Below are 57,671 nucleotides of genomic sequence, written 5' to 3' on the forward strand. Positions count from 1 at the left end.
TAATTTTGATTGATAATTTAATTTTTATTCTGAAATTACGCTTGTTTGTTCGCAGCGCTTCTGCCTATACTTTTGCCCATCTTGTCGGAGTGCCTCTTGGCTGAGACCGTTTATTCGGGATCCGTTGAACCTGATCAGGTTAAAACCTGCGAAGGAAACAAGCATAATAACTTCCATTAAATCGTATCAGCGGCCAGCTTTTGCCCTGTATTAACCCATCGATTTAGTCGTTATTGAGTCAGTAAATCCACTTACGGTTTACAAGGCTCAGCTCTCAACACTCAAGTCTCCAGACAAGCAACCCCATTTTTATTTGTTAAAGTGAGATTGCTTATGTCCAGTTTAGAATCGTCCTCAGAATCACTTGCCGTGAACACTCATGGGCAAACGAACCGCCGTGTGGCGCGCGCCGAGGCGCAAGCCTTTATCGATACCCTTAAACCATTACAACATCCTAATTCGCAAAAACTTTATTTGCAGGGAAGCCGTGCGGATTTACGTGTGGGGATGCGGCAAATTCTGCAAACCGATACGCGGATTGGCGGCACGGCGATCGCGGCCAACGTTGAGAAAAATCCTCCCATTCCGGTGTACGACTGCGCTGGCCTGTATTCCGATCTGGCTGCGCAAATTAACGTGCGCCAAGGACTAGCCAAACTCAGATTACCGTGGATTATCGAGCGCCAAGATACCGAAGTACTCGATTGCGCGACCTCAGATTTTACCCAGCAACGCCTAAAGGATGATGGGCTCGATCATCTGCGTTTCGAAGCAGGCTCAAGTGCGATTGTTCGTCCTCGCCGTGCCTTACCTGGTAAACGCGTGAGCCAACTACACTATGCCCGCCAAGGGATTATTACCCCTGAAATGGAATATGTGGCGATTCGGGAAAATATGGCGCTCGCCCAGGTGCAAGATGAAATCTTAAACCGCCGCGGCCATGGTGAATCCTTTGGTGCCGTAATAGGTAAACCAATTACCCCTGAGTTTGTCCGCGACGAAATTGCCCGTGGACGCGCCATTATTCCGTTAAATATCAATCATCCCGAAGCTGAGCCTATGATTATTGGCCGTAACTTTTTAGTCAAAGTGAACGCCAATATCGGTAACTCGGCGGTCACGTCTTCCATCGAGGAGGAAGTGGAAAAGCTTGTTTGGTCAACCCGTTGGGGCGCGGACACTGTGATGGACTTGTCCACTGGCCGCTATATCCATGAAACCCGTGAATGGATTATCCGTAACTCGCCAGTGCCGATTGGCACAGTGCCGATTTATCAAGCACTGGAAAAAGTGAATGGTGTTGCTGAACACCTGACCTGGGAAGTGTTTCGCGATACTTTGATTGAGCAAGCGGAGCAGGGCGTCGATTACTTTACCATCCATGCGGGCGTGTTATTGCGCTATGTGCCTATGACCGCTAAACGGGTGACAGGGATTGTGTCCCGCGGCGGCTCAATCATGGCCAAATGGTGCTTGAGCCACCATCAAGAAAACTTCCTCTATACCCATTTTCGTGAGATTTGCGAGCTATGTGTCGCCTACGATGTATCGCTGTCATTAGGCGACGGTATGCGACCTGGCTCCATTGCCGATGCCAATGATGAGGCGCAGTTCGCCGAGCTTGAAACCTTAGGTGAGCTAGTCAAAATCGCCTGGGAATACGATGTGCAGACCATTATCGAAGGGCCTGGGCATATCCCGATGCAGCTCATCAAGGAGAATATGGATAAGCAGCTTATCCACTGCGCCGAGGCGCCGTTTTATACCCTAGGGCCGCAAATTACCGATATTGCGCCGGGTTACGATCATTTCACCTCAGGGATCGGTGCGGCTATGATCGCATGGTATGGCTGCGCCATGCTCTGCTATGTGACGCCGAAAGAGCACTTAGGTTTACCCAATAAGCAGGACGTCAAACAAGGGCTGATTGCCTACAAGATTGCCGCCCATGCGGCCGATATTGCCAAAGGCCACCCGGGCGCTCAGATCCGCGACAATGCGTTATCTAAGGCGCGATTCGAATTCCGCTGGGAAGATCAATATAACCTCGGACTTGACCCTGAGACCGCCCGAGCCTATCACGATGAATCCCTGCCACAGGAGTCGGCCAAGGTTGCGCATTTTTGCTCTATGTGTGGCCCTAAGTTCTGCTCAATGAAGATCACCCAAGATGTGCGCGACTATGCGGCAAGCCTTGAAGCGGATGCAAAGGCACAAAGCTTTGCTGCTGAGACTGACGGTGCGCTTGCGCCATTAAGTTCCATTCAGCAGGTGAAAACGGGAGATTCTAAATTAAGCCATATCGCTGTCAAAACCCAAGAAGAGTTAACCGCCGCCATGGCGCAAAAATCGGCAGAGTTTGCGGCTTCGGGTGCCAAGTTGTATCTACCGATGGGCGAGGCTAATACAGCTAAAACTGCCAATGAATCGGGCAAGTATCAGGATGGGAGTGAGCTCAAACCAACAGCACAGGTTGCGGAGGTTTGATAATGACCCCTGCGAAACATATTAGCCAGGTGGCGCCTAAACCTATCGTCTGGACCATTGCCGGTTCAGACAGCGGTGGCGGCGCGGGGATCCAAGCCGACTTAGCCACCATCAAGGATTTGGGCGGCCATGGATGCAGCGTGATCACCACGCTAACGGCCCAAAGTTCAGTAGCGGTGGCGTTAGTTGAGCCTGTGAGTGAGGCAATGTTACTCACACAGCTCTCGACCCTGTTAGCCGATCTACCGCCTCAGGCGATTAAGATTGGTTTACTCGCAAATCAGCAACAAGTGCACTTAGTAGCCGATTGGTTGGCTGGTTTTAAAACCCAATTTCCACTCGTCCCCGTTATTCTCGACCCTGTGATGGTTGCAAGCTGTGGAGACGAACTCGGCGATAAGAGCACGGCGAGTAAACCTCTGGATTTTGCACCCTTTAAGGGCTTGATTAGCCTGATAACGCCGAATGTGCAGGAGTTGGCAAGGCTTACTGTCGCCACAGACAAACGAGCTTCAGCCATTCATACAAAAGCAGAATTCGCCGCTGCGGCAATGCAACTCTCTGCGCAATTAGCTTGCAGCGTATTAGCCAAGGGCGGCGATATTGATTTTGCGGCTCAGGCAAGTGCTGGCATTAACACCAGTGATGTCTTAAGCGATCAAAAAAGCGATATCACAAGTCATCGCATCGCTACAGAGAATCAGCGTTTGGCGGAGGATTTGTTGATTTGTCATCAGGTTACTGGCTGCTCACCGCTTGACGAGAATGGTGGTTTTTGGCTCAGTAGTGCGCGGATAAACACGCGCCATAACCACGGCAGTGGTTGTACTCTGTCTTCAGCCATCGCCTCGGTGCTAGCTTTTGGCTTTGTATTGCAGGATGCGGTTGTGGTAGCAAAAGCCTATGTCAATCAAGGCTTAACTTATGCAGTCGGGATTGGCCAAGGCCCCGGACCACTCGCGCGTACCGCATGGCCGCACAGCTTAATGGCGTATCCTTACGTCACTTCTTACACTAAAAATAGCTTGAATGAATCCAGTGATTTGCAATGCGGCGCGTTTAAGCGCCTTGATCCTGACTTAGGGATTTATCCCGTTGTCGATAACTTACTGTTACTCGAACAATTATTGGCGGGGGGCGTGAAGACGGTACAGCTCAGGATAAAGTCTAATGCGCTAAAGTCTAATGTGCTGGCGTCGGACGAACTTGAGGCACAAATCCAAACCGCGATTGCCTTAGGTAAACACTATGATGCGCAGCTTTTTATCAATGATCATTGGCAGTTAGCGATAAAGCATGGCGCATTTGGGGTACATCTTGGACAAGAAGATCTGGCGGTGACGGATCTAAACGCCATTCATGGCGCGGGATTGGCGCTTGGCATCTCTAGCCACGGTTATTTCGAGTTGCTGCGTGCCCATCAACATGCGCCATCTTACATCGCCCTTGGGCATATTTTCCCGACGACGACCAAGCAAATGCCATCGGTGCCACAAGGGTTATTCAAGTTAGCGCATTATGTTGAACTGTTAAAAGCGCATTATCCCTTAGTGGCAATTGGCGGCATCGGGCCTTCGAATCTTGCCCAAGTCAAAGCCTCTGGGGTGAACAATATTGCCGTGGTGCGGGCGATTACCGAATCAAGCGATCCAATAATGGCCTTTGCCGAATTGACGCGAGCTTGGGAGTCAAGCTTATGAGCATGACACAAGAGCAGGCGCAATCCCTTGCCGATAAAGACTTTATTCGTTATTCGCGGCAAATATTTTTACCTGAGGTCGGCGAGACTGGCCAGTTGCAGCTTAAACAGGCTCATGTCCTTATCGTAGGCTTAGGCGGCCTTGGGCAATTGGCTGCGCAGTATTTAGCCTGCGCCGGTGTTGGGCGCTTAACGCTTGTCGACGGTGATAGGGTGGAATTGTCCAATCTGCCAAGGCAATTACTCTTTAATGACGACGATATTGACCATCACAAAGCCCTCATTGCTAAACAGAAATTAGCCGTGTTGGCGCACGGTTGTGAGATTGATGCCTTTGCCGAGCATTTGACTCTCGAGTCTGCGAACACTGTATTTTCTGGTCTGTTAACCCATGGTGAAGAGACGAGGTTAGTGCTTGATTGTACTGATAACCTTACTGCGCGCCATTGTATCAATCGGTTGTGTATTGAGCATGCCTTGCCTTTGGTGAGCGCCTCGATTGCTGCCTTTAACGGCCAATTGTTTGCGGTTGAGCAGCGGCGATTTCCCGCAGGCGGCTGTTATCACTGTATCTTCCCCTCGAATACTCGCGCGCCACAAAACTGTAGCAGTCAAGGAGTGCTCGGCCCCAGTGTCGGCGTGATGGCATCGATGCAGGCGCTGCTAGCGATGCAATTGTTGCTCTTAGCCACGCCGCCAACTTCTACAACAAAACAAACGGGTAATCAGTCTTTCGAAGAGACAAGTCACCCAGTCACCTCCACGAGAGCGCTACTTGGCCGATTTTGGCGTTTCGATGCCAAGTTACTCCAATGGCATTCGGCCGCATTAACCCGTGATCCCGAGTGCAAGGTGTGCGGATTAAAGCCGAGTGCATTAATGCAATCAACCACAGCTGCTTCATTCAAATCTGTCTCTAATCGAGGTTTGTTATGATTTTAATTCATCTCAATAATGTGCCCCAAACACTTCAACAACCGCTCAGTTTACAAGCCTTGTTAGAAGCACAAAATATTTGCCAACACTCGGTTGCCTTAGTGCTTAACGAGGCCGTTGTGCCAAAACACCGATGGTCATCTATCCTATGCCACCATGAGGATAAGATTGATGTATTTGCCGTGGTCGCGGGAGGTTAAGATGTTAACGATTGCAGGTGTGGAATTTGAGTCACGATTATTTACGGGCACGGGAAAATTCAGCTCAAGTCAGCTGATGCTGGAGTCAATTAAGGCGTCTCAGTCGCAGTTGGTGACCGTTGCAATGAAAAGAATTGATTTAAAAACTGGGGCCGATGATTTGCTATCGCCACTTAGGCAAGCGGGCGTGCGACTCTTGCCTAATACCTCGGGCGCGCGTAATGCTAAGGAAGCGATATTCGCCGCGGAATTAGCGCAGGAAATGCTGGGAACACAATGGGTTAAACTTGAAATTCATCCCGATCCCAAATACCTGATGCCCGATGCAGTCGAGACGTTAGCCGCAGCCAAAATCCTCTGTGAACGTGGCTTTATTGTGATGCCCTACGTGCATGCCGATCCCGTGCTGTGCCGGCGTTTAGAGGATGTTGGCTGCGCCGCTGTGATGCCACTGGCAAGCCCAATTGGCACCAATCAGGGGCTGGTGACGGAGCCTTTCATCAAGATGATTATCGAGCAAGCAAGGGTGCCGGTGGTGATTGATGCGGGAATTGGCGCGCCATCCCATGCAGCGCACGCGATGGAGTTAGGTGCCGATGCCGTGCTGGTTAATACCGCCATTGCCAGCAGCGCATCTCCCATTGAAATGGCGTTGTGCTTTAAGGATGCGGTAGATTGCGGGCGACGCGCCTTTGAAGCTGGGCTTGGCCGGGTGCAAACCCAGGCTGTGCATACCAGCCCATTAACGGGATTTTTGCAGCAATGAGTTTTGTCGATCAATTTACCCGTATTGAACGGGATAAGTTATTGCTGGCGTTATATTCCTGCACGGCGGTGGAGGTTGAGCGTGCCCTGATGCAACCCGAGGGTAACCTACGGAGTTTACTCGCCTTGCTGTCTCCTGCGGCCGAGCCCTATATCGAAGAGATGGCACAGCGCTCGGCAGCGCTCACTCGGCAACGCTTTGGGGCCAATATCGGATTGTACTTACCACTGTACTTGTCCAATCTTTGCGCTAACGAATGTGATTACTGTGGTTTTAGCATGAGCAATAAGCTCAAGCGTAAAGTGCTCAATGAGCAGGAACTTGCTGCCGAAATGGCGATTATAAAATCCCGCGGCTTTGATTCTATCTTGCTAGTGTCGGGAGAGCATGAAACTAAGGTTGGAATGGATTACTTTCAGCGGGTTTTACCGTTGGTAAAACAGCAGTTTAGTTATGTGGCTATGGAGGTGCAGCCGCTTGAGGAGATTGATTATCGCCAGCTTGTTGAGCAAGGGCTGGATGCTGTGATGGTGTATCAAGAAACCTACCAAGCCGCGACTTATGCTAAACATCACACCCGAGGCAAAAAACAGGACTTCGCCTATCGGCTTGCCACGCCCGATCGCGTTGCCCGTGCGGGTATCGATAAGATAGGCCTCGGTGTGTTACTAGGATTAGATGACTGGCGGCTCGATGCCTTACTGATGGGCCACCATTTGGACTATTTAGAACGACATTACTGGCGTACTCGTTTTAGTATTTCTCTACCACGTTTGCGGCCTTGTACTGGTGGCATAACACCAAAAGTGCATTTAACCGATCTTGGACTGGTGCAAATGATCTGTGCCTTTAGACTTTTTAATCAACAACTTGATATCAGTTTATCGACCCGCGAGGCACCATCGCTTCGGGACAATTTACTGCCTCTTGGGATAACGCAAATGAGTGCGGGCAGTTCAACTCAGCCCGGAGGTTACCAAGCACCTGATAGTCAGCTCGATCAGTTTGAGATCAGCGATGAGCGAACTGTTGAGCAGGTCATCAGTCAAATGCGGCTCAAGGGATTTAACCCCGTCTTTAAGGATTGGGAATCGGCTTGGATAGCCTGTTAAAAAGGAGCTGAAAATGAGCAAAAAAGCTGTCCATAAGAGGGATAAATCTGTACATCAAGGTAGGTTTGGTCAATAATTAACCTAGTGTTCACCAGATGCAGGAATCCCTTTATGCAAATCCAATCTGCTTATGCTTCCGGTCTGCAAGGCTTGCAAACGGCTCAATCAGGATTAACACAGGCTACGATTGATGTGGCTAAACCGAGTCCTTCGCAAAGCGCTGCACCCACAGAAACCGCCAAGGCGGTAGATGAAACCGATAAAACTTCAGCATTAGTTGCTGCCAATTCATCATTGCGACAAGGCGAAGCATCGACTGAGGTACTCGAGAGAGAATCTGAAACTATAGGTTCGATTATTAACATCAAGGTGTAACTATGTCGGTCATGGCGCTGTCATCCCAGGTTGGCGCGCCATCCAATTCGTTTTTGAGTGCTGATAAGCCCATTGAGCCGCTAAAAGGAGCAAGACCTCAAAGTGGACTGGTTTATCAAGGTGACAATAGTCAGACGGTTGCTAACCATAGCGCTTCAACGGCTAGCCTGCATGCACCAAAATCCGAAGTGAGTGGGGCACTTGAACCGTCTTTAAGTAGCTTTACTGCTGCGTCCAACCAAACTTTGCCTTTCACTGGGACTCAGCCTGAGTTATTGGCAGGCGCTAAATCGAGTTATGCGAGCCTTTCTGCTAGCGCGAATAATGTTGATGCGAGTGCGATACAGAAAGCTATTGTAGATTTAGGCGTAAACGCTTCTGCTCAATTATATTCAAACCCCTCTGCTCCAAAACTGATAGATTCGACTTCACAGTTTTCAACTAATAAAAGTTTTAGTTTACTCACAGGACCTCGTTCCATAGGTGGAATGAGAGGTGGGCAAATTGCTGCCTCTCAGACAGCCGTGTCAGTGTTGAGTGCTCCGGATATGGGGCTTTCAGCCTTGAATGGTGCCGTTAATCCTCTGGTTTCTTTGGCGCCAAGCACAACCGCTTACTCAACTGAAAGCGATATCGGTAGTATTACTTCGTCAAATTCGGATTTCACCAATATATTCCCGACTTCAGATCCCATCACAACGAGTGTCGCACCATTGGGACAACAAAAGGCCACTAGTACTGCAATTAATCCTTTTGCTACTGAGTTTGCAGGGGCTGATGTCGTGGGTACTACTTCGGGGACCCGCGATTCGGTGGTGGCCAATGTTGGTGATAAAACCTCGCCTCAGGCAAACAGTTTGAGTGAGCAGTTTAGTCATATCTTTGGCCAACCTGATGCGACCAAGGAACCAGTTGGGAGTGAATCGGTAGCAGGCGAACTTTCTCACATTCAGCAAAATCAAGCTGAACAAGTTCGTGATGAGCAAGCTAAGCAAGCAAGGGAAAAGGCTATACAAGAGCAGGAGCAAAAACAACAAGCATTAGCCGAAGCCTTTGCTAAAGCCGATAATAGCCAACAAGCTCAGCAGACACAGGGCGAACAAACTCGCCAGCAAGACTTAGCGAAAGAGCAAGTCAAACAGACACAAGAAAAGGCGATAGAGCAACAAAAAGCCCAAATTGACGAATTAAAAGCAAGGGACACAGAAGTCAAAGCTCACGAGCACGCTCATGCCAGCGTGGGTGGTCAATATGCCCAAAGCCCTAGTTTTAAATATGAAAAAGGAGCTGATGGCCAACGCTATGCCACCGACGGTGAAGTACAAATCGATGTGTCGACAGTACCAGGCGATCCTCTGGCGACCATCAATAAAATGAAGCAAGTCTATGCGGCTGCGATGGCGCCAGTTGACCCATCTTCTGCCGATATTCGCGTGGCGGCGCAAGCACTGCAGAAAATGAATGAGGCCAAGGCTAAACTTGCTGAAGAACGTCAACAGCAGATTGTTGACCAGTCCACAACGGAAACCTTAGTAGGTGCCGAGGCGCAACTTGAAAACTTGCCACCGCTCAAAGAACGTCAAATTCAAGTCACGGGTAAGGTTGATGCCGATGGTAATATCACGGTCCCCCAAGACGAGCCATCGGCTCCTGTTACCGAAGTGATTGATAAGATTAAGCAAGCTATTGCGGCGCAGGTTGCATCGAGTGATACCTCTGATGCCGTAAATGCCATAGAGGTTGAAAATAGCGATACAATTGAACCTCCAACAGCAACCTTGGCCGTTGGTTCTGTGCAATCAAACCAAGCTGAAAATCCGCAGATTTCCTCACAGCGACTCGAATCATCCGCTCGCTTATTCAACAAGGGTGCATTGAATCTTAACCAAAGGGACAGCAATGCGGTTCGTTTCTATGATGCGGTAGCCGTAGCAGCGCTAGCCAGTAATCAAAACTCAACACTAGTGCACAATGAGTCGAGTGTTGATGCACATCGTGGGGAGATAGCAGAACCAATAGACGATTCTGCATTGGCGTCTAGCTCGACTGTTTATGGGGAGAATAGTCTTATTTCCAATGGATTAACACTTGACTCATCAAACCGCCAAGACACTCGCGGCCTGTTCAACCCTCAAACTTTAGCACTGCATCGTCCGCGTTTCTTAGATGTGAATGTCTAGCCTCTAATTCTCGATATTCTCGCAAATATTAACCGAGTAGCGTTTGCCCATTAAGGCAAATCGCTTAAGCGTGCTCTGTTTGCAAGTTCATTAGCCATGAATCAAATAACAGTGACTCTCGATTTGCCAAGCGCTCATTTTTCCGTGCTAGAGGAAACAACCTCAGCGTTATCAATCGGTAGTGCTCACACCATGGTGCTTTAGGATATAAGAGGCCAGCAGTTTCGAGGCGGGGCCTTGGTGATCGCGGTTGGGTATCACAAGGCTAAGCATTATCCGTCGTTTCTGGCTGCCTTGCAGGTGTAAACGCACCAGTTTACCCGCGGCTAATTCTTCTTGGATAAGGAAGGATGGGATCCAACAAAAACCAATTCCCTGGTTTAAAATAACTTTCGCCTCATGGAAGTTAGATACTGTCCAGCGCTGCTCGGCTTTGAGCCAGCCGATATCAATGTTAGATTGCACGCCCGTGTCTTTGATCACTAATTGCAGATGCTGTGCCAACAGTTTGTCATCATCTAAGGTGCCAATGTCGGCTAAGGGGTGGCTCGGGTGGCAAACCAGATGCAGCTCTTGTTCACATAGAGGCTCGGATAAATAGCCTTTGGGTGGGATGCCTGCACAAATGGCGATATCGACTTTATTCTGCAGGATCAGCTCCTGCGTCCCAGTGATCACTGAATCAAGCATAATAATGCGAGTACCACGGCTATGGGGCAGAAAGTCACTTAGCGCACATACAAGGCTTTCCATCGGATAGACAATTTCACGGGCAATGGTCAGCGTTGGCTCCCAACCTTGCTCTAGGTTGCTAGCAAGTTGTTCTAATTCATTCACAGATTGAGTGACATGGCGTGAACGTCGCAGTAACACTTCGCCCTGTGGTGTTAGGTAAGCTTTGCGGCCTCGAACTTCGAGTAGCTCAATTCCCAATTGATGTTGCAACTTGGCGACAGCATGGTTGAGAGACGATTGGCTCTTGTTGAGTTTTTCTGCCGCCTGCGCATAGCCGCCATAATCGACGACGGCCTGTAAAATACGCCATTGCTCAAGGGTGGATTTAGCGCGAGTCATGGAGATCCTAATGTCTAACGACAGTTTTCTAAAAAAACGATAGGTTTAGCCCTATAGTGGCGAGTCATGATCGTTTATTCAATAGTATCGGTGATTTAATTGGGAGACGATAATCGCGGCGATGTGCAGCGGTATGATTATTACTGACGGTAAGATTACGCGTGGATATTGTTTGCTGGTGTGTGCAAATCACCGTTCCCATTGTGTTAAGCCGCTAAAAAGCACAATTGCTTGCGTTAGCGTGCGATCCTAAGACAACGATAATCCTCTGGATAAGCGATGCCGCATCAACGGGATCGCCAATAGTAGCGTGTAGTTGCTCACTTAAGGTGAGTGCAGCCTCATTGACTACCAACAGATTAAAAAGCCCAAGTTTATCTTGGCAGTCTTGTGTGGATAAATAGACAAATTTAGCTAATTGCGTTTGCCACAGGGATTGATAATAGCGTGGGCCTTCATTAGCGATTGCATTGAAACTATATGCATAGTCAATTGGTTGTTCCCAATTTGCGCCAAAACTCTTACTGAACTCTGCTTGTAGATCGGGATAGCTTTTCTGTTTTAAAGACTGATAAAAATTAAGCGCCACTTTAGCGCGAAACACATTAAGTTGTTTGGTATAGGCCTTGGCGAGTATCTCCCTTGGCGCTATATGTTGAATATCATATTTTGGAAAGAGTGTTTCGTGTAATACATTGGCTAGCCAAAGGCTTGGTAACTGATTTGAATCGAGACTCGGGCCTAAGGTATTGTTTAGATAAAAATGGCTTCCCCGTGCAAGTGCTACAACAGCTTGGGCTAACGCATTGCAAAAACGTTCAATATCTTTGTCACTGTTGAGTGTGGGATTAAGCTCGAGTGCCTGTTGACCAAACTGTTGGCCAATTACACTTTGTCTGAGGGTATGTTGACTGGCACTGGCATGCCGACTATTTACGTCAAGATACACTTCACCAAGCAAACGATGTTGGTGGTAAACCCGGATGATTTGTTGCTGCCGTTGAGCCGCGGTTGATGCAATATGCCCATCTATCACTTCAAAACTCAATCCATACTCACCGAGAATAGCAAAAGCATTATCGAGCACTTCGCCAGTGTGTAAGGAAATCTGTTTGGCACTACTTAGCTGCGATAATTTACGGCCGACATCCCAAGGTGCGACTCCAATTGATTCAGTTTGGCTGTCGAGAAACTGTTTTACTAACGCAGGAGAATTGAGTTGCTGTTCAGCCAAGCTGTAACTGGCAAAATCGATAAAGTTTGCGTCATTTGCCATTTGTTGACGCAATTCTGCAATACGATGCAATGCGAGTTGGTTATGCTCGCGGGCACGACCTTGATAGGCCTGCCACAGAATTTGCCGACAGTGGCGATCGGGTTGTTTTAAGAGATAACCGACAATCGTGCCGGAAAACGTTGTATTTGATGTTTCTGTGGCGTTGTCGGCTGCATCAACGGCGACATTTTCTGTGTTGGCAGTAGTAACCTCAGTTGGCAGTTGGCATTGGGTTGCTTGAACCGCTAAATGAAATTGTTGACTGCCTAATCCTTGTCGAATAGTGGCTTGTGCTGTGTGCAGTTTGGCCTTATCAAGGGGGGATTGATGCTGACGTAGTAATGCGACTAATTGTTCACCGAATAAGAGTTGATCTTGGGTGAGATGCTCATCATTGCTATGTTTATCAGCCGCATCAGTGAGCTCATCGACAAGTTGGTTGAATGCAGCTTGGCTCAGCAGGTCGTTTAGGATATCGGCAAGGCGCAACTGACATTGCAGTAGTCCTTGGCGTTCTTCGCCCGAGAGAGATAAACCTCGGTAGTAGTTGAGTCTATCATTAATGTTATTAAGCCCTATGGTGTGTTGCTCTAATACCAAGGCTTTATCTGAGAGCATTAAAGTGGGCAAATTATGTGTATTGGCATAGCGGCTAAAGGCGCTAGTCAAGTCAATATTAGGATGACGTAAACACTGTTCCACCAGCAGAGGTACAGGGCTTGGTGCAGCAGAGGCTGCACCAATAGAGGATAATAAACACCAGCCAAACAGGCTAGCCGTAAACAATGTTTTTGGCATAGGCAACGGGGCTGTGACCCTCATGGTATGGGATGACATGGCTTTAACATGCCTAAGTGTATCATGCTCTAGTTCAAATCTTGATTCGGTTGATTTTTCACAGCAATAATCGTTGCGCGTTTTGGCGCAGGGTAACCCTCGATAGTTTTAGTGATATCGTTAGGATCAAGATATTCAACCAGTGATTCATTTGGCATCCAATCGGTTCGGCGCTGCTCGGCAAGGGCGGTAATATCGGTATCGACACAACGTATGTCGGTGAAATCACATTTTTTAAGCCAGAGCATCAGTGCCGCAACGGATGGAATAAACCAAACGTTATTCATTTTGCCATACCTATCTTGCGGGACGAGTACGGCGTTTTCATCACCATCAATCACTAACGTCTCTAATACTAATTCTCCCCCCATACGTAACTGATCGCGTAATTGCAACAAGTGATCAATGGGTGAGCGTCTGTGATACAAGACGCCCATGGAGAATACTGTATCGAAGGCATCCAATGGCGGAAGTTCTTCAATACCAAGTGGCAACAGGTGCACAGGGTGATTCTCACCACTCAAGCGTTTAACCGCTTCAAATTGGCATAAAAACAGCGGGGAAGGGTCGATACCCACGACACGCTTAGCGCCGGCCCCTAACATACGCCACATGTGATAGCCGCTACCGCAACCTACATCGAGTACTGTACGGTTTTGCAGGGGCGAAATATGCGGTTTAACCCGATCCCATTTCCAATCGCTGCGCCATTCGGTGTCGATATGAATGCCGTGAATATGGAATGGACCTTTACGCCAAGGCATAAAGAGCCGCAGTAAATTCTCGAGTTTTTCCTTTTCGCCTGGCGTGAGCTGCTCACCCGTGCCTATCGTGACACTATCAACAAAATCGACTTTATCTGGGCTTGGATAGTGCAGTTTATTAAGCACTTTTTCCCATTTCGGGAGGTTGCCGTGTTTGTGTTCTCTTTGCCATTTACCGAGGATTGCTGGCAAGGTTTCAAGCCAATGTTGTAAATTTGAGTCGGCGATTTGTTGATAAAAGGAGCTAAAATTAATCACTTGATGGCCACCATAGAAGCAAAGTTAAAACATTGGAACCATGTACTAAAGTGACTAAACCCTTGGCGAGTTAAGCGCTGTTGATGCGTACTTAAGGTATCTGGTTTCATGACATTTTCCAGCGCACTACGTTTTTGACTGATTTCGAGCTCGCTATAGCCATTGGCTCGTTTAAAGTCGAGATGCAGTTCTTCAAGTACACTTTGAATTGGCGCATCATCAAAGCGGATTTTTTCCGAGAGTACTAAGATCCCTCCTGGATTTAAGCCTTGATAAATCTTGGCAATAAGTGACTCTCTGTCCTCGGGAGGTAAAAATTGTAGCGTAAAGTTGAGCACCACTAAGGAGGCGTTTTCGATGTGAATATCGCGAATATCACCGCAGATCAGCTCAACCTCAGTATCACTGACATAGGCATTGAGGTTTTCTTGGCAGCGCGTCACCATAGACTCACTATTGTCTACGGCAACAATTCGGCAGTCACGGCCTTGGATCTGGCGGCGAATGCTCAATGTTGCAGCACCTAAAGAGCATCCTAAGTCGTAAATCTGGGTATTAGGTTTAACAAAACGATCCGCAAAATCGCCGATAGTATTGATAATTTGGGTGTAACCAGGCACTGAGCGGCGGATCATGTCACTAAAGACACCCGCAACACGGCTATCAAACTGGAAATCGCTAATGTGCTCGCTCGCTTGAGCGTAGATAGTATCTTGGGAAGCGTTCATTTGGGAATGTCTCGAAAGTTCAACCCCGCATTTTAACGAATCCCGTTGACTAGCAGCAAGTCTCGGGCTAGTAATTTGCCAGAAATTTCTGTCTAATATGCGATAAATAACAAAGTATTTACATTGTACATCAGGTACTAGGGACCCCAGTTGAAGTTAGTGTTCCAGCTTATTGTGATCCTGTGTTGTGTTTTTTCGAACAACACAGTTAATGCCAGTCAAGGACCGACTGATTCGCTTATCGTGGTGATGGGGGAAGACAGCTTTCCCTATCAATTTGTGGATAACGAGGGCGAAGCCACGGGGTTATTAGTCGATCTTTGGAAGGAGTGGGGTAAACGCACCGATACCTCACTTGTTTTTGTTGCGCGACACTGGAATGAATCCCTCGCACAGTTACAACAGGGAAACGCCCAAGTGCATATTGGCATGGGTAAAACCCCGGAGCGTGAACAACTATTTGATTTTGCCGATCCGATTGCTGATGTTCGCACCTATTTGTATTTACATAAATCCTTGCAGGGCAAAAAAAACATTAAAGAATTGGTGCCTTACCAGATTGGAATTGTGTCCGGTTCTTCCCATGAAGCGGAATTACGCCGTATCGAACCTGCGTTAGTATTTAAATATTATGAAAGCCGTGAAAAGCTACTTGCAGGTGTGGCGGCGGGTGACACAGTGGTGTTTGCTGGGCTCGACGGTTATCTTCGCGACCCTTCCTCTAACCAAACGATCGCAGCAAATTTTCCTCTCAATATACGTATCCCCATCAAAGCGATGCAATTTGTGCCTGCGGTGATGAAGCACAATACCGCCTTACTGAATAAAATTAAGGCGGGCTTTAATGCTCTTGACCCTAAATTTATCCAACAAACTGAGCGTCGCTGGTTGGGTTACCACGGCCAAAAAGCGGGACTGATAGTCGCGATGCAACTGGGAGTTGAACCTTTTGTTGATTTAGGTGTTGATGGTTTACCCCATGGTTTTTATGTAGATCTTTGGCGACTATGGTCGGCTAAAACGGGGATTGATGTCGATTTTATCTCAGGCGATATGAACGGCAGTGTTAACGATGTACGTCAAGGGTTAGCCGATGCTCATATTGGTTATCCCGAGAGTGATGACATGAAAACGGGGTTAACTCGCGCGTGGCACTTGTATACGGTAAAGAGTCGACTGTTTTTGTATCAACAGCAATTAACTGATTTACATCGCTTAAAAGGTAAACGTATTGGTGTTGTGCCAACGGCGCCATATTTAGTCCAGTTACGCAAAGCACTGCCGGATGTGTCATTGCGTTACTATGACAGTATGGATGCGATGGTCGCTGGTGCAAGAGCGGGGGAGATTGTTGGGTTTGTTGCTGCGGGAGCATGGACTACCCATTATCTTCTGCAAAACAAAGCATGGGCCGATTTTAATCAATACCCTGAGCTGGAATTTCCTACCGATATCTATGTATTAACTCGAAGCGATGATCCTGGACTGACTCAACGGATCAGCAATGGATTTCACAGCATTAGCATGCAGGAATTTGCTGATGTTGAACAAAAATGGATGCTTAACCCTAAAGACCGTATTTTTAATCAGGCAGGCTTACGCAGTATCCAACTCTCAAGCAGCGAACAAAACTATCTTTCACAATTGGGTGAACTCAAACTGGGTTATCTTAAGCAGTGGCCGCCCATGGAATTTAGCGATGAACAAGGGCAATTCGCGGGCATTAATAGTGATATCGTAAATATGTTCGCCCAGCAATTGCATCTTAAGATCCAACCCGTTGCGTTTGATGATTGGCAGTCGCTTATTCGCGCATTGCGCACAGGAGAGATTGCACTGGCGGGCAGTATTGCTAAAACCGCTGAGCGGCAACAGCATGTGGTTTTTAGTGATGCCTATTGGCCATCGCCATGGGGGCTAGTATCGCAGCTTGAACAAGTCTCTGTTTTTAATTTGGCACAATTGGCAGGTCAGAGAGTGGCCGTGGTTGAAGGCTATCATCTTGTCGCTCAACTAATGATGCTACAACCTTCGCTGAAGCTCGTGTTGGTACCCGATACGCACTCAGGGCTTTTAGCGGTAAATGAAGGTAATGCCGATGTGTTTATTGATAAGGTGGTGACGCTAGCCTCTGAGTTAAAAACGGGCCAGTATCCTTTACTTAAAATCTCACTCTTAAGCGATTTAGCCGACCAACATAGTCATTTTGGCATAAACCCGCAATTTACCCCATTGGCACCATTAATCAACCGAGTATTAGCGCAGATCGATCAGCAAAAGCAGCAACAAATCTATTCCCATTGGGTGAATTTCGCGATTGCCACTGACGATGGGCAATACTTGCGTTGGATCCGCTATTTATTGTTTGGAGCGTTGAGTTTATCGGTGGTGATGATCGCGGTATTAGTGGTTAATCGTCGTCTAAATCGTGAGATAACTCGTCGTATTGCCGCAGAAAAACGTTTGCAATACGTTGCGAGCCATGATGCATTAACCCAGTTACCTAATCGAGGCTTACTCGATGATCGATTATCGCAGGCACTATTAGCCCATCGTCGCGATCAGAGCCATTTTGCGCTGCTGTTTATTGATTTAGATGGATTCAAACAAATCAATGATCAGCATGGGCATCCAATAGGTGATGCCTTGCTTCTACGGGTGGCGGGATTACTGACGCAAGCCGTTCGCCATTCTGATACTGTGGCTCGATTTGGCGGCGATGAGTTTGTTATCCTGCTAAATCGTGTGCAAGATCTCGATGCCGCGACCCAAGTTGCTGATAATATTCTGCACTCGCTTTCATCGCCCTTCACTTTTGAAGGCGTAAAGGTAGAAATTGCTGTGAGTATCGGTGTGGTGATTTATCCCCGCGATGGTGATACGGCGATTGAATTATTAAAAAAAGCGGATCAATTAATGTATCAAGCCAAAACGGCGGGTGGGCGTTGCTACCGCGTGGCTTGATGTTTTTTTGTACGTTTATGCATAGATAGTGCGTTCGCCTCTAGTCAAGGGCGTAAAACTGTTTGATACTTCACCGCCTAAAAGTGAAGTACTTTGGTAATCGGCATTATTTGACTATAATGCCGCTTTTATCTCGTTTTGATTATTTCCAAAGCACCGGTTTCCGGATAAAGGATAGAGTTAGATGCGCAGTCATTATTGTGGAGACGTCAATAAGTCTCACGTTGGACAAGAAGTTACCTTGGTAGGTTGGGTTAATCGTAGCCGTGATTTGGGTGGCGTAGTCTTTTTAGATTTAAGAGACAGAGAAGGTCTGGTCCAAGTGGTTTACGATCCAGATTTACCTGAAGTGTTCAATGTGGCTAGCACACTGCGCGCTGAGTTTTGTGTGCAGGTAAAAGGCGTGGTTCGTGCACGTCCTGATAGCCAAGTTAACGCACAAATGAAAACTGGCGAAATTGAAGTGTTGGGTAAAGCACTAACTATTATCAACAGTTCTGAGCCACTGCCGCTGAGCTTAGATAACTATCAAAACAACAGTGAAGAACAGCGTTTAAAATATCGTTATTTAGATTTACGTCGCCCAGAAATGGCACAGCGGTTAATGTTCCGCGCGAAAGTGACCAGTGCTGTGCGTCGTTTCCTCGACTCAAACGGTTTCTTAGATATTGAAACGCCGATCCTGACCAAGGCAACCCCAGAAGGTGCCCGTGACTATTTAGTGCCGAGCCGTACATATAAAGGTCAATTTTTCGCACTGCCACAATCACCACAGCTATTTAAACAGCTGCTGATGATGTCAGGCTTTGACCGTTACTATCAAATCGTAAAATGCTTCCGTGACGAAGATTTACGTGCTGATCGTCAGCCAGAATTTACTCAAATCGATATCGAAACGTCTTTCATGAGCTCAGAGCAAGTGATGGCGAAAACCGAAGAGATGATGCGTGGTCTGTTCCTTGAGATGCTGAACGTTGATCTAGGCGAATTCCCGCGCATGACCTACAACGAAGCCATGCGTCGTTTTGGTTCAGACAAGCCCGATTTACGTAACCCATTAGAGCTGGTGGACGTGGCTGACTTGCTCAAAGAAGTAGAGTTTGCGGTATTCTCAGGTCCAGCCAATGATGAAGAAGGCCGTGTTGCGGCGCTGCGTATTCCTGGCGGTGCAAGCCTGTCTCGTAAGCAAATCGACGATTACACAAAGTTCGTGGGTATCTACGGTGCCAAGGGCTTAGCTTGGATGAAGCTAAACGACCTGACTCAAGGCCTAGAAGGCATTCAATCGCCTGTGCTTAAGTTCTTGAATGAGAGCATTGTGAACGAAATCATCAGCCGCACTGGCGCACAAACTGGCGATATTATCCTGTTTGGTGCAGACCAAGCGACCGTGGTTGCCGAATCTATGGGTGCACTGCGTCTTAAAGCCGGTGAAGACTTTAATCTGCTTGAAGGTCAATGGCGTCCACTGTGGGTGGTTGACTTCCCGATGTTTGAGAAGATCAACGGCAGCTTCCACGCGGTTCACCATCCATTTACCGCTCCGCGCGGCGTGACACCTCAAGAGCTAGAAGCCAATCCTGCTAACCGTGTGTCAGATGCCTACGACATGGTATTAAACGGCTGTGAATTAGGTGGTGGTTCGGTACGTATCCACAACCAAGAGATGCAGTCTGCGGTATTCCGCATTCTTGGCATTACCGACGAAGAAGCGAAAGAGAAATTCGGCTTCTTACTCGAAGCGTTACGTTACGGTACGCCACCACATGCAGGTTTAGCCTTTGGTTTAGACCGCATCATCATGCTGATGACGGGCGCAAGCTCAATCCGTGATGTGATGGCATTCCCGAAAACCACCACAGCGGCGTGCCCGTTAACCAATGCGCCAGGTTTTGCTAATCCACAACAATTAGCTGAACTAGGTATTTCCGTGGTGAAAGCCGCGAAGACTGAAGACTAATCTTTAGCGATTATCGAGTACCGAGGCGCAAGCCTCGGTCTATTATTACCCCGTCATTTCATTTCTTATCAATATCTGCGTTATCGACGTCACTTAATTTGCCGTCATTCACTGTGTAAAGGAACATTGAGTAAAGGCGCCTTATTCGAGGCACCGTCAAGGTTACCTTAGGCTATTGATAAGATGTGCAATGGCTACATGTAGAGGAGAACTCCCATGGCAGGTCATAGTAAGTGGGCCAACATTAAACACCGCAAAGCAGCGCAAGATGCCAAGCGCGGTAAACTCTTTACCAAATTTATCCGTGAACTAACGGTTTCGGCCCGCGAAGGCGGCTCAGATCCCGATTCAAACCCCCGTTTACGTATCGCCATCGATAAGGCGCTGGGTGGCAATATGACCCGCGATACCATTGAGCGCGCGATTAAGCGCGGTGTTGGCGAGCTTGAAGGTCAGCAGCTCGAAACCATTATTTACGAAGGTTACGGCCCAGGCGGCACAGCGGTGATGGTGGAAACCATGACAGATAATCGTAACCGTACCGTCAGCGGCGTACGTAATGCCTTTAGCAAATCGGGCGGTAACTTAGGAACCGATGGTTCGGTTGCCTATTTGTTCACTAAGCGCGGCGTGTTGTCCTATGCGCCGGGCACCGATGAAGATGCCCTAATGGACGCGGCGCTCGAAGCGGGCGCTGAAGATGTGGTGAGTTACGATGATGGCGCGATTGATGTATTTACTGAACCAACCGCGTTTTACGGGGTGAAAGATGCCCTCGATGCGGCGGGATTTGTCAGTGATAACGCCGAAATCGCGATGATAGCCTCGACCAAAGCCGAGTTAGATGCCGAGACTGCCGAGAAGTTTATGCGCCTTATCGATACCCTTGAAGAGCACGATGATGTGCAAGAGGTGTATCATAATGCGGAAATTTCTGATGAGATTATGGAAAGTTTGGGTTAAGCCAACTTGGGGAGGTACAAGTGTTTGCAAGCTAGATGCTGAGTAAAAGACAACGTGTCTCCTTTGGTTGAATGAACGCGAGCAGGTTTTGAGTGGTTCTTTAATCAGTCATGATTTGGTTGAGGCGCTGTTAAGACGCAAATCGACCGATTTACGTAAGGCGCACGCATAAGGAAACAATGGCAATTATTTTAGGTGTAGACCCAGGATCGCGGATCACAGGTTACGGCGTTATCCAATGCCAAGGGCGGCAGCAACTTTATTTAGGCAGTGGCTGCATTCGTACCTCGGGTGATGATCTGCCGTTAAGATTAAAGCAGATCTTTGATGGGATCAGTGAAATTATTCGCCAATATCAACCCGATGAGTTTGCGATTGAACGGGTATTTTTGGCTAAAAATGCTGACTCAGCCTTGAAATTGGGTCAAGCCCGTGGCGCAGCAATTGTCGCAGCAACCGTGGCGAATTTACCTGTTGCAGAATACAGCGCAACACAGATAAAAAATGCGGTGGTAGGGACGGGACGTGCCAAGAAAGAGCAGGTTCAACATATGATCCAGCAATTGCTAAAGCTTCCAGCCGCACCACAGGCAGACGCCGCGGATGCGCTTGGCGTTGCAGTATGTCATTATCACACCAATCAAAGTTTGGTTGCCTTAAGCGGCCGAGCGACAACAAGAACATATGGACGGTACAGATGATAGGTCGTTTACGTGGCGTATTAATTGAAAAACAAGCGCCAGAGGTGTTGATTGATGTGAATGGGGTCGGTTACGAATTACAAATGCCGCTGACCAGCTTTTATGAGCTCCCAGAGCTCAATCAACCGACCACGGTTTATACCCATTTTGTGGTGCGTGAAGATGCCCAGCTGCTGTATGGTTTTATCACCAAACAAGAGCGTTCACTGTTTCGCTTATTGATTAAGGCTAACGGTGTTGGCCCAAAACTCGCATTAACCATTCTTTCTGGCATGACGGCCAGTGAATTTGTGGGCTGTGTTGAGCGCGATGATATAGTGACGCTGGTGAAATTACCCGGTGTTGGTAAAAAGACTGCCGAACGTTTATTGGTTGAGATGCGCGATAAATTGAAGAGTTTGATGGAGGCATCCGTAGGCTCCGAGCGTGAGTTTGTGCTGCAGTCTAATTACTCACCTGCACCTATGGTCAACAGTGCTGAAGAGGATGCTATTTCAGCGTTGATCTCCCTCGGCTATAAACCGCCGCAGGCGAGCAAAGCGGTTTCAGCAGCCTTTAAAGAAGGCATGGACAGTGAGACCTTGATTAAAGCCGCGTTAAAATCGATGCTCTAATGCATGGTTTTGATTGAGGCAGTTTATTGCGGTGCGTGATTTTTGCAGCCAAGCAGGCTGCAACTGCAGCAAAATAGCAAGTGCCGCATGTCAAGAATGCAATGCGGTAACAGGAATAGGTAAATGATTGAAGCAGATAGACTGATACAGCCACAGCTGCAAGGTCAAGATGATGTTATCGACAGGGCCATGCGCCCTAAATTGCTCGATGAATATACTGGGCAGGATGATACGCGTGCCCAATTAAAAGTGTTTATTCAAGCGGCGAAGAATCGCGAAGAAGCCTTAGATCATATGTTGATCTACGGCCCACCAGGTTTAGGTAAAACCACCTTGGCGATGATTGTCGCCAATGAAATGGGCGTCAATATCAAATCGACCTCGGGTCCCGTGTTGGAAAAAGCAGGGGATTTAGCGGCGCTGCTGACTAACCTCGAAGCGGGTGATGTACTTTTCATCGATGAAATCCATCGATTAAGTCCAGTGGTTGAGGAGATCCTGTATCCGGCGATGGAAGACTATCAACTGGATATCATGATAGGTGAAGGACCGGCAGCGCGTTCCATTAAGCTCGATTTACCACCTTTTACTTTAGTCGGCGCGACCACGCGGGCGGGGGCCTTAACCTCTCCGCTAAGGGCGCGTTTTGGCATTCCATTGCGACTTGAGTTTTATAATGTCAAAGATTTAAGCACCATTGTGACCCGTTCTGCCCAAGTGATGGGCTTAGCCATTGATAGTGAGGGCGCGACCGAAATTGCCAAACGTTCGCGCGGTACACCAAGGATTGCCAATCGATTACTCCGGCGGGTGCGTGATTATGCGGAAGTGCAACACGATGGGGCTGTGACTCAACACGTTGCTGAGCTTGCACTCAATTTACTCGATGTCGATGGCGAAGGCTTCGATTATATGGACCGCAAATTGTTGCTCGCGATTATCGATAAGTTTATGGGCGGCCCAGTGGGCCTTGATAACCTTGCGGCAGCAATTGGTGAGGAGCGCGAAACCATTGAAGATGTGCTCGAACCTTTCCTTATTCAACAAGGTTTTATCCAACGCACTCCCCGTGGCAGGATCGCAACGGCCAGAGCGTATTTACACTTTGGAATGATAAAACCAGAGTGATCGCTAAATAGTGTTATCTATTGCTTAATATAAAAGCGACTTAGGTCGCTTTTATATTTTTTGAATAGAAATAGATGAAACCTGGATTTAATTTAATCCTTATTGTTTTTATTAGCTTTTTACGTAATCTCTGCAAGTAATTTAAGTGATGCGTTATTGAGTGTTGTTTGATTGTATATCATCTATCTTCTTCGTATTTTCGTTATCTTAATGCATTTTTGTCCCTTAACGATTGTCCCAATAGCAAATTAGTTCTCAATTTATAAATTGACAATTAATTGTTGCATTTGTGTTTAAAATTCCCTGGGTTTGCATAAAAACCACACCTTATTCATTTTGTATCCATTAACTCACCAAAACTACTTATGTTTTCTCAATTCTTAGTATTGCAAAGATTGCTAATATGCATATTTTCTCATAATTAATCGATACATTATTCTGTGCGCAAGACTGTTTACCTTTGATGAAGTGTGACATGTATCACACTTTTGAAGTGTTTAGATGTTTTTTAAATGTTGCATTGTTAACAGTTGTTGTGTCTATCTGAAATCAGTTTTATTGGTGTTTTATGCTGAATAAATCTAAAAGAAAGTGCACACGATCTTTTTGAAACAAATAAAAAACAAAGTAACTAAATAAATTAAACATTTTGATTTTTAAAGTTAAAAAAATGAACGTTGACTGAATGAAAGTGAATCCTCAGTATCAAGCGCAACAGTCGTACAGCAATAGTTGTACATACTGTAAGCATAAAAATAATAGTAAGATCTAGGGAGCATTCATTCATGATAAAAAGAACCAAAGTTGCGTCGGCTATCAATTTAGCTGTCGTTAGCTCAATTGCTGCTGGTACCTTCGTGGTATCAAGCGCATTTGCAGCTGAAGAGACTGCAAAAGTCGAGCGTATTGAAGTCACGGGTTCACGTATTCAACGTCAAGATATGGAAACAGCTTCTCCTGTTACCGTTATTGATGCTGCTGCAATCAAAGCCGAAGGCTTTACCTCTGTAGACCAAATGCTACAAGTACAAACCTCAATGGCAGGTGCTGCGGTAGGTTCAACCACTAACAACGGTGCTGACGGTGTTGCCCAAGTTGACTTACGTGGTATGGGCTCGCAACGTACTCTCGTACTATTAAACGGTCGTCGCATGGTGAACTCAGGTTCAGGTGCTGACAGTTCTGTGGATTTAAACTCTATCCCTGTTGCGATGATCGCTCGCGTTGAAATCCTGAAAGACGGTGCTTCAGCGGTATACGGTTCTGATGCGATTGCTGGTGTAGTGAACATCATCACCAAAAAAGATTTTGAAGGTTTCCAATTAGACTTCAACGGTAGCGGCACCGACAAGGGTGACGGCGAAAACGGTGATGTGAGCGCACTGTATGGCTTCAACACCGATGGTGGTAACTATACATTTGGTGCAGCTTACTCTGATCGTCGTGGTGTAATTCAGGGTGATCGTGATTGGTATGATCCACTGGATAACACTAGTTCAATTATTCCAACTGGTGCATTAAATCAAAAAGTTATCGATGCCAATGGTAATTGGGTTAAGAGAACTGAGACCTATGACTACTCAAATGACGTCTATTTCCAAACACCGAGTGAACGTCGGAGTTTATTTGCAAATATGACGCAGGAGTTAGGCAATGATGTGGTACTGACTGCCGACGCTATCTATACCAATCGCCGTTCTAACCAACAACTTGCGGCACAACCTGCCCAAATCAAGTTAAACGTGTGTGGTGACCCAAGAGTCCAAGATCCAACTGCAGGTTGTCTTACCCTTGACCAAGGTATGATTGATGCAGGGATTAAAGCGGATGCTCGTGGACAAGTTCAATATAACAGACGTATGAACGATGTCGGTCCTCGTGTTTACAGTCAAGATACTGATACTTGGCGTTTATCAGCAGGTTTAGCGGGTTCGTTAGACGTACATACTGGTATGAACTGGAATGTGGATTACACATTTGGTAAAAACGAAGCTAAAACTGGTGTTGCAAATTCTATTAATGCAACATTGATGGCTAATTCAATCTATGCTGACCCATATGCTTGGTTTGAAGGTACCCCTCTGACTGATGCTATGAAGGATGTTTCTTATGACCAGCAAGAGACGGGTGGTAATGAGCAACAAACACTGTCTGCTGGTCTGAACGGTGAGTTATTCGACCTGAGTGCAGGTGCGGTAGGTTTCGCTATCGGTGCTGAATACCGTCGTGAAAGTGGTTTCTACAATCCTGATGCAATTGTGGTTGCAGGTGACAGTACAGCTGCCCAGCAAGATCCTACAAGTGGCAACTACAATGTTATTTCTATCTTCCAAGAAGTAAGCGTGCCATTTACTGAAAAACTAACGGGTGAATTTGCACTTCGTCTAGATGATTACTCTACCTTCGGTAAAGCGACTACTTGGAAAATTGGTTTAACCTACACAGCGACAGATGAGCTGATGGTTCGTACTGTAGCTGCGACTGGTTTCCGTGCACCAAGCGTAGCTGAGCTATATGGCGGCAACTCAGGTTCGTTTGATTATCTAACTAATCCTTGGTTACCTCTGAGTGAGCAAACTGGTCAAATTTTAGTGAATCGTACATCAGATCCAGATTTGAAACCTGAAGAATCAGAGTCTTACACTGCTGGTTTAGTATACTCACCAAACTATATTGATGGTATGTCAATTACTCTTGACTACTGGCGTTTCAAAGTAACTGATGCAATTGCTCGTGCAGACGTGCAAGTTGGCTTAGATGCCTGTCATGCTGGTGATGCAGAAGCGTGCAGCACATTCAATATTACTGCGGATGGTGACTTGTTCAACTTAACAAGTGCACTGACTAACGTAGGTTCACAAGATACTAGCGGTATCGACTTCAACTTAGCCTATAACTTCGAGTTATTTGGATTAGATTGGAAAGTAAGTAACGATACGACTTACTTGATTAAGTTCGAGCAGGATGGTGAAAACTATACTGGTACAATCGACGGTAATATGGGAGCTTATGCTCGCGTACGTAACAACTTCAGCATCTCTGCAGGTCAAGATGATTGGAGCGTAATGTACTTCAACCGCTATATCAGATCGATGACAGATGTTTACACTGATTATGATGCAAACGACAATCCATTCGTTGCTGCAAGAGGTGTTGATTCAATTCTGTATCACAACATTTCTGGTACCTATCATGTAACTGATAACACCACTGTTAGTTTAGGTGTGAAGAACTTGACTGATGAGAAGCCTCTATACGTTACTAACGGTAGTGATGCTGGTACTGTTCCAGAAGTTTACGACACTATCGGCCGTACCATTTACGGCGGTGTGACTGTTAAGTTCTAATTTTAATTTGAACCCACTCAAAAAAGCGCCTTCGGGCGCTTTTTTGTTTTGGTGCAAAAGGTTACAAGCGTTATCTATCGCTGCCAACTTGATCACAATTAAGTAAATACTGATTTTTAATCTTCTTCTTATACTAGAGCCAAACATCTGGGCATGGTAACATAAATGATATTGATTATCGTTTGGTGTTTTTTGAAATGAGTAGAATACTGTTAGTCGATGATGATCCATTATTCCGAGTGTGGTTAACTGATGTGCTCCGAGCACAAGGACATGAGGTTGAATGTGCCGTTAACGGTGTTGATGGGCTTTCACGCATTCGCTCCTTTGCGCCCGAGATTGTTATGCTCGATCTGGTGATGCCGCAAATGGATGGTTTTGAGCTTTTACAGGCAAGGGATTGTTTGACGCCGATAATGATGTTGTCAGCCCGCGATAATGAAGAAGACAGGATCAGAAGCTATGAACTCGGTGCGGATGACTTCTTAGCTAAACCCTTTAGTATTAAAGAGTTATTGGTACGTTTGCAGGCGATTGAGCGACGGTTAGTGCAGCGGCATAACCCACTAATGGCGATAGATCAAACCGCAGCCATTCATTCGATTAAGTTTGACGAAACCGCCTACAGGATAACCATCGACAAGCATGCCGTGGAGTTAACCCAAACTGAGTTTAGGTTATTTAAGTACCTGTTTGAACGAAAAGGGCAAGTGATCACTAAGCAAGAGCTGCAAAAGTCAGTTTTGCAGAAGGACTTAGGGCGGTTTGATCGTAATTTAGATATGCATATCAGTAATACTCGGCGAAAACTCGCTAATACTCGCTTACCGCGTACCTTAATCAATACTGTGCGCGGTCAAGGATATAGCTTTAGCGCTTAAATGATGATGTAAATGAATTGCCCTAGGCACTGATTAATTAAAGCGTGACTGATGGCTTCTTAGGCAATTTTACTCGCTTTCATTTTCCCCAGATACGGATTTGGTTTATTCTAACGGGCATTATAGTAGATGCGTATTTTGCATCATTGCCCTCACATGAATAACTAAGTAGGAATCAGTATGCGGATCAGTGCCAATTTTGATGGCGGAAATATCCAAGTCATTAATCTTGATAATAAAGACGATATTCAACTGGCAATCCGTCCCGATGCGGGCGGTGAGTTTTATCAATGGTTCAACTTCCGATTCGAAGGTGATGTGGGAAACCAGTACACCTTAAATATTATCAATGCGGGCACCGCTTCCTATCCTAAGGGCTGGCAGGATTACCACGCAGTCGCCAGTTACGATCGTCAGCATTGGTTCCGTGTACCAACTCAATATATTGATGGCAAACTCAGTATCCAGCTTGAACTTGATTGTGATGCGATTCAAATCGCTTACTTTGCGCCGTACAGCTATGAGCGTCACTTAGATTTACTCAGCAACGCGCAATTACATCCCGATGTAAATCTTGAACATTTAGGCTTAACCTTAGATGGCCGTGATATTACCCTGATGAAAGTGGGCGATGGCAATCCTGATAAACGCAATATTTGGATCACCGCAAGGCAACATCCCGGTGAGACCATGGCGGAATGGTTAGTCGAAGGCTTAGTGAATCGTCTGCTGGATAATGATTGTCCAACCGCAAAAGCACTGCTCGATAAAGCAAATTTTTACATTGTGCCTAATATGAACCCCGATGGCAGCGTAAGAGGCCATCTGCGTACCAATGCGATTGGGGTTAACCTTAACCGTGAATGGCAAACCCCGAGCTTAGAAAGAAGCCCTGAGGTCTACCATGTAGTGCATAAGATGCAGCAAACGGGCGTAGATTTATTTTACGATGTTCATGGTGATGAAGGTCTTCCCTATGTTTTCCTCGCGGGTTGTGAGGGTGTACCAGCTTACAATGAGCGATTGGCGCAGCTGCAAGCGGACTTTAGTCAGGCATTAACCTTAGCCAGTGCCGATTTCCAAACCGAGTTTGGGTACGCTAAAGACGAGCCTGGTCAAGCCAACTTGACCGTGGCGTCTAATTGGGTGGCGCAAACCTTCGATTGCTTGTCGAATACCTTAGAAATGCCTTTTAAAGACAACAACAACCTGCAGGATCCCTTTGTGGGTTGGTCACCTGAGCGCAGTATTTATTTAGGCGAAGCGTCATTGATTGCCATGCTCGCCGTGGTTGATAAGTTAAGATAGGTGCGACTATGGCATTAATCGAATGTCCAATCTGCCGTAAACGGATGTCGAGCAAAGCGCCAGCTTGCCCGCATTGTGAGGCAAAAACCAATGGTGACAATAGCTCGCTCGCTCGGATCAGTCATATCCAAAAGTCCAGCAGCTTAATGAACCAAAGCTTTGTCGCCATGACGCTGTTTATTGCGGGGGTGGTGATTTGGTTTTGGGGCGGTGAGCCCGCTGAAGGCTTACGCGCGACCATTGGCGCCATCTGTTTTGTCTTTGGTTTTGTGGGCTATTTAATTACCCGCGTTAGAATCGTATTACATAAGCGAAAGAGTGTATGACCGACATTAATCAAGTAATCGACCAAATGCCTGAAGAAGTCTATGAAAGGCTGCGTAGCGCTGCTGAATTAGGCAAATGGGAAGATGGCACAGTATTGACCGAAGCCCAGCGTGAATCGACTCTTCAAGTGGTGATGCTCTATCAGGCGCGCCGCTTAGATCAAACGGAGCATTTCACCATAGGTGCCGGCGGAAAATTAAATGAGCTGTCAAAGGCGGAGTTGAAGAAACAATTCCGTGGCGAGTCGATAGCCGAGTTTAAAGCTGACGACCTGTAATCTCAGTTGACGCAACGTAGTAAAAAGCCCACTAATGTGGGCTTTTTAATACGCAAAGTTGCGATCCTTAATCGGGGCTGAGCTCACCAACTAAGTTTTGTAACATAGCAGCCTTAATTTCGCTCGGCTTTAAGTTTTTCGACAGCAGATAATGCAACTTAGCCAATGCAGCCTCAATGGTCATATCTGCGCCACTGATCACGCCTGCTTTAGCGAGGGCATTTCCCGTTGCATAACCGCCCATATTCACCTTGCCTTGGAAACACTGAGTCAGGTTCACTAACACAATTCCCCGCTCATCCGCTTGCTTTAGGGTATCGAGTAATGCCGTATCTTGCGGTGCATTCCCTACACCAAAGGTCAGTAAAATGAGCGCCTTAACGGGTTGCTGTAGAATATTCTCAAAAATCTGCGTGGAGATACCTGGGTAGAGGGTGACCACACCGACAGGCTGAGGGCTTATATTAGCGACTTCTAACGGTTTATCGCTTGGCGTGGCAATTTTACCTGCGCGCAGATTAATTTTGATCCCCGCTTCAAGCAGTAAGGGGAAGTTTGGTGAGGCAAAGGCATCGAAGCCGTCGGCATGGGCTTTGGTGGAACGATTGCCACGAAATAGTTTGTTATTAAAGAATAAGCAAACCTCAGCCACTGGATAATTAGCAGCGATATACAAAGAGTTGAGTAGGTTGGTTTGGCCGTCGGAACGCAACTGCGCCAAGGGGATTTGTGAGCCGGTGACAATAACAGGCTTTGACAGGCCTTGAAGCATAAAGGATAAGGCCGATGCAGTATAGGCCATGGTATCAGTGCCGTGGAGGATCACAAAGCCATCGTACTTGTCATAATTGGCTTTGATATCATCGGCAATCATTTGCCAGTCGGTCGGTGCCATGTTTGATGAGTCGATGAGCGGGCAGTACTCGTGGATCACAAACTCAGGCATTTCAGCATGGTAAAACTCGGGCATGGATTGGACGCATTGGGTCAAAAATCCTGCTACTGGTGCAAAGCCATTATCGGTTTTTTGCATGCCTATGGTGCCGCCCGTGTAGGCGACATAAATGGAGCGTTTAGTCATTCTTGTCGTTATCTTAGCTTCACGTGGGCTAATTATACGATTTTGCTGACATAAACCCAATAAAAAAGCCCGAGGTATCGGGCTTTTGTGTCTTTCATCTTGAGTCTGCGCTAGTTGATCGCACAGCTGTCACAATATACATACACATGGTTAGGGTCGTTAAAGGCCGCTATAGTCTTTAAGCTACCGGTCCATTGGCTCAGCATTTGCTCAAGCAGCGTTGAATGGCTGAGTGAAGCGGGTAAATAAGCCGACACAGAGGCAAACATTTGCTGCACAAAACGCTGCTCAGGTGTGAGCTCTTGCTCAATCACACGGGTATCGAACAGGCTTAAATCCGCCAGTTTAGCGGCTTTGGCGACTGCTTGGTCGATATCGCCAAGCTCGTCCACTAAACCTAACTCTAGGGCTTTTTTACCACTCCACACACGGCCTTGGGCGATGCTATCCACTTGTTCTAAGGTCATGTTACGTTCCTTAGCGACCAGTGAGATAAAGTCTAAATAGCCACGTTCGATATGGCGCTGGATAACCGACTCTATTTGTGGCGAGAGGGTGCGCGTGACTGATAAACCCGCCCATTCAGAGGTTGATACGCCGTCGGTATGGATGCCTAAACTGGCGAGTGAATCTTCGAAGGTGGTGATCATCCCGAAGATGCCGATAGAGCCCGTCAGTGTTGTTGGTGTCGCGAAGATATAATCGGCGCTGGCCGAAATCCAATAACCGCCGGATGCCGCAAGGCTACCCATACTGACCACCACAGGTTTACCCGCCGCTTTGAGGGCGAGTAATTCTTGGCGGATTTGCTCCGAGGCAAAGGCGCTACCGCCAGGGCTGTCAACTCGTAACACCAGCGCTTTAATATGTTTATCAAATCGCGCCTTACGAATGAGTTCAGCCGTGCTATCGCCACCAATCTGCCCGGCGGGTTGGCTGCCATTTAAAATGGTGCCGCTGGCAACGATAATACCAACACTGTCTTGCTCAACAAAGCTTGGTAAAGGTGTCACTAGGGTTAAATAGTCGTAAAAGCTGACTTGCTTAAAGCTGTCACCCGACTTTTCTTTACCCACGGTCTCAAGCATAACTTTGCGGAAATCTTCATCGGTCGCTAGGGTATCGACCCATTTCATATTGAGGGCCATAGTCGCAGAATCGCCCTCAGCCTTATCGAGTTGCGCGAGGTAATTTGCCGAGTCCAAAACCAAGGCTTTGCTATCAATTTGGCGATTTGTCGCCACCGTTTGAGTGTAACTTTGCCAAACATCAGCAAGTAGGACGCTGCTAGCCTCTCTGGCCGCATCTGACATATCGTCACGCATATAAGGTTCTACTGCGGATTTAAACGTCCCAACACGGAAAATATGTGCTTTTATCTTGAGTTTTTCGAGGGCGGATTTGAAGTATTGGTTATACATACTTAATCCCTCAAGTGAGACGCTACCTTGAGGGTTGAGATAGATGGTATCGGCAAAACTGGCAAGAAAATATTGGTTTTGTTCGTAATAGTTACCAATCGCTACGACCTTTTTGCCGCTTTCTTTAAAACGATTTAAGGCGTCGCCAATGGATTGTAATTTGCTGATCCCCGCACGTTTTAGCTCTGCCAAGTCTAAGACTATAGTGCTGATCCTGTTATCGTGCGCCGCATTATCAATCACATAGATAATATCCGCCAGTAGGATTTCGCCATCGCTGCTGCCGTTATTACCTTGCTTGAGTGCGGCTTCAAGCGGGTCGACCTGTTGTTTTTGATCAACAATCGATCCCGCAAGATTAAGTACCAGTGCCGAATTATCTTCGACCTGAATATCTTCACTACTGCCAATGACAATCAGAATCATGGCGAGGAGGCCAAAAAAGATCAGGTTAAGTATGAATTTACGGATCCCGTTAAGGGCGTTCCAAATGAATAAGCATATTCTCTTGAAAAACGATGGGTTAGCGGACATTAGCCACTCCTTTGCATATCGAATGTGCCAATGCTAACTGAAAATCTCTTCACTGGCTAAACACAATTGTAAAGGTTTTTAACTTTTAACCCGTTAGCAACAGTTGAGCTTACATTTGACTCAAGGTATGCTCATTTAAATCACTTGTTTAAAAAGGATGTTTGAATGTCGTTTCCCCATTTATTAGAACCCTTAGATCTGGGATTTACCCAGCTCAAAAACCGTGTGTTGATGGGCTCCATGCACACGGGGTTAGAAGAAGAAAAGGGCGGATTTGAGAAACTGGCAGCGTTTTATAAAGAGCGCGCGTTGGGCGGTGTAGGATTGATCGTCACTGGCGGAATTTCACCAAACCTACGTGGTCGATTGACTCCCCATGCTTGTCAGTTGAGTTTCCCCTGGCAAGTGGGCAAGCACCGCATTGTGACTCAAGCGGTGCATGAAGCCGGAGGTAAAATCTGTATGCAAATCCTGCATGCTGGCCGCTATGGTTATCATCCTTTTTCGCAGGCACCGAGTAAAATCAAATCGCCGATTACTCCCTTTACGCCTTCTGCCATGTCGAGCCGTCAAGTACGCGCCACCATTAAGGATTACGCCAGTTCTGCCGCCTTAGCGAAAAGAGCAGGGTATGATGGCGTTGAAGTGATGGGCTCTGAGGGGTATTTGATCAACCAATTTATCAGTTCCCGGACCAATACGCGCACCGATGAATGGGGCGGCAGTTTTGAAAAACGCGCGCAATTTCCGCTAGAGATTGTGAATGCCATTCGTGCCAAAGTGGGCAAAGACTTTATCATTATTTTCCGTTTATCTATGCTCGACTTAGTCGATAACGGCTCCACTTGGGACGAAGTTGTGCAACTGGCCAAATGGCTTGAACATGCGGGAGTGTCTATTATCAATACTGGGATTGGCTGGCATGAGGCCCGTGTGCCAACCATTGCGACTAGCGTGCCCCGCGGCGCCTTTGCTTGGGTAACTGAAAAACTTAAGAAGTCGGTTTCAGTGCCCTTGATTGCCACAAACCGTATTAATACGCCTGAGATTGGCGAGCAAATCATCGCCTCTGGTCAAGCGGACATGGTATCTATGGCGAGGCCGTTTCTGGCCGATCCTGAGTTTGTGAATAAAGCGGCGGCCAATACGCCAGAGCTGATTAATACCTGTATTGGTTGTAATCAGGCCTGTTTAGATCATACCTTCTCTCTGAAACGTGCCACTTGCTTGGTCAATCCTCGTGCCTGTTATGAGACCGAAATAAACTTTTTACCTACCAATAAAAAGAAGCGAATTGCAGTGATGGGCGCGGGTCCCGCAGGCATGGCATTTTCGGTGTATGCAGCGATGCGTGGTCATGAAGTCGTGCTTTTTGAGGCGAAATCAGAGGTGGGTGGTCAGTTTAATCTGGCACGTAAAATCCCAGGAAAAGAAGAGTTTAACGAGACAATCCGTTATTTCCTCAATCAAATCAAACTGTATAAAATTGATCTGCGCTTAAATACCCGCTTGGATGCTAAGGTACTGGAAACCGAAACGTTTGATGAAATCGTCATTGCTTCCGGCGTGGTCCCGCGCGAGTTGAGCTTGCCAGGATTTGATAGCCCCAAAGTGGTGGATTATCAACAGGTGCTGACGGGCCAAGCTACGATTGGCAACAAAGTGGCCCTGATTGGTGCTGGCGGTATTGGCTTTGATATGGCGCATTACCTCTGCGAATCTGAGTCTAGCACCCTCAATCCTGAAAAATGGTTAAAGCAGTGGGGTATAGACAAGCAATATCAGCATGCGGGTGGATTAGCCGAGCCTGAAGTGGATAATAGCGATCACAGACAAGTTTATTTGCTGCAACGTAAGACCTCTAAGATGGGCCAAGGTTTAGGTAAAACCACCGGTTGGATCCACCGTTTAGTGTTAAAACAGCACAATGTGAAAATGAAAACCGGCGTCAACTATGAAAAGTTTGATGACGCTGGCCTACATATTCGGGTTGGTGAGCAAACTGAAGTGCTAGCCGTGGATAATGTGATCCTCTGCGCCGGACAAGAATCAAACCGCACCTTAGTCGATGAGATGAAAGCAACGGGTATTCCGGTGCATTTGATTGGCGGTGTCGATGTTGCCGCTGAGCTGGATGCAAAACGGGCCATTCGTCAAGGCGCCGAGCTTGCTATGCGGCTGTAGTTTTTAAGCGGTTTCACCAATAAAAAGCCTGAGTCTGACTCAGGCTTTTTGTTGATTGATATGAAGATAAGCGCTTATCTATATGAGTGGGCCATTTGCTTAGTTGGGTAAATGCCCATAACTGACGACTCGAGTGACTTGCCTCTGGCCATTGGTGTGTTGCCAGACCATTAAAAATTTGGCTTTGCCGTTAAACTGCCAGTTTCTTGGCTGCAAAATTTATGTACACCCTCTGTTATCGCGCCAAAGTCCTTGATGGGATAGGCTTGAAAGCTCTCTTCAACCAGTGAGCGGGTGTATTTACCACAGGCATAGTTTTTAGTGTTGTTGATCATCGACTGGCGATCCCAAGTGACACCACCGTTGTCATGGTAAAACTCGACCTTATCTGCAAAGTAACTTTCGTGCAGCTTGAGTTGTTGCTCATCGGCACAACGATTAAATGAATCAAATACCTTACTATCCATGTCTTTCATTTCGGCAACGAGGTTATCTTCACTCGAAAATGCACTCATTGACACAAGCAGCAAGCTGATTGCGATTAACTTATCCATAGCTCTCCTTGGCATAAACTGGTCCACCTAATACAAAGTAAAAATAAGTGGAAAGCAATAACATAATGATCTTTTGGCAAGCTAACAAGGGTGAGCGATAAAGCGTTTGGGAAGCTGTAAAGATGTTGTTTTTTGCTAATCAGTAGGTGTTATGCAGGAGGATGTTTGTCAATAACAACCAATAGTAGACGACTCTGCTAGTCTTCGATCACTTCTTGCTGTGGCACGGCTTTTAGGTTGGCGGTTTTACGTGTAGATGTAGACTGAGCGCGGGTGTTGCAAGAATAGGTCACCACGGCAGCGCCTTCGGGCGATAAGTCGAGTTCTAAATCTTCGCTGGGTATACAGCAGCAGGGCAGACATTCGTCGGCATTGAGATCGGCTAGAGGCTCGGTTAAATAGCTGACACGACCACTAAGCACTTTTGTTTTACAAGCACCACAAAAGCCACTACGACATTCAGAGAAAATTCTGACTTTTTTGGCCTCAAGAGCTTGCAGTAAAGAGCCGTGCTGCGGGGTAAATAGCAGCACAGGTTGCCCTTGCAGGCGCACAATGGGCGCCTTGGCAAAGGGATTATTCAATGGATGGCTCTTTAGCTGGTTCGACTTAGTCATTTCGTAATCTAGTCATTTCACAATCAAAAGTGATTAGAGATCGAAATCAAGAAATTCATCACTGTCGACGGCTGCATCAATTTGGCCGACCAGATAGGATGACACTTCCACTTCTTGTGGGGCCACTTGCACTGCGTCACTCTCTAGCCAGTTTTTCATCCATGGCAGTGGGTTAGTTTGTTCTGCGTAAGGTAGCGGCAGGTTAACTGACTTCATCCGTTGGTTGGTAATGTACTCAACATATTGGCAGAGGATCTGCTCGTTTAGACCGATCATTGAGCCGTCTTTGAACAGGTATTTTGCCCATTCTTTTTCTTGTTCGGCGGCTTTTAGGAACAGGTTATAGGCTTCCTGTTGGCATTCTGCGGCAATCTCGGCCATCTCAGGATCGTCTTTGCCGCCCTGCATAATGGTTAAGATATGCTGGGTGCTGTTTAAGTGCAGCGCCTCGTCACGGGCGATAAGACGAATAATTTTCGCGTTACCTTCCATAAGCTTACGCTCAGCGAAGGCAAATGAGCAGGCAAAGCTCACGTAGAAGCGAATGGCTTCGAGCGCGTTAACTGACATCATGCACAGGTACAGTGCTTTTTTCAGGGTGCGGGTATTTACCTCTAAAGGCTCACCATCAATCACATGGGTGCCTTCACCGAGTAAATGATATGTCTGGGTTAATTTGATGAGGTGATCGTAGAACTCTGCAATGTCTGTGGCACGGCGCAGGATCTCATGGTTCACCACGATATCGTCAAAAATCACTGAAGGATCGTTGACGATATTGCGAATAATGTGAGTGTATGAGCGCGAATGAATGGTCTCGGAGAATGACCAGGTTTCAATCCAGGTTTCTAACTCAGGCAGTGACACCAATGGCAAAAAAGCTACGTTAGGCGAGCGACCTTGAATTGAATCGAGCAGTGTTTGGTATTTCAGGTTCGAAATAAAAATATGCTTTTCATGATCGGGTAGTGAGTTGTAGTCGATTTTATCGCGGCTCACATCGACTTCCTCTGGGCGCCAGAAGAAAGACAGCTGCTTTTCAATTAATTTTTCAAACACTTCATATTTTTGTTGGTCATAACGTGCGACGTTTACCGATTGTCCGAAAAACATGGGTTCACGGGTGGCATCGTTGGGTGTTTGGCAAAAAGTAGAGTAGGTCATGGTACGAGTATTCCAATAAGTCGGGATCCCATTGGGATCCCGCAACCGTTAACATTGAAGATTAGATTTTGCAAGCGCCGCCAGCACAGCCGTCATCTTCTTTCTCTATGTTGGTAATGTCATCGTGTTGATCCGATGCACCATCGCGAGTGTTATGGTAGTACAGCGTTTTTACACCTAACTTGTAGGCATTGAGTAAGTCTTTTAGCAGGGTCTGCATTGGGACTTTACGGCCCTCAAAACGCGCTGGATCATAGTTTGTGTTGGCCGAAATCGCTTGGTCAACGAACTTTTGCATGATACCCACAAGTTGTAAGTAACCTTCGTTGCTTGGCATTTGCCATAACAGCTCGTAGTTGTATTTCAGTTCATCAAAATCGGGTACCACTTGCTTTAACTGGCCATCTTTACTGGCTTTCACACTGATCAAGCCGCGTGGCGGTTCGATACCGTTGGTGGCGTTTGAGATCTGTGATGAAGTCTCAGACGGCATCAGTGCAGACAATGTCGAGTTACGTAAACCGTATTCTTTGATATCTTGACGTAGTGTTTCCCAGTCTAAATGCAATGGCTCACTGCAAATCTTATCTAGGTCACGTTTGTAGGTATCGATAGGTAAAATACCTTGAGCGTAAGTGGTCTCATTAAATAATGGGCACGCACCTTTTTCTTTCGCCAGATTCATTGACGCTTTGAGCAGATAAAACTGAATCGCTTCAAAGGTCTTGTGAGTCAGATTGTTCGCGCTACCATCGGAGTACTTCATACCATTCTTCGCTAAATAGTTAGCGAAGTTGATAACACCAATCCCTAAGGTACGACGGTTCATCGACGAAATTTGCGCCGCTTTGATTGGATAATCTTGGTAATCCAGCAGGTTATCTAAGGCTCGCACGGCTAAATCAGCTAATGGCTCCAGTTCCGCTAAATCGGTAATTGTCCCTAGGTTTAATGCCGACAGTGTACAAAGAGCGATTTCGCCGTTTGGATCGTCAATGTTATTCAATGGCTTAGTCGGCAGAGCGATTTCAAGGCAGAGGTTAGACTGTCTGATCGGTGCAACTTTTGAGTCAAATGGACTGTGGGTGTTACAGTGATCCACGTTTTGAATGTAGATACGGCCTGTAGAAGCACGCTCTTGCATCATCAGTGAGAATAATTCAACCGCTTTTAATGTCTTCTTGCGAATGCTGCTGTCTTGCTCATATTGCAGATATAAACGCTCAAATTCGGCTTGATCTTCAAAGAAGGCATCGTAAAGACCGGGTACGTCCGATGGGCTGAACAGGCTGATATTTTCGCCTTTGATCAGACGTTGATACATCAGTTTATTCAGTTGCACGCCGTAGTCTAAATGACGGATACGGTTATCTTCAACGCCACGGTTATTTTTCAGTACTAGCAGCGATTCAACTTCTAAGTGCCAAATAGGATAGAAGAGGGTAGCTGCACCGCCGCGCACGCCGCCTTGCGAGCACGATTTCACCGCAGTTTGGAAATACTTGTAGAAAGGTAAGCAACCCGTGTGGAAGGCTTCGCCACCACGGATTGGGCTTCCTAATGCACGGATACGACCGGCGTTGATACCGATACCAGCGCGTTGGCTCACGTATTTTACGATAGATGATGCTGTCGCGTTGATTGAATCCAAGCTATCGCCACATTCAATCAGTACGCATGAGCTAAACTGACGAGTCGGCGTACGCACTCCCGCCATGATAGGCGTTGGCAGTGAAATCTTAAAAGTCGATACCGCGTCGTAAAAATCTTTGACGTATTGCAGACGCGTAGCTTTTGGATAGCGGGCAAACAAACAGGCCGCCACCAGAATATAGAGGAACTGGGCGCTCTCATAAATCTCGTGGGTGACGCGGTTTTGAACCAGATATTTACCTTCAAGCTGTTTAACGGCTGCGTAAGAGAAGTTCATATCGCGCCAATGGTCGATATAAGTATCCATAATATCGAGTTCTTCGCGGGTGTAATCCTGCAGAATATGCATATCATACTTACCCAGCTCTACCAGCTTAGTGACATGGTCATATAACTTGGGCGGCTCGAACTGACCAAAAGCCTTCTTACGCAAATGGAATACGGCTAAACGCGCAGCCAGAAACTGATAATCTGGTGACTCAGGGGAAATTAAATCCGCCGCAGATTTGATGATCGTTTCGTGGATAGCTTCGGTTGGGATCCCATCGAAAAACTGTAAATGCGTGCGAAGTTCAACTTCAGAAACAGAAACGTTTTTTAATCCCTTGGCTGCCCAAGTAATTACGCGGTGTATTTTGTCGAGATCAATTGTCTCACGTGCACCACAGCGTTTTGTAACTGTCATATTGCTATTCATTGAAGAGAGGCCTTGGTTCTGATATCTGTTCAGGTGAACTAAGTCACCGTACGTTTCCTTGTAAAACAATCAACCTGAAAACCCTTAATACTGTTGACTATGGTGAAAATAGTCGATTTAGCGGGGAACTTCTAGTGTGTCTGATTGCTACCTATACACAAGATATGGTGTTTTAAATAATCTGAGATACAAGATAGTGAGGTTTGCTATTATTTGCAAGTCTCAATTTAGGGGGTATCTTGTGGATATCTTGAGGATAAAAAAATGCGTTAGTAATGACTAACCCTGTAGCTCAAATTGAGATTAGCGTGCGTCTGATATGGCGAATTTTTATTCCGATCCCGCAGTGTGATCGATCGCTAAAATAAGCAGCGATCACGATCGCGGGGATTGACCCATAGCGTTAATTCTATTAATAGCTATCAGCACGAATCCTGATTCGCGCTTATTTTGTTAACGCTTGGCTTAGTGCCGAATGTAAATTCGAAGGCGTCGTAAACTGTGCATAGGCAGGCCATGCATCGGGTGTATCGTCCTCGCCCAAATATCCCCACAGCGCTACACCGCCGAGCATGCCCGCCGCTTGGGCTGCGAGTAAATCCCGCTCGGCATCGCCTAAATAAAGGATGTGCTGTGGCTTGCACTGCAACTGCTGCGCGCCCAATAGCATAGGTGCGGTATGGGGCTTAGGGTAACGGGTCGAATCGCCGCTGATCATCACTGGCATACGCGAGCTGAGCTTAAGTTTATGTAACAGGGGACGAGTAAAGCGGGCAGGTTTATTGGTGATGACTCCAAATGGCACGCGGCATAACTCGAGCCAGTCAAGCAGTGGGGAAATACCTTCAAACAATTGGCAATGGTCGCCATTGATCCTTTGATAGTGGGCAAGGAGTCCTTGCTGGACTTGGGTGCGTAGCACCTCATCTGCGCCTGGAATGGCCGCATCGACTAAGGCAAAGCTGCCATGGGAGGCGGCGCTACGCATGTCTGCAAAGGGTTTTGCTGCAATACCGACATCAGACAAACTGAGGTTAAGGGCCTGAACCAGATCCGGCGCGGTATCGGCAAGGGTACCATCAAGGTCGAATAAGACCCCTTTAACCTCAGCTAAACCCATCTTAATCTGCCTTTTGCGTTGCAATCATATAGTTTACATCGACCTTAGATGTGTACTTAAAAATCCCTGTTAACGGGTTATAAGTGATCCCAAGGGCGTCTTTGCAGATGAGGTCGGTGTTATCGACTAACTCAATCAATTCGGAAGGTTTAATAAACTTATTATGATCATGAGTGCCAATCGGTAACATCTTCAGTAGATATTCAGCACCGATAATGGTTTCGACAAAGGATTTAACATTGCGATTAATTGTAGAGAAAAACACAAAACCACCGGGTTTTACCATATCGCAGCAGGCTTGGATCACTGATTGGGGATTGGGTACGTGTTCGAGCATCTCCATGCAGGTCACCACATCATAGTATTCGCGGTGATCTTCCCTATGAGCCTCGGCGGTGTTTTTCACGTAATGGATGCTCACACCGGTTTCCAGCGCATGCAAGCGTGCAACTTCTAACGGTTCTTCACCCATATCAAGACCATCAACCACTGCACCGATGCGCGCCATACTTTCGGATAAAATGCCACCGCCGCAACCGACGTCGAGCACTTTTTTACCAAAAATCCCGCCAGCAGTTTGATCGATATAGTTTAAGCGAAGGGGATTTAATAGATGCAGTGGTTTAAACTCGCCATTGAGATCCCACCAGGTTTCGGCCATACGTTCAAACTTTGCGATTTCCTGTGGGTCTACGTTGGTATTCTGTTGCATGCGATTACCTAAAGCGGCTGAATAGTGCGGCTATTATAACGACAATGGTGGATAAACACAGTATTGGCTGATTCTAAGTCTTTGTGGTTGAGTGAAATTTCAGCAATTATCATTAATTCTTAAACACTTTGTGAAGCGGAGCGGTTTTTCTGCTCGGATATTAATCAAGTCTTGGACTCAATTTCGCCATTAACAACCGATTTTATCGGGTTTAAAAGTGCAAATTGACAGTGTTTTCATCTATTAAGCCACATCCTTCTCAATTCGCGCAGGATAGGTCTGGCGACATTAAATAACTGTGTTAGAATGCCAAATCACGTTTTTGGGCCGCTCAATGATACGGATTATGCGTTGTCGGCTAATTTTCAGGGGAACGAGCAGTTTATGACTGATCTGGCATCATCTATTTCGCCAATTAATATCGAAGACGAACTAAAGAATTCGTACCTTGATTACGCCATGAGCGTCATCGTAGGACGTGCATTACCAGACGTGCGTGATGGCCTTAAGCCTGTACATCGCCGCGTGCTGTTTGCCATGAGTGAATTGAAGAACGATTGGAACAAGCCGTACAAAAAGTCTGCCCGTGTGGTCGGTGACGTGATCGGTAAATATCACCCCCATGGTGACTCGGCGGTATACGACACTATCGTGCGTATGGCTCAGCCTTTCTCACTGCGTTACACCTTAGTCGACGGTCAAGGAAACTTCGGTTCGGTTGACGGTGACTCTGCCGCGGCAATGCGTTATACCGAAATCCGGATGGATAAGTTAGCGCACCAGCTCCTTGCCGATCTTGAAAAAGAAACCGTTGACTATGTGCCAAACTACGACGGCACAGAACAAATTCCTGCGGTATTACCGACACGCGTACCTAACCTGTTGATTAACGGTTCATCGGGTATTGCGGTAGGTATGGCGACTAACATTCCGCCTCACAACTTGACCGAAGTCGTTAAGGGCTGTTTAGCGCTAATTGCCGATCCTGCGCTGTCTATCGAACAGTTGATGGAACATATTCCTGGCCCAGACTTCCCAACGGCGGCGATTATCAACGGCCGTAAAGGCATTATCGATGCATATAAGACGGGCCGCGGCCGTGCAGTAATGCGCGCACTGGCTGAAGTCGAAACCGAAGATAATGGCCGTGAACGCATTATCGTCACCGAAATTCCTTATCAGGTGAACAAGGCGAAACTCATCGAGAAAATCGCTGAGTTAGTGAAAGATAAGAAGATTGAAGGCATCAGCGGCCTGCGCGACGAGTCTGACAAAGACGGTATGCGTATCGTTATCGAAATCAAACGCGGCGAAGTGGGCGAAGTTGTCCTGAACAACCTCTATGCCCAGACACAAATGCAATGTTCTTTTGGTATCAACATGGTGGCATTGACCAATGGTCAGCCTAAGTTGTTTAACTTAAAAGAAATGCTTGAGTGCTTTATCCTGCACCGCCGTGAAGTGGTGACTCGCCGTACCGTATTCGAACTGCGTAAAGCGCGCGAACGCGCCCATATTCTTGAGGCATTAGCGGTCGCGCTTGCTAACATCGACCCGATTATTGCGCTGATCAAAGCGTCGCCAACCCCAGCAGACGCTAAAGTCAAACTGGTTGAGCAGGGCTGGGCACTGGGTCATGTGCAGGGCATGCTTGAAAAAGCGGGTGACGATGCGGCGCGTCCAGAATGGTTAGAGCCAGAATTCGGTATCCGTGATGGTTTATATTACCTGACTGAGCAACAGGCTCAGGCAATCCTTGAGCTGCGCTTACACCGTTTAACCGGTCTTGAGCACGATAAGATCATCGCCGAATACGAAGAACTGCTCGAGTTCATCGCGGGTCTGCTGTTTATTCTGCGCAGCCCTGAGCGTTTGATGGAAGTCATCAAAGAAGAGCTGGAAGAAATTCTTGCTGAATACGGTGATGCTCGCCGCACTGTCATCAACGCCAATGAAATTGATATGAGTCTTGAAGACTTAATCAACGAAGAAGACGTGGTTGTGACCCTGTCACACTTAGGTTACGCCAAGTACCAACCGCTGAGCGATTACCAAGCCCAGCGCCGTGGTGGTAAAGGTAAAGCCGCAACTAAAGTGAAAGACGAAGATTTCGTTGAAAAACTGCTGGTTGCGAATACCCACGACACGATTCTGTGCTTCTCAGATTTCGGTAAGATGTACTGGCTCAAGGTCTATCAATTACCGCTGGCGAGCCGTACATCGCGCGGTCGTCCGATTGTTAACCTGCTGCCGCTGGCCGATGGTGAGCGCATTACGGCGATTCTGCCGGTGCGTGAATACGCAGAAGATAAGTACATCATCATGGCGACCTCTAACGGTACCGTGAAGAAGACTGCGCTAACGGCCTACAGTAACCCACGTGCAAACGGCATTATTGCCGTTAACCTGAAAGACGGTGACCAACTGATCGGTGTCGATATCACCAATGGTGATGATGAGATCATGTTGTTCTCCAATGAAGGTAAAGTGGTTCGCTTTAAAGAAGGCGAAGAAGTGGCCGTACTCGATGAAAACGGCAACCCAGTGCTGGACGAAGAAGGCAACCCACAAATCAACTTCAAGGGCGTGCGTCCAATGGGTCGCGGCGCGACCGGTGTTCGCGGTATCAAGCTCGAAGAAGGTCAAAAAGTAGTGTCTCTCATCGTACCTAAGGGCGATGGCGCTATCTTAACCGTGACCGAAAACGGCTATGGTAAACGTACTGAACTGTCTGAATATCCATCGAAGAGCCGCGCGACCAAAGGTGTGGTATCGATCAAGGTGAGCGAGCGTAACGGTGCAGTGGTTGGCGCGGTACAAGTTGGCGGCAATGATGAAATTATGCTGATCAGCGACAAAGGTACCTTAGTCCGTACGCCTGCGAACGGTGTGTCTATCATCGGTCGTAACACTCAAGGTGTGACTATTATCCGTACCGCAAGTGACGAAAAAGTGGTTGGTCTGCAACGTATCGATGAGATCCAAGGCGACGAAGATGAAGTCGAGCTGGATGAAAACGGTATGCCAATCGTCCCAGTTGTCGCTGAAGGTGACTCTGTTCAAGAAGAGCCTTTAGAGGATGAACTGGAAGAAGAATTAGACGAAGACGAAGAGCTTGACGACGAGCAAGACGAAGACTAATTCGAGAGTATGAAAACGAGCGTCCAATTGGACGCTCGTTTTTTTCATGGCAACGTTTTATTTTATGAATTCTAATATCATGGTTTGTAAATAAGGAGAGTGGCAGTGAGCGCGATTTATAATTTCTGTGCAGGTCCTGCGATGTTACCCGCAGCGGTAATGAAAAAAGCACAACAGGAATTACTCGATTGGAATGGGCTAGGTGTCTCCGTGATGGAAGTCAGCCACAGAGGCAAGGAATTTATCGCGCTGACCAAGCAAGCTGAGGCGGATTTACGCGAGCTGATGCACATTCCACAAAACTATCATGTGCTGTTTATGCACGGCGGTGGTCGCGGTCAGTTCTCTGCCGTTGTGAATAATTTTTTAGGCAACCAAGGCCGAGCCCTGTATTTAGTCAGTGGTCAATGGTCTTCTGCAGCATTAGCCGAAGCAAAAAAGCTGGCGGGCGACGCACAAATTGACAGCCTTAACATTGTTGAAAAACATAATGGACTCAATGCGGTAGTATTGCCTGAACTGCATAAGATTGATGCTGATTACCGTTATGTGCACTACTGCCCAAATGAGACAGTTGATGGTATCGAAATTTTTGATGAGTTAGACAGTCCATGGCCGATTGTCGCCGATTTATCGTCAACCATTATGTCGCGTGAAATTGATGTCAGCCGTTATGGTTTAATCTATGCTGGTGCACAAAAGAACATTGGTCCTTCGGGCTTATCCATCGTGATCGTGCGTGATGATATGTTGAAACTGCCGAGTTTAACCCAATCATCGATCATGGATTACCGTTTAGCGGTAGAGCATGACTCTATGTTCAACACCCCTCCAACCTTTGCTTGGTACTTAGCGGCGGAAGTGTTTGCTTGGCTCAAATCCTTAGGTGGTGTAGCCAGTATCGCGAAAATCAATCAGCAAAAAGCGCAAATGCTGTATGCCTGTATCGACGCCAATCCTTTCTATAAAAATGGTGTGGTGGCTGCGAACCGCTCACAAATGAACGTGACCTTTCAACTGGCGGATGAGTCCCTCGATGGCGCCTTCTTAAAAGAGGCCGAAGCGGCGGGCTTAGTGGCTTTAAAAGGGCACCGAATCGTCGGTGGTATGCGTGCAAGCCTATACAATGCAATGCCACTGGAAGGTGTTGCCGCGCTGGTGACATTTATGAATGAGTTTGCAGCGAAACATCACAAGATGTAGTCCGCGCTCGCCCAAGGCACATAAGTTTTAAGCTGTTATACGCAAAAGCGAATGCACATATGCATTCGCTTTTTTGTTGGCTGGATTTGGTTATACCAATCACATTAAATATCTAATCAGTTCAGAGCCTCACAGGCATCTCAATCCAAGGCGCATTGACGAAGAAATGGTTATTCCCTTTTAAGTCAATGTAACACGGGAGTGAGATGCCTGTGAGGCTCCCGCTGGGCGGGGTTGAACGGGCTTTATACTGCGTTTAAGGCTTTCGACAGAGCGCCACTATGCCTTCAAGCCTTCGCCTTGTCTAAAGCCCGTTTAACTCCCGCTGAATGAACAGATATTTAATACGATTGGTATTAGATGCAACCCAGATAAGCTTGAGCAATGGCACTTGTACCGAGCAAGCCTGTGAGCCGGCACGCATAACAGACTAATATACTTAGCAATCTATTGGGTAAGTTTTATCTTATTGTTTATCATGATTAAAAGTTGATATTTTGATTTTTACATAAGATAAATTACTAGGAAACCACTGATGGATTTAGCCAAGCTTTCGCGCATTAGTATGAAGCACTTAATCACTTTGCATGTGATGCTCGATACTCTGAGCGTTACCGCTAGCGCCGAACGTTTATGCTTAAGCCCTTCATCTGTCAGTAAAACCTTAAGCCAGCTTCGAGACAGTTTGAATGATGAACTGTTTTACCGTAACGGTAACTCACTGGTTGCAACGCCTTTAGCCAAACGATTAGGCCCAAGCGTGCAACAAATGATCAATGATATGAATCAGATCATGAGTCAAGATGCGTTTACCCCAACAAACTATGAGGGGCGGTTTACACTGGCAATGCGCGAAAGTACTTTTGAGCTGCTGGCCGCCAAACTCAGCGCCCATATTTTGGGTTTGGCGCCCCATATTCATCTCGATATTTACAGCAAAGACAATATCGGTTTTGATGGACTCATTAATGGCTCGTTAGATTTTGTACTGTTACCCCATGATTTGAGTCAGCCTAATCCTTCGCAAGATGATCTCGTGTGGGAAACCTTGTTCAGCGATGAAATGATTTGCTTAATGAACTCATCCCATCCCTTGGCCAAACAATCGCATATCAGCTTTGATGATTATCTCAGCTTCAGCCATATAGGCATCACAGATACGGATCTGAGTACACCTTATTTTGATATTTTACTCGCTCAGCAATCTCAAAAACGTGCGGTACCTATTTCGGTGCCAGACTTTGGCAGCGCGGCGTTAATGTGTCACCACAGTGAGCTGCTGTTTACCTGCTCGCGCCGCTGGGCATCTATCGCCAGCCAAGCCAAAGGTTTAACCGTCAAATCGTTACCCATCGAATATGGAAAAGTGGCTTATAGCCTCGTTTGGCATAAACAAAGTATGAAGGATCCCGCACTACGCTGGCTGTACGAGCAGATCCTGCTTTGTAGCCATTAAAGGTAGATGGACGGTAAGACGATATTTGTTAAGCCTCGCTGGGCAAGGGAGGCTGCTAAGGCTTCAATATCGGTTTGAGTGCAACTTGGCCAAGTTAACGCCTCATCAACCACGCCATGGTGGTGAAAGGCGTTTAATTTCACCCGCGTATCGGCACCAAGTGTCAGTAAATAGCAAGATAGCGCGTCTATTTCCTGCTCAAAATCCGTAATACCCGGAATATGCAGCAATCTTACTTCATACAGTTTTTGCTGCTGCGCTAAGAGTTCAATCGATTTGAACACCGCATGGTTATCTCGCCCGGTAATGTATCTATGGGTCTCTTTTTGCCACGCTTTAAGATCCACCATAGCGCCGTCTAAAAAGGGCAGCAGTTTATGCCAGCCTGTGAGGCTCAAACTGCCATTGGTATCGAGCATACAGGTTAACTGTGATAACGACGTTGAGGCCTTAATCGCTTTAAATAATTCAATAATATATGGCAGTTGTAGACTTGCTTCACCGCCGCTCACCGTAATGCCATTAATAAAATGACGCTGATGGTGGATAATCGCCAAGATCTCTTCAACAGTGTATCGGGTGACTTTAGGATTAGCTTGTTTTGGACACACAGCAAGACAAGTATCGCACTGGCTACAACGATCTTTATCCCAATGGATCTGATGTTTATTGTTAGCGGTTATCAACGTCAGCGCCTTGTCAGGGCAGGTGGCGATGCAATCGCCACAGCCATCGCATAAGCCTATGGTATGTGGGTTATGGCAGTTTTTACATTGATAATTACAGCCTTGCAGGAATAATACGAGCCTGCTGCCAGGCCCGTCGACGCAGGAAAACGGCAATAGCTGACTAACTATTGCCTGCTTATTTATGGCTGGTTTAGTTAACGACACAGGGAGAATGCTCATGGGCAATTACGCGTGCTTGGCGTTGTAATATGCCGGTATTCTGTGCGGCTTCTGCTCCTAAACCCGTGGTATTAAGGCGCGAACCGCATTGTTTAAATGCTTCAATATCAGAGCGTTTTACCATATAGCCAGTGACACGCATTAAATCGTTAGAGGCCACATTGGCGGTAAATTCCCTAAAGCCTAACTCCAGCGCCGCTTTACACAGCTGGAACATAGCTTGAGGATTTGATTTGACGGTTTCATCTATGGTCAAAATATCGCTGATCCCCGCCGTATAATACTGGTGATGCTGTGCGAGGGCTTGAATATGGGCGATGGGATTGGGTTCCGTGCCATAGGGAATACGAACGCCGGGTGTCACGTCCTTATCGAGACTAATACCGCCCTGTGAATGCAGCAGCGCTCGTCCATGATAGCCATAGGTGACGGGCGTGGATTTTACTATGGTATCGAGGGCGGCAGAAATACGGTAGCCAAGTTGGTTTGCATCCATGCTATGCCCATAGCCTGTGGGTTTGTTTGATTCAGATGATTTGTCTGTCTCACTTGTCATCAGAGCTTGCAGAATATTCACCGCTTCAGCCATACCATAAATACCAAACATGGGTGCAAAGCGCGATTCATCAATCAATTGTTCTTTAACTAAAAAGCTATCAAAGAAGTGCGACTCTTGATGTAAAAATGCTGAGCGCGCCTCGATAAGTTCGAAGGTGAGTGAGCAGTAATAGGGCAAAACACGCTCAAAAAAGTCATTGATTGATGTGGCTTTTAATGCCACTTCTTTCAGATTGAGTCTAACCAAGGTATTAGCGCCGCCTGCTAATGGTAAGGCATTGTAGCAACTCACAATACCAAAGCCGCGCTTGTCAAATACACTGGCATGCAGAGGATAGTTGGCGATATGCGGTTTACTGCACTGACAAATATTGGTGGCCGCAATCTGCAATAATTCATCCGGCGTGACGGCGGGGTCATACATAAAGGTCAAATTGGGGGCAACTTGTTTGAGCTCGGCATCAATGCGCAGTAGGGTACGGCAAACAATGTTGTCTGTTGGGCCAATATTAACGTGCATAAAGGCGTCGGGCAGGGTTCTGTCGAGCATTATCCAGAACAGCTTTAGTTTACGATAAAGGACATCCGCATCCATTCCTTCCACGAAAGGCATCAAAATGTCGTCCAACTGACCTAAATACACGGGGATATTGGTCACCGATGGCACATGGTGATACAGAATCGTTAAGGCATTGAGGGCTTCATCTAAATCCTGTGCAGGTGAAAGCTCTAAATATTCTGAGCCTTGCTGAAGATAACGGGCATAATCTGGCAATACATAACGCGGTTTAAACGGTGCATGGCCTTCAAACATATCGCAGATCACGCCGTCATTCATTGCCGCGTTAACCTCAGTCGATATCGGCATATAGGGCAAACTTGCCTCAGCCTCCAACGCTAAATAGTTAGATTTTTGCTTAGGTGAAAGCTGCGGGCTCGTGACGATTTGTATTAATTTATCTTGTAATAACATGGCGGAATACCCACAAGTTCAATAATGACGATTAATCTACTCAGTGGCTCTGGCTTTAAAAAGTGAAAATTACCGTAGCCCCGATTGATAAAATGGAAATCCGCCGATTGAGATCACAACGTGCGGTTTATTGTGATAAGACCGTGGAGTCAACATCATTCAAATAGGGTTTTACGATTGAAAATAAATGCTTAAAGGGTGAGGATGACGTGGCTTATGAGGTTTTTTAGGGGGAACGAAAAAGGAAGACTCGTCAATCCAAACTAAATAGACGAGTGTAATATTTACAAGCGATAGATAACTCTGCTGCATCCTAGATAGAGAATACAGCAGAGTAACTAGATGGTTAAAAAGTACTAAATCGCTTGTATTTAAAGCACTTGTATTTAAAGCACTTTGGCAATCGACTTAGCTAAGTAATCCACATTGTCTTCGCTAATGCCTGCTATGCTAATGCGGCTTGACCCTACCATATAAATGCTAAATTCTTTCTGTAGACGCGCCACTTGCTCAGGATTAACTCCAAGGAAGGAAAACATGCCTTTTTGGCGAGCGATAAAGCTAAAATCGCGCTCAACGCCATTGGCTTTGAGTTTTTCAACTAAAATCGCGCGGTTACCATTGATGCGATCGCGCATCACTTTGAGCTCATCAAGCCATTCTTGAGTTAATTCTTTTGATCCTAAAATCGTCTCAACAATCGCCGCGCCGTGGGCTGGCGGCATGGAGTAGAGGCTGCGAACCACATAAAGCAGTACAGATTGCGTGATATTGGCGGTATTGGCATCTTTGGCAATCACAGAGCAGGAACCAATACGCTCACGGTACAGACCGAAGTTTTTCGAGCATGAACTACACAGGATCATATTATCAACGGCTGCAGCCATTTTACGCACGCCGTAGGCATCAATATCAACACCATCGCCAAAACCTTGGTAGGCCATGTCGATAAGCGGGGTAAAACCTTGCTCCTTGGTGAGGGCAACCACTTTGTCCCATTGCTCAGTGGTCAAATCCATCCCACTTGGGTTATGGCAGCAGGCGTGAAATAACACTACATCATCAGGACTCACTTGCGATAATGCAGCAAGCATCTCACCAAATTTCAATGATTTACTATCGTAGTCATAATAGGGATAAGTTTTAACTGTGATCCCAGCAGCTTCGAATAAACCGGTATGGTTAGCCCATGTAGGATCGCTTACCCACAATACCGCATTCGGATTGCAGCGCTTAATAAAGTCACCCGCAACACGCAGAGCACCCGTACCGCCAGGCGTTGAAACAGTACGAATACGGTTAGCGATAATCGCGCTATGATCACTGCCAAAGGCTAACTCTGTCATCAGGGTATTAAACTGAGGCGAGCCGGTTGGACCGATATAGACCTTTGTCGTCTCCGTTTCTAAACGAAATTTCTCGGCTTTTTTTACACAATTGAGAATGGGGGTGTTTCCCGCGGGGTCTTTATAAACACCGACACCTAAGTCTACTTTCTGTGGATGTGTGTCTTCGCGGTACTGGGTCAACAAGCCGAGGATCGGATCCGCAGGCATTGCGATGAGTGAGTTAAACATAGCTCCATCTACCTTTCTAGTTATTAAGCGACAGCATGAATCACATAGGATGTGCGTGATTTATCGATTGAAACCTAGGATAACGTGAATAGATGAAAACTTTAAAGTAAAAATGGTGTTTAGAGACCAATTAGTCTGGCAAAAAAGCCTGCCGAAAAACCGTTTAGATCACAATTTCACCCATTATATTTAGTATTTTTGTTATTTTTAGGCTGACTTGAGTAAATTTCCGGTTTCAAAAGCCATTTTTTAGTAAAAAACGGTTGAATCCTGCGTCACTATCGGTAATTTTATAACGACGAAGCACCAACAAGGTCCCCAATCTCCTTTTATTAGTAACGTAAACTTGACGTTCTGTAGCGTGAAGTTGCCATTAGCCTATTCAGTTCGCGTGATGACATCAATCACGCCCAAAGAGAAAGAAGATTTATTCATGAAGCAATTACGTCTTGAACCTGTTGTGCAAGTCCGCGGTGAGATCAACATTCCGGGCTCAAAAAGCATTTCTAACCGCGCATTATTATTGGCGACCTTAGCCAAAGGCACCACCACGCTAACCAATTTGCTCGACTCCGATGATATTCGTCATATGTTGGCGTCTTTAAAGCAGTTGGGAGTTGAATACCGCTTATCGCAAAATAATACTGTCTGCGAGCTTATTGGTTTAGGTGGTGCTATCTCGGCGGATACTGCGCAAACGCTGTTTCTAGGCAATGCGGGCACGGCTATGCGCCCATTGTGCGCTGCGCTGACCTTAGGGCGTGGCGAATTTACCTTAACCGGCGAGCCCCGCATGGAAGAGCGTCCCATTGGTGACTTGGTCGATGCCCTAAAACAATTGGGCGCGAATATTGTGTACCTTAAGAATGAAGGGTTTCCGCCTCTGACCATCAATGCAACCGGGCTTAACGGTGGCGATGTAGAAATTGCTGGCGATCTGTCTAGCCAATTCTTAACGGCGCTGTTAATGGTTACCCCCCTCGCTAAGGGCAGTGTGAATATTCATGTCAAAGGAGAACTGGTTTCAAAACCTTATATCGACATTACCTTAGCCTTGATGGCGCAGTTTGGCGTTCAGGTGATTAACCATGACTATGCCCGCTTTGAAATCCCCGCCGGGCAGCAGTATGTGTCACCGGGTAAAGTGTTAGTAGAAGGGGATGCCTCTTCCGCATCTTACTTTTTAGCGGCGGGTGCCATCAAAGGCGGTGAGGTGAAAGTCACTGGTGTTGGCCGTTTAAGCATTCAAGGCGATGTGAAATTTGCCGATGTGCTGGAAAAAATGGGCGCTGATATTGAGTGGGGCGATGATTATATTATTGCCCGTGGCGCGCCGTTAACTGCGGTTGATTTAGACATGAATCATATTCCCGATGCGGCGATGACCATTGCTACCGCCGCCTTGTTTGCTAAGGGCACGACCACCATTCGCAATATTTATAACTGGCGCATTAAAGAGACCGACCGTTTGGCGGCGATGGCAACTGAGCTGCGTAAAGTCGGCGCGTTAGTCGAAGAGGGACATGATTATATTCAAATCACGCCGCCAGCAGTACTGAATACCGCAGAGATTGACACTTATAACGATCACCGCATGGCCATGTGCTTCTCCATGCTGGCCTTTGCCGATTGCGGGATCACTATTAACGATCCTGACTGCACCTCGAAAACCTTCCCTGACTATTTTGCTCAATTTGTCAGTCTGAAGGCCTAACGTTTTCAGCTAACAGATTGACTTCTGACCATATCAAACAAAAGAAGCCGCATTTGAGCGGCTTCTAAACTTCATAAAAAATCCACGGATTTTATTTGTATATTATTGTACAATGCGGCGCGCTCATTTTCGGGGCTCTACTTATGAACTCACGGATGATGATTATTTTTTGCGGAGGAATGTATGTCTGAACGGGCTCCTGTAGTCACAATCGACGGCCCAAGTGGTGCTGGTAAAGGGACAATTAGCCAATTATTGGCTAAGCATCTAGGTTGGCAACTGCTTGATAGTGGTGCAATTTATCGAGTACTTGCACTAGCTGCCATTCATCACGACGTAGAATTGGAAAATGAAGAGTCCATCACCTTGCTAGCTTCACACCTCGATGTGAAATTTTTAACGGGCAATGAGAAAGACCCCGTTCAAGTGATCTTAGAAGGTGAAGACGTCACCACAGCGATACGTACCCAAGAATGTTCAAATGCTGCCTCTAAAGTGGCGGCGTTTCCCCGTGTTAGGGAAGCCTTATTGCGTCGCCAACGAGCCTTTAGAACGGCACCGGGATTGATCGCCGATGGCCGCGATATGGGGACGGTAGTTTTCCCAACAGCATCGGCTAAATTATATTTAACGGCATCTGCACAAGAGCGGGCTCAAAGACGCTATAATCAGTTGCAGGACAAGGGCTTCGATGTTAATATCGAGCGCCTTTTAGCTGAAATTATCGAACGTGATGACCGCGATATGAATCGTCCTGTGGCACCATTGGTCCCAGCCGAGGATGCGCTCGTTATCGATACAAGCGATAAAGGTATTGATGAAGTACTGGAGCTTGCGCTCAACTTTATCAAGCAAAAATTATCCAGCACTAACTAAAATTATTGCTCGGGTAGGTATTCGTATTAAGGATGATACGGATAATTTGACTGACTCCACGTCTAGGATTGACTGTGGTTTATTACATTAAAGTAACTTAAACATGACTGAATCTTTTGCTGATCTATTTGAACAATCCCTTCAAACTCTGGAATTCCGTCCAGGCTCTATCGTTCGTGGTACTGTAGTTGCTATCGAAAACGGTATGGTTCTGGTTGATGCAGGTCTGAAGTCTGAAAGCCCAATCCCAGCTGAACAATTCAAAAACGCTCAAGGTGTTTTAGAAATCGCTGTTGGTGATGAAGTTGACGTAGCTCTTGACTCTGTTGAAGACGGCTTCGGTGAGACTCAACTGTCTCGCGAAAAAGCGAAACGTCACGAAGCTTGGATCGTTCTGGAAAAAGCTTACGAAGATGCTGAAACTGTAATCGGTATCATCAATGGTAAAGTGAAAGGCGGTTTCACTGTTGAATTAAACGGTATCCGTGCCTTCTTACCAGGTTCTCTAGTTGACGTGCGCCCAGTTCGCGACACCGCTCACTTAGAGTACAAAGAATTAGAATTCAAAGTTATCAAACTAGACCAGAAGCGTAACAACGTTGTTGTTTCTCGTCGTGCAGTTATCGAATCAGAAAGCAGCGCTGAGCGCGATGCACTGTTAGAAAACCTGCAAGAAGGTCAAGCAGTTAAAGGTATCGTTAAGAACCTGACTGACTACGGTGCATTCGTAGATTTAGGTGGCGTTGACGGTCTGTTACATATCACTGATATGGCATGGAAACGCGTTAAGCACCCATCTGAAATCGTCAACGTTGGTGACGAAATCAACGTTAAAGTACTGAAGTACGATCGTGAGCGCACTCGTGTGTCTCTAGGTCTGAAACAACTTGGCGAAGATCCATGGTTAGAAATCAGCAAGCGCTACCCAGAAAACACTAAGTTAACTGGTCGCGTAACTAACCTGACTGACTACGGTTGTTTCGTTGAAATCGAAGAAGGCGTTGAAGGTTTAGTTCACGTTTCTGAAATGGATTGGACTAACAAGAACATCCACCCATCTAAAGTGGTTAACTTAGGTGATGAAGTTGAAGTTCTGGTTCTGGACATCGATGAAGAGCGTCGTCGTATTTCTCTAGGTCTGAAGCAATGTAAGACCAACCCATGGGATGACTTCGCAACTCGTTACAACAAAGGCGACAAGGTTTCTGGTAAGATCAAGTCAATCACTGACTTCGGTATCTTCATCGGTCTTGACGGCGGTATCGATGGTTTAGTTCACTTGTCTGACATTTCTTGGAACGGCACTGGCGAAGACGCAGTATCTGAGTACAAGAAAGGCGACGAAATCCACGCAGTGGTTCTGTCTGTTGACCCAGAGCGTGAGCGTATCAGCTTAGGTGTTAAACAAACTGAAGACGACCCATTCAACGCTTACTTAGCTGACAAGAAGAAAGGTACTATCGTACACGGTACTGTTTCTGCTGTTGATGCTAAAGGTGTGACTGTTGAACTGGCTGACACTGTTGAAGGTTACATCCGTGTAGCTGACATCAGCCGTGAGCGCATCGAAGATGCATCTACTGTTTACTCAGTAGGTGACGCAATCGAAGCTAAGTTCATGGGTGTTGACCGTAAGAACCGTTCTATCAGCCTGTCAATCAAAGCGAAAGACGAAGCTGAAGAAAAAGAAGTAATGGCGACCTTGAATAAACAAGAAGACGCTGTTATTAGTAATGCAATGGCTGAAGCGTTTAAAGCAGCTCGCAAATAATCGCCTGTTGTATGGGGAGATTTTCTCCCCATTAGGTGACTGTGTTTGGCTTGATAATAGGGGATAGCTAGGATGACAAAATCCGAACTGATCGAAAAACTCGCCACCAGGCAGTCGCAGCTGTCGGCGAAAGAGGTAGAAGGCGCAATCAAAGAGATGTTGGAGCAAATGGCATCAACATTAGAAAGCGGTGATCGTATTGAGATCCGTGGCTTTGGTAGTTTCTCGCTTCATTATCGTGCGCCGCGTACTGGCCGCAATCCAAAGACGGGTTCATCCGTCGAATTGGAAGGCAAATACGTCCCGCACTTTAAGCCAGGCAAAGAACTGCGCGAACGCGTTGACGCTGTCAATGTTTAATTGACCGCATTGCAAAAAGCCTCCGCAAGGGGGCTTTTTTATATCTAATGTAAGGCAAAGCTGGTCAGCTCAGTAAATTTCTTGGATAATCAGAAAATTGAAAGGCGTTTAAGGGAGTGCGACGTGAAATCTTTTGTAGCGACAGTCCTAGTGGCACTGTTATTTATAGTGGCTTTGATTTTTGGCGCACGTAATGAACAAGTCGTGACAATCAGCTACTTTGTGGCACAAGGGGAGTACCGTTTACCCGTTGTGTTAGCGATTGTTTTCTTTGCAGGCTTTATGCTTAGTTGGCTGGTAGCGAGCTATTATATTGTGAAACTTAAATTGGCTTTAGCGGCAACGAAAAAGAAATTAACGGTTCAAACTGCTAAAAAACCTCAAGGTGTAGACGCCTAATATGCTTGAGATCCTCTTCCTGTTGCTTCCTATTGCTGCCGGTTACGGTTGGTATATGGGGCGGCGGAGCATAAGGCAAAATCAGAGCAATCAGCGTAAACAATTAAGTCGTGATTATTTCACCGGCTTAAATTACTTATTGTCTAACGAGTCGGACAAAGCGGTCGACTTGTTCATCAGTATGCTCGATGTAGACGATGAAACCATCGACACCCATCTCTCCCTCGGTTCCTTATTCCGTAAGCGTGGTGAGGTTGACCGCTCGATTCGTATCCATCAAAACTTAATTGCCCGTCCTACGCTCACCAATGAGCAGCGCGATATCGCCATGATGGAGCTGGGCAAAGACTATCTTGCCGCGGGATTTTACGACCGTGCTGAAGAAATTTTTCTGAATTTGGTGAGTCAAGATGACCACAGTGAAGAGTCTGAAACTCAGCTGATTGCGATTTACCAAGTGATAAAGGAATGGCAAAAAGCCATCGATATCACCAAACGTTTAAGCCGTAAACGTCAACTCGTACTCAAACCGATAACAGCGCATTTTTATTGCCAACTTGCCGATGAAACCAGTGATGATGCTGAGAAGGTCAAGCTACTGCAACAAGCCTTAAAACAAGATCCCAAATGTGGCCGAGCCTTATTGACTCTTGCCAAGAAATTTCTCGATGCGAAGGATTACAGTCAGTGTAAAGCCATGCTGATAGCATTAAAAAAGGCCGATATTGAGCTTTTTGCTGATGCACTGCCGACGGCTAAAGAAGTATATCGCGATACTCAAGATAAAGAGGGCTATCAAGAGTTATTAGCTGGCGCTATGGCTGAAGGTGCTGGCGCATCCGTAGTGGTGGCGCTTGCCCAACATATGATAAGCCTTGATGAGATTAAAGCTGCTGAAAACATGGTGCTCGATGCGCTTTATCGCCATCCGACCATGAAGGGTTTTCAGCACTTAATGCAAATGCATCTACGCCAAGCAGAAGAAGGGCAAGCTAAACAAAGTTTGACGATGCTTGAGCAACTTGTTGAGCAACAAATTAAATTCCGGCCAAGCTACCGCTGTAAAGAATGTGGTTTCCCATCCCATACACTATATTGGCATTGTCCTTCTTGCAAAAAGTGGGGCACCATTAAACGGATCAGAGGCTTGGACGGTGAATAACTTTTTAAAATATCTAGTTAGTGTAACCCTGTTGGAGAGATGATGACGACTAAACCTATCCTCGTAGCGCTTGATTACGATAATAAAAACCACGCTTTACAATTGATAGATCAACTCGATCCCAACATGTGCCGCCTTAAAGTTGGCAAAGAAATGTTTACCCTGTTCGGCCCGCAGTTAGTTAAAGATATCCATGACCGTGGCTTCGATCTTTTCCTCGACTTAAAATTTCACGATATCCCTAATACGGTTGCGAAAGCGGTTGCTGCTGCAGCGGAACTTGGTGTGTGGATGACGAATGTCCATGCCAGTGGCGGCTTAGCGATGATGGAAGCGGCGAGAAAGGCTTTGCTGCCTTACGGTAAAGAGGCGCCAATGCTGATTGCTGTGACGGTATTAACCTCTATGAGCGATGACGATCTGAAGCTCATCGGCATTGATGTGCCAGCATTTGAGCATGTTCAGCGTTTAGCTAAATTGACTAAACAGGCCGGACTTGATGGTGTTGTCTGTTCAGCCCAAGAAGCGAGTGTGCTTAAATCTTTATTAGGCCAAGACTTTAAACTTATTACACCTGGTATTCGTCCTGTGGGTAGTGAGGTTGGCGACCAACACCGTGTGATGACGCCGCCTGAGGCGCTTGCTGCCGGTTCTGATTATTTAGTGATTGGTCG

The 57,671-nt window shown here is 46.6% G+C and carries 45 protein-coding genes and 1 riboswitch (1 of these 46 running past the window's edge); of the genes, 30 read left to right on the top strand and 15 right to left on the bottom strand.

The window, feature by feature from the left end:
- Positions 1 to 75: 75 nt before the first annotated feature.
- A riboswitch (TPP riboswitch) is annotated at positions 76 to 174 on the top strand.
- Between the two features lie 159 nt (positions 175 to 333).
- The 8 genes from thiC to MMG82_RS11635 all read left to right on the top strand — a co-directional run bounded on the left by thiC (position 334) and on the right by MMG82_RS11635 (position 9,755).
- Complete coding sequence (gene thiC / locus MMG82_RS11600; RefSeq protein WP_047539977.1) at positions 334 to 2,487, top strand: phosphomethylpyrimidine synthase ThiC; 2,154 nt, start codon at positions 334 to 336, stop codon at positions 2,485 to 2,487.
- 2 nt (positions 2,488 to 2,489) lie between these two features.
- Entirely contained in the window at positions 2,490 to 4,187 is a 1,698-nt protein-coding gene (gene thiE / locus MMG82_RS11605; RefSeq protein ID WP_047539980.1) for a thiamine phosphate synthase, read from the top strand.
- Positions 4,184 to 5,122: a HesA/MoeB/ThiF family protein gene (locus MMG82_RS11610; protein ID WP_241406877.1), complete on the top strand. Its 939-nt coding sequence runs from the start codon at positions 4,184 to 4,186 to the stop codon at positions 5,120 to 5,122. Before thiE ends, MMG82_RS11610 begins: the two co-directional genes overlap by 4 nt.
- Complete coding sequence (thiS, locus tag MMG82_RS11615; RefSeq protein WP_037430926.1) at positions 5,119 to 5,322, top strand: sulfur carrier protein ThiS; 204 nt, start codon at positions 5,119 to 5,121, stop codon at positions 5,320 to 5,322. The genes MMG82_RS11610 and thiS overlap by 4 nt, the downstream gene beginning before the upstream one ends.
- A 1-nt stretch (position 5,323) precedes the next feature.
- Positions 5,324 to 6,088 (top strand): thiazole synthase, encoded by a 765-nt coding sequence (locus tag MMG82_RS11620; protein ID WP_140906651.1) that lies wholly within the window; start codon positions 5,324 to 5,326, stop codon positions 6,086 to 6,088.
- A complete protein-coding gene (gene thiH / locus MMG82_RS11625) occupies positions 6,085 to 7,200 on the top strand; it encodes a 2-iminoacetate synthase ThiH (protein ID WP_140906650.1) in 1,116 nt (371 codons plus the stop codon). Before MMG82_RS11620 ends, thiH begins: the two co-directional genes overlap by 4 nt.
- 111 nt (positions 7,201 to 7,311) lie before the next feature.
- Positions 7,312 to 7,575 (top strand): hypothetical protein, encoded by a 264-nt coding sequence (locus MMG82_RS11630; RefSeq protein WP_037418823.1) that lies wholly within the window; start codon positions 7,312 to 7,314, stop codon positions 7,573 to 7,575.
- A 2-nt stretch (positions 7,576 to 7,577) separates the two neighbouring features.
- Positions 7,578 to 9,755, top strand: a complete 2,178-nt coding sequence (locus MMG82_RS11635; protein WP_241406878.1) for a putative metalloprotease CJM1_0395 family protein — start codon at positions 7,578 to 7,580, stop codon at positions 9,753 to 9,755.
- Positions 9,756 to 9,926: 171 nt separating this feature from the next.
- On the opposite strand, the gene MMG82_RS11640 is transcribed toward MMG82_RS11635, so the two are convergent.
- From MMG82_RS11640 to cmoA, 4 genes are all read right to left on the bottom strand, one after another.
- On the bottom strand, positions 9,927 to 10,829 hold the full coding sequence (locus MMG82_RS11640) for a LysR family transcriptional regulator (protein WP_037431654.1): 903 nt from the start codon (positions 10,827 to 10,829) through the stop codon (positions 9,927 to 9,929).
- 214 nt (positions 10,830 to 11,043) lie between these two features.
- Positions 11,044 to 12,942, bottom strand: a complete 1,899-nt coding sequence (locus MMG82_RS11645; protein WP_240199952.1) for a M3 family metallopeptidase — start codon at positions 12,940 to 12,942, stop codon at positions 11,044 to 11,046.
- A 29-nt stretch (positions 12,943 to 12,971) separates the two neighbouring features.
- On the bottom strand, positions 12,972 to 13,964 hold the full coding sequence (cmoB, locus tag MMG82_RS11650) for a tRNA 5-methoxyuridine(34)/uridine 5-oxyacetic acid(34) synthase CmoB (protein ID WP_037418833.1): 993 nt from the start codon (positions 13,962 to 13,964) through the stop codon (positions 12,972 to 12,974).
- Positions 13,961 to 14,692 carry a carboxy-S-adenosyl-L-methionine synthase CmoA gene (gene cmoA, locus MMG82_RS11655; RefSeq protein WP_037418836.1) on the bottom strand — a complete coding sequence of 244 codons (732 nt, stop codon included), beginning with the start codon at positions 14,690 to 14,692 and terminating at the stop codon, positions 13,961 to 13,963. Before cmoA ends, cmoB begins: the two co-directional genes overlap by 4 nt.
- A gap of 150 nt (positions 14,693 to 14,842) precedes the next feature.
- On the opposite strand from cmoA, the gene MMG82_RS11660 reads away from it, so the two are divergent.
- The 11 genes from MMG82_RS11660 (at position 14,843) to MMG82_RS11710 (ending at position 29,162) form a co-directional block, all read left to right on the top strand.
- Complete coding sequence (locus MMG82_RS11660; protein ID WP_140906648.1) at positions 14,843 to 17,656, top strand: transporter substrate-binding domain-containing protein; 2,814 nt, start codon at positions 14,843 to 14,845, stop codon at positions 17,654 to 17,656.
- Positions 17,657 to 17,840: 184 nt separating this feature from the next.
- Positions 17,841 to 19,616 carry an aspartate--tRNA ligase gene (aspS, locus tag MMG82_RS11665; RefSeq protein ID WP_047540001.1) on the top strand — a complete coding sequence of 592 codons (1,776 nt, stop codon included), beginning with the start codon at positions 17,841 to 17,843 and terminating at the stop codon, positions 19,614 to 19,616.
- 216 nt (positions 19,617 to 19,832) lie between these two features.
- On the top strand, positions 19,833 to 20,579 hold the full coding sequence (locus MMG82_RS11670) for a YebC/PmpR family DNA-binding transcriptional regulator (RefSeq protein WP_241406879.1): 747 nt from the start codon (positions 19,833 to 19,835) through the stop codon (positions 20,577 to 20,579).
- Between the two features lie 179 nt (positions 20,580 to 20,758).
- Entirely contained in the window at positions 20,759 to 21,280 is a 522-nt protein-coding gene (ruvC, locus tag MMG82_RS11675; protein WP_037418845.1) for a crossover junction endodeoxyribonuclease RuvC, read from the top strand.
- Positions 21,277 to 21,894, top strand: coding sequence for a Holliday junction branch migration protein RuvA (gene ruvA, locus MMG82_RS11680; protein ID WP_037418847.1), 618 nt, complete (start codon positions 21,277 to 21,279; stop codon positions 21,892 to 21,894). Before ruvC ends, ruvA begins: the two co-directional genes overlap by 4 nt.
- Before the next feature lie 123 nt (positions 21,895 to 22,017).
- Entirely contained in the window at positions 22,018 to 23,022 is a 1,005-nt protein-coding gene (ruvB, locus tag MMG82_RS11685; protein WP_037418848.1) for a Holliday junction branch migration DNA helicase RuvB, read from the top strand.
- Positions 23,023 to 23,807: 785 nt separating this feature from the next.
- Complete coding sequence (locus tag MMG82_RS11690) at positions 23,808 to 26,369, top strand: TonB-dependent receptor (protein ID WP_241406880.1); 2,562 nt, start codon at positions 23,808 to 23,810, stop codon at positions 26,367 to 26,369.
- A 197-nt stretch (positions 26,370 to 26,566) separates the two neighbouring features.
- Positions 26,567 to 27,250 (top strand): response regulator transcription factor, encoded by a 684-nt coding sequence (locus tag MMG82_RS11695; RefSeq protein WP_172589752.1) that lies wholly within the window; start codon positions 26,567 to 26,569, stop codon positions 27,248 to 27,250.
- A 180-nt stretch (positions 27,251 to 27,430) separates the two neighbouring features.
- Positions 27,431 to 28,558 (top strand): M14-type cytosolic carboxypeptidase, encoded by a 1,128-nt coding sequence (locus MMG82_RS11700; protein WP_037418855.1) that lies wholly within the window; start codon positions 27,431 to 27,433, stop codon positions 28,556 to 28,558.
- Positions 28,559 to 28,566: 8 nt separating this feature from the next.
- A complete protein-coding gene (locus tag MMG82_RS11705) occupies positions 28,567 to 28,884 on the top strand; it encodes a hypothetical protein (protein WP_039977219.1) in 318 nt (105 codons plus the stop codon).
- A complete protein-coding gene (locus MMG82_RS11710) occupies positions 28,881 to 29,162 on the top strand; it encodes a DUF1315 family protein (RefSeq protein ID WP_037418861.1) in 282 nt (93 codons plus the stop codon). Before MMG82_RS11705 ends, MMG82_RS11710 begins: the two co-directional genes overlap by 4 nt.
- Before the next feature lie 67 nt (positions 29,163 to 29,229).
- Here the strand turns inward: MMG82_RS11710 and ansA are convergent, their stop codons facing one another.
- Positions 29,230 to 30,243 (bottom strand): asparaginase, encoded by a 1,014-nt coding sequence (gene ansA / locus MMG82_RS11715; protein ID WP_037418865.1) that lies wholly within the window; start codon positions 30,241 to 30,243, stop codon positions 29,230 to 29,232.
- A gap of 110 nt (positions 30,244 to 30,353) precedes the next feature.
- Complete coding sequence (gene sppA / locus MMG82_RS11720) at positions 30,354 to 32,198, bottom strand: signal peptide peptidase SppA (protein WP_241406881.1); 1,845 nt, start codon at positions 32,196 to 32,198, stop codon at positions 30,354 to 30,356.
- Between the two features lie 165 nt (positions 32,199 to 32,363).
- On the opposite strand from sppA, the gene MMG82_RS11725 reads away from it, so the two are divergent.
- Positions 32,364 to 34,382: an NADPH-dependent 2,4-dienoyl-CoA reductase gene (locus tag MMG82_RS11725; protein ID WP_069454980.1), complete on the top strand. Its 2,019-nt coding sequence runs from the start codon at positions 32,364 to 32,366 to the stop codon at positions 34,380 to 34,382.
- 170 nt (positions 34,383 to 34,552) lie between these two features.
- Here the strand turns inward: MMG82_RS11725 and MMG82_RS11730 are convergent, their stop codons facing one another.
- The 6 genes from MMG82_RS11730 to ubiG form a co-directional block, all read right to left on the bottom strand.
- Positions 34,553 to 34,936, bottom strand: coding sequence for a DUF4440 domain-containing protein (locus MMG82_RS11730; RefSeq protein WP_241406882.1), 384 nt, complete (start codon positions 34,934 to 34,936; stop codon positions 34,553 to 34,555).
- Between the two features lie 197 nt (positions 34,937 to 35,133).
- A complete protein-coding gene (gene yfaE, locus MMG82_RS11735; RefSeq protein WP_047540017.1) occupies positions 35,134 to 35,553 on the bottom strand; it encodes a class I ribonucleotide reductase maintenance protein YfaE in 420 nt (139 codons plus the stop codon).
- Positions 35,554 to 35,586: 33 nt separating this feature from the next.
- Positions 35,587 to 36,717 carry a class Ia ribonucleoside-diphosphate reductase subunit beta gene (nrdB, locus tag MMG82_RS11740; RefSeq protein WP_037418877.1) on the bottom strand — a complete coding sequence of 377 codons (1,131 nt, stop codon included), beginning with the start codon at positions 36,715 to 36,717 and terminating at the stop codon, positions 35,587 to 35,589.
- A 61-nt stretch (positions 36,718 to 36,778) separates the two neighbouring features.
- Positions 36,779 to 39,067: a class 1a ribonucleoside-diphosphate reductase subunit alpha gene (nrdA, locus tag MMG82_RS11745; RefSeq protein WP_047540019.1), complete on the bottom strand. Its 2,289-nt coding sequence runs from the start codon at positions 39,065 to 39,067 to the stop codon at positions 36,779 to 36,781.
- 445 nt (positions 39,068 to 39,512) lie between these two features.
- Positions 39,513 to 40,187 (bottom strand): HAD-IA family hydrolase, encoded by a 675-nt coding sequence (locus MMG82_RS11750; protein ID WP_047540021.1) that lies wholly within the window; start codon positions 40,185 to 40,187, stop codon positions 39,513 to 39,515.
- Position 40,188: 1 nt separating this feature from the next.
- A complete protein-coding gene (ubiG, locus tag MMG82_RS11755; RefSeq protein ID WP_047540023.1) occupies positions 40,189 to 40,899 on the bottom strand; it encodes a bifunctional 2-polyprenyl-6-hydroxyphenol methylase/3-demethylubiquinol 3-O-methyltransferase UbiG in 711 nt (236 codons plus the stop codon).
- 384 nt (positions 40,900 to 41,283) lie between these two features.
- Between ubiG and gyrA the strand changes: the two genes are divergently transcribed.
- From gyrA to MMG82_RS11770, 3 genes are all read left to right on the top strand, one after another.
- On the top strand, positions 41,284 to 44,040 hold the full coding sequence (gene gyrA, locus MMG82_RS11760) for a DNA gyrase subunit A (protein ID WP_047540902.1): 2,757 nt from the start codon (positions 41,284 to 41,286) through the stop codon (positions 44,038 to 44,040).
- A gap of 105 nt (positions 44,041 to 44,145) precedes the next feature.
- On the top strand, positions 44,146 to 45,243 hold the full coding sequence (gene serC, locus MMG82_RS11765) for a 3-phosphoserine/phosphohydroxythreonine transaminase (protein WP_039978102.1): 1,098 nt from the start codon (positions 44,146 to 44,148) through the stop codon (positions 45,241 to 45,243).
- 535 nt (positions 45,244 to 45,778) lie between these two features.
- A complete protein-coding gene (locus MMG82_RS11770) occupies positions 45,779 to 46,699 on the top strand; it encodes a LysR family transcriptional regulator (RefSeq protein ID WP_241406883.1) in 921 nt (306 codons plus the stop codon).
- On the opposite strand, the gene MMG82_RS11775 is transcribed toward MMG82_RS11770, so the two are convergent.
- From MMG82_RS11775 to MMG82_RS11785, 3 genes are all read right to left on the bottom strand, one after another.
- Positions 46,696 to 47,607 carry a YjjW family glycine radical enzyme activase gene (locus tag MMG82_RS11775; RefSeq protein WP_173944689.1) on the bottom strand — a complete coding sequence of 304 codons (912 nt, stop codon included), beginning with the start codon at positions 47,605 to 47,607 and terminating at the stop codon, positions 46,696 to 46,698. The genes MMG82_RS11770 and MMG82_RS11775 overlap by 4 nt on opposite strands.
- On the bottom strand, positions 47,579 to 49,138 hold the full coding sequence (locus tag MMG82_RS11780) for a YjjI family glycine radical enzyme (RefSeq protein ID WP_047537818.1): 1,560 nt from the start codon (positions 49,136 to 49,138) through the stop codon (positions 47,579 to 47,581). Before MMG82_RS11780 ends, MMG82_RS11775 begins: the two co-directional genes overlap by 29 nt.
- 386 nt (positions 49,139 to 49,524) lie before the next feature.
- Entirely contained in the window at positions 49,525 to 50,715 is a 1,191-nt protein-coding gene (locus tag MMG82_RS11785) for an amino acid aminotransferase (protein ID WP_047537815.1), read from the bottom strand.
- A 433-nt stretch (positions 50,716 to 51,148) separates the two neighbouring features.
- On the opposite strand from MMG82_RS11785, the gene aroA reads away from it, so the two are divergent.
- The 7 genes from aroA to pyrF form a co-directional block, all read left to right on the top strand.
- Positions 51,149 to 52,429 carry a 3-phosphoshikimate 1-carboxyvinyltransferase gene (gene aroA, locus MMG82_RS11790; protein WP_241406884.1) on the top strand — a complete coding sequence of 427 codons (1,281 nt, stop codon included), beginning with the start codon at positions 51,149 to 51,151 and terminating at the stop codon, positions 52,427 to 52,429.
- Positions 52,430 to 52,612: 183 nt separating this feature from the next.
- The gene (cmk, locus tag MMG82_RS11795) at positions 52,613 to 53,305 is read left to right on the top strand and encodes a (d)CMP kinase (RefSeq protein WP_037418896.1); all 693 of its coding nucleotides are present in this window, start codon (positions 52,613 to 52,615) and stop codon (positions 53,303 to 53,305) included.
- Between the two features lie 103 nt (positions 53,306 to 53,408).
- Positions 53,409 to 55,076 (top strand): 30S ribosomal protein S1, encoded by a 1,668-nt coding sequence (rpsA, locus tag MMG82_RS11800; RefSeq protein ID WP_011072381.1) that lies wholly within the window; start codon positions 53,409 to 53,411, stop codon positions 55,074 to 55,076.
- Positions 55,077 to 55,148: 72 nt separating this feature from the next.
- On the top strand, positions 55,149 to 55,436 hold the full coding sequence (ihfB, locus tag MMG82_RS11805) for an integration host factor subunit beta (protein ID WP_037418898.1): 288 nt from the start codon (positions 55,149 to 55,151) through the stop codon (positions 55,434 to 55,436).
- A gap of 123 nt (positions 55,437 to 55,559) precedes the next feature.
- Positions 55,560 to 55,835 (top strand): lipopolysaccharide assembly protein LapA domain-containing protein, encoded by a 276-nt coding sequence (locus tag MMG82_RS11810; protein ID WP_037418900.1) that lies wholly within the window; start codon positions 55,560 to 55,562, stop codon positions 55,833 to 55,835.
- A 1-nt stretch (position 55,836) separates the two neighbouring features.
- Positions 55,837 to 56,997, top strand: coding sequence for a lipopolysaccharide assembly protein LapB (gene lapB, locus MMG82_RS11815; RefSeq protein WP_047537808.1), 1,161 nt, complete (start codon positions 55,837 to 55,839; stop codon positions 56,995 to 56,997).
- Positions 56,998 to 57,039: 42 nt separating this feature from the next.
- Positions 57,040 to 57,671, top strand: partial view of an orotidine-5'-phosphate decarboxylase gene (gene pyrF / locus MMG82_RS11820; protein WP_088585601.1) — the 5' portion only. 64 nt of this gene lie beyond the right edge of the window; 632 of the gene's 696 nt are visible here — the first part of the coding sequence; it begins with the start codon at positions 57,040 to 57,042; the stop codon falls past the right edge of the window.

This window comes from Shewanella sp. MM_2022_3 (assembly GCF_022557375.1).
Classification (GTDB): Bacteria; Pseudomonadota; Gammaproteobacteria; order Enterobacterales; family Shewanellaceae; genus Shewanella; species Shewanella xiamenensis.

Bases quoted from the DNA above. Each gene is read 5' to 3' on its own strand.
- thiC (WP_047539977.1), top strand. From the start codon at position 334: ATGTCCAGTTTAGAATCGTCCTCAGAATCACTTGCCGTGAACACTCAT.
- thiE (WP_047539980.1), top strand. From the start codon at position 2,490: ATGACCCCTGCGAAACATATTAGCCAGGTGGCGCCTAAACCTATCGTC.
- MMG82_RS11610 (WP_241406877.1), top strand. From the start codon at position 4,184: ATGAGCATGACACAAGAGCAGGCGCAATCCCTTGCCGATAAAGACTTT.
- thiS (WP_037430926.1), top strand. From the start codon at position 5,119: ATGATTTTAATTCATCTCAATAATGTGCCCCAAACACTTCAACAACCG.
- MMG82_RS11620 (WP_140906651.1), top strand. From the start codon at position 5,324: ATGTTAACGATTGCAGGTGTGGAATTTGAGTCACGATTATTTACGGGC.
- thiH (WP_140906650.1), top strand. From the start codon at position 6,085: ATGAGTTTTGTCGATCAATTTACCCGTATTGAACGGGATAAGTTATTG.
- MMG82_RS11630 (WP_037418823.1), top strand. From the start codon at position 7,312: ATGCAAATCCAATCTGCTTATGCTTCCGGTCTGCAAGGCTTGCAAACG.
- MMG82_RS11635 (WP_241406878.1), top strand. From the start codon at position 7,578: ATGTCGGTCATGGCGCTGTCATCCCAGGTTGGCGCGCCATCCAATTCG.
- MMG82_RS11640 (WP_037431654.1), bottom strand. From the start codon at position 10,829: ATGACTCGCGCTAAATCCACCCTTGAGCAATGGCGTATTTTACAGGCC.
- MMG82_RS11645 (WP_240199952.1), bottom strand. From the start codon at position 12,942: ATGTCATCCCATACCATGAGGGTCACAGCCCCGTTGCCTATGCCAAAA.
- cmoA (WP_037418836.1), bottom strand. From the start codon at position 14,692: ATGAACGCTTCCCAAGATACTATCTACGCTCAAGCGAGCGAGCACATT.
- aspS (WP_047540001.1), top strand. From the start codon at position 17,841: ATGCGCAGTCATTATTGTGGAGACGTCAATAAGTCTCACGTTGGACAA.
- MMG82_RS11670 (WP_241406879.1), top strand. From the start codon at position 19,833: ATGGCAGGTCATAGTAAGTGGGCCAACATTAAACACCGCAAAGCAGCG.
- ruvC (WP_037418845.1), top strand. From the start codon at position 20,759: ATGGCAATTATTTTAGGTGTAGACCCAGGATCGCGGATCACAGGTTAC.
- ruvA (WP_037418847.1), top strand. From the start codon at position 21,277: ATGATAGGTCGTTTACGTGGCGTATTAATTGAAAAACAAGCGCCAGAG.
- ruvB (WP_037418848.1), top strand. From the start codon at position 22,018: ATGATTGAAGCAGATAGACTGATACAGCCACAGCTGCAAGGTCAAGAT.
- MMG82_RS11690 (WP_241406880.1), top strand. From the start codon at position 23,808: ATGATAAAAAGAACCAAAGTTGCGTCGGCTATCAATTTAGCTGTCGTT.
- MMG82_RS11695 (WP_172589752.1), top strand. From the start codon at position 26,567: ATGAGTAGAATACTGTTAGTCGATGATGATCCATTATTCCGAGTGTGG.
- MMG82_RS11700 (WP_037418855.1), top strand. From the start codon at position 27,431: ATGCGGATCAGTGCCAATTTTGATGGCGGAAATATCCAAGTCATTAAT.
- MMG82_RS11705 (WP_039977219.1), top strand. From the start codon at position 28,567: ATGGCATTAATCGAATGTCCAATCTGCCGTAAACGGATGTCGAGCAAA.
- MMG82_RS11710 (WP_037418861.1), top strand. From the start codon at position 28,881: ATGACCGACATTAATCAAGTAATCGACCAAATGCCTGAAGAAGTCTAT.
- ansA (WP_037418865.1), bottom strand. From the start codon at position 30,243: ATGACTAAACGCTCCATTTATGTCGCCTACACGGGCGGCACCATAGGC.
- sppA (WP_241406881.1), bottom strand. From the start codon at position 32,198: ATGTCCGCTAACCCATCGTTTTTCAAGAGAATATGCTTATTCATTTGG.
- MMG82_RS11725 (WP_069454980.1), top strand. From the start codon at position 32,364: ATGTCGTTTCCCCATTTATTAGAACCCTTAGATCTGGGATTTACCCAG.
- MMG82_RS11730 (WP_241406882.1), bottom strand. From the start codon at position 34,936: ATGGATAAGTTAATCGCAATCAGCTTGCTGCTTGTGTCAATGAGTGCA.
- yfaE (WP_047540017.1), bottom strand. From the start codon at position 35,553: ATGACTAAGTCGAACCAGCTAAAGAGCCATCCATTGAATAATCCCTTT.
- nrdB (WP_037418877.1), bottom strand. From the start codon at position 36,717: ATGACCTACTCTACTTTTTGCCAAACACCCAACGATGCCACCCGTGAA.
- nrdA (WP_047540019.1), bottom strand. From the start codon at position 39,067: ATGAATAGCAATATGACAGTTACAAAACGCTGTGGTGCACGTGAGACA.
- MMG82_RS11750 (WP_047540021.1), bottom strand. From the start codon at position 40,187: ATGGGTTTAGCTGAGGTTAAAGGGGTCTTATTCGACCTTGATGGTACC.
- ubiG (WP_047540023.1), bottom strand. From the start codon at position 40,899: ATGCAACAGAATACCAACGTAGACCCACAGGAAATCGCAAAGTTTGAA.
- gyrA (WP_047540902.1), top strand. From the start codon at position 41,284: ATGACTGATCTGGCATCATCTATTTCGCCAATTAATATCGAAGACGAA.
- MMG82_RS11770 (WP_241406883.1), top strand. From the start codon at position 45,779: ATGGATTTAGCCAAGCTTTCGCGCATTAGTATGAAGCACTTAATCACT.
- MMG82_RS11775 (WP_173944689.1), bottom strand. From the start codon at position 47,607: ATGAGCATTCTCCCTGTGTCGTTAACTAAACCAGCCATAAATAAGCAG.
- MMG82_RS11780 (WP_047537818.1), bottom strand. From the start codon at position 49,138: ATGTTATTACAAGATAAATTAATACAAATCGTCACGAGCCCGCAGCTT.
- MMG82_RS11785 (WP_047537815.1), bottom strand. From the start codon at position 50,715: ATGTTTAACTCACTCATCGCAATGCCTGCGGATCCGATCCTCGGCTTG.
- aroA (WP_241406884.1), top strand. From the start codon at position 51,149: ATGAAGCAATTACGTCTTGAACCTGTTGTGCAAGTCCGCGGTGAGATC.
- cmk (WP_037418896.1), top strand. From the start codon at position 52,613: ATGTCTGAACGGGCTCCTGTAGTCACAATCGACGGCCCAAGTGGTGCT.
- rpsA (WP_011072381.1), top strand. From the start codon at position 53,409: ATGACTGAATCTTTTGCTGATCTATTTGAACAATCCCTTCAAACTCTG.
- ihfB (WP_037418898.1), top strand. From the start codon at position 55,149: ATGACAAAATCCGAACTGATCGAAAAACTCGCCACCAGGCAGTCGCAG.
- lapB (WP_047537808.1), top strand. From the start codon at position 55,837: ATGCTTGAGATCCTCTTCCTGTTGCTTCCTATTGCTGCCGGTTACGGT.